At 70.5% G+C, this 56,384-nt stretch carries 53 protein-coding genes (1 of these 53 running past the window's edge); 28 read left to right on the top strand and 25 right to left on the bottom strand.

Features of this window, described 5'->3' with window-relative positions; genetic code table 11:
* The 10 genes from Psi02_RS03435 to Psi02_RS03390 form a co-directional block, all read left to right on the top strand.
* Positions 1–53, top strand: the final stretch of a protein-coding gene (locus Psi02_RS03435) for a TetR/AcrR family transcriptional regulator (RefSeq protein WP_239094578.1). 595 nt of this gene lie to the left of the window's left edge; 53 of the gene's 648 nt are visible here — the last part of the coding sequence; the start codon falls outside the window, past its left edge; its stop codon occupies positions 51–53.
* Positions 54–115: 62 nt separating this feature from the next.
* The gene (locus Psi02_RS03430; protein ID WP_239094577.1) at positions 116–1,075 is read left to right on the top strand and encodes an LLM class F420-dependent oxidoreductase; all 960 of its coding nucleotides are present in this window, start codon (positions 116–118) and stop codon (positions 1,073–1,075) included.
* A gap of 67 nt (positions 1,076–1,142) precedes the next feature.
* Positions 1,143–2,150 (top strand): PHB depolymerase family esterase, encoded by a 1,008-nt coding sequence (locus Psi02_RS03425; RefSeq protein WP_203971737.1) that lies wholly within the window; start codon positions 1,143–1,145, stop codon positions 2,148–2,150.
* Positions 2,151–2,269: 119 nt separating this feature from the next.
* On the top strand, positions 2,270–2,776 hold the full coding sequence (locus tag Psi02_RS03420) for a YkvA family protein (RefSeq protein ID WP_203971735.1): 507 nt from the start codon (positions 2,270–2,272) through the stop codon (positions 2,774–2,776).
* Positions 2,777–2,881: 105 nt separating this feature from the next.
* Positions 2,882–3,607: a DUF1684 domain-containing protein gene (locus tag Psi02_RS03415; RefSeq protein WP_203971733.1), complete on the top strand. Its 726-nt coding sequence runs from the start codon at positions 2,882–2,884 to the stop codon at positions 3,605–3,607.
* Positions 3,608–3,679: 72 nt separating this feature from the next.
* The gene (locus tag Psi02_RS03410) at positions 3,680–5,206 is read left to right on the top strand and encodes an ABC transporter substrate-binding protein (protein ID WP_203971731.1); all 1,527 of its coding nucleotides are present in this window, start codon (positions 3,680–3,682) and stop codon (positions 5,204–5,206) included.
* A gap of 76 nt (positions 5,207–5,282) precedes the next feature.
* A complete protein-coding gene (locus Psi02_RS03405) occupies positions 5,283–6,248 on the top strand; it encodes an ABC transporter permease (RefSeq protein ID WP_203971729.1) in 966 nt (321 codons plus the stop codon).
* Complete coding sequence (locus Psi02_RS03400; RefSeq protein WP_203971727.1) at positions 6,245–7,123, top strand: ABC transporter permease; 879 nt, start codon at positions 6,245–6,247, stop codon at positions 7,121–7,123. Before Psi02_RS03405 ends, Psi02_RS03400 begins: the two co-directional genes overlap by 4 nt.
* Complete coding sequence (locus Psi02_RS03395) at positions 7,120–7,950, top strand: ATP-binding cassette domain-containing protein (RefSeq protein ID WP_203971725.1); 831 nt, start codon at positions 7,120–7,122, stop codon at positions 7,948–7,950. The genes Psi02_RS03400 and Psi02_RS03395 overlap by 4 nt, the downstream gene beginning before the upstream one ends.
* Complete coding sequence (locus tag Psi02_RS03390; protein WP_203971723.1) at positions 7,947–8,747, top strand: ABC transporter ATP-binding protein; 801 nt, start codon at positions 7,947–7,949, stop codon at positions 8,745–8,747. The genes Psi02_RS03395 and Psi02_RS03390 overlap by 4 nt, the downstream gene beginning before the upstream one ends.
* Here the strand turns inward: Psi02_RS03390 and Psi02_RS03385 are convergent.
* The 4 genes from Psi02_RS03385 to Psi02_RS03370 form a co-directional block, all read right to left on the bottom strand.
* Positions 8,744–9,943, bottom strand: coding sequence for an amidohydrolase family protein (locus tag Psi02_RS03385; protein ID WP_203952827.1), 1,200 nt, complete (start codon positions 9,941–9,943; stop codon positions 8,744–8,746). The genes Psi02_RS03390 and Psi02_RS03385 overlap by 4 nt on opposite strands.
* 105 nt (positions 9,944–10,048) lie before the next feature.
* Positions 10,049–10,225, bottom strand: coding sequence for a hypothetical protein (locus Psi02_RS03380; RefSeq protein ID WP_203971721.1), 177 nt, complete (start codon positions 10,223–10,225; stop codon positions 10,049–10,051).
* A 41-nt stretch (positions 10,226–10,266) separates the two neighbouring features.
* On the bottom strand, positions 10,267–11,052 hold the full coding sequence (locus Psi02_RS03375) for an SURF1 family cytochrome oxidase biogenesis protein (protein WP_203971719.1): 786 nt from the start codon (positions 11,050–11,052) through the stop codon (positions 10,267–10,269).
* 70 nt (positions 11,053–11,122) lie between these two features.
* On the bottom strand, positions 11,123–11,587 hold the full coding sequence (locus Psi02_RS03370; RefSeq protein ID WP_203971718.1) for a winged helix-turn-helix transcriptional regulator: 465 nt from the start codon (positions 11,585–11,587) through the stop codon (positions 11,123–11,125).
* A 223-nt stretch (positions 11,588–11,810) separates the two neighbouring features.
* Between Psi02_RS03370 and Psi02_RS03365 the strand changes: the two genes are divergently transcribed.
* Genes Psi02_RS03365 through Psi02_RS03355 form a run of 3 tightly spaced genes read left to right on the top strand, consistent with a single transcriptional unit; the run spans position 11,811 to position 14,943 of the window.
* Positions 11,811–12,401 (top strand): TetR/AcrR family transcriptional regulator, encoded by a 591-nt coding sequence (locus tag Psi02_RS03365; protein ID WP_203971716.1) that lies wholly within the window; start codon positions 11,811–11,813, stop codon positions 12,399–12,401.
* Between the two features lie 52 nt (positions 12,402–12,453).
* Positions 12,454–13,440: an NAD(P)-dependent oxidoreductase gene (locus tag Psi02_RS03360; protein WP_203971714.1), complete on the top strand. Its 987-nt coding sequence runs from the start codon at positions 12,454–12,456 to the stop codon at positions 13,438–13,440.
* A gap of 24 nt (positions 13,441–13,464) precedes the next feature.
* Complete coding sequence (locus tag Psi02_RS03355; protein ID WP_203971712.1) at positions 13,465–14,943, top strand: DUF7059 domain-containing protein; 1,479 nt, start codon at positions 13,465–13,467, stop codon at positions 14,941–14,943.
* A 272-nt stretch (positions 14,944–15,215) separates the two neighbouring features.
* Here the strand turns inward: Psi02_RS03355 and Psi02_RS03350 are convergent, their stop codons facing one another.
* The 3 genes from Psi02_RS03350 to Psi02_RS03340 all read right to left on the bottom strand — a co-directional run bounded on the left by Psi02_RS03350 (position 15,216) and on the right by Psi02_RS03340 (position 20,625).
* Positions 15,216–18,209: an AfsR/SARP family transcriptional regulator gene (locus tag Psi02_RS03350; RefSeq protein ID WP_203971710.1), complete on the bottom strand. Its 2,994-nt coding sequence runs from the start codon at positions 18,207–18,209 to the stop codon at positions 15,216–15,218.
* 268 nt (positions 18,210–18,477) lie between these two features.
* Positions 18,478–19,143, bottom strand: a complete 666-nt coding sequence (locus tag Psi02_RS03345) for a GNAT family N-acetyltransferase (protein ID WP_203971708.1) — start codon at positions 19,141–19,143, stop codon at positions 18,478–18,480.
* A 207-nt stretch (positions 19,144–19,350) separates the two neighbouring features.
* Complete coding sequence (locus Psi02_RS03340; RefSeq protein WP_203971706.1) at positions 19,351–20,625, bottom strand: pyridoxal phosphate-dependent aminotransferase; 1,275 nt, start codon at positions 20,623–20,625, stop codon at positions 19,351–19,353.
* A gap of 94 nt (positions 20,626–20,719) precedes the next feature.
* Between Psi02_RS03340 and Psi02_RS03335 the strand changes: the two genes are divergently transcribed.
* The 6 genes from Psi02_RS03335 (at position 20,720) to Psi02_RS03310 (ending at position 27,165) form a co-directional block, all read left to right on the top strand.
* Positions 20,720–21,721, top strand: a complete 1,002-nt coding sequence (locus Psi02_RS03335; protein ID WP_203971704.1) for a LysR family transcriptional regulator — start codon at positions 20,720–20,722, stop codon at positions 21,719–21,721.
* A 113-nt stretch (positions 21,722–21,834) separates the two neighbouring features.
* A complete protein-coding gene (locus Psi02_RS03330) occupies positions 21,835–22,593 on the top strand; it encodes a glucose 1-dehydrogenase (protein ID WP_203971701.1) in 759 nt (252 codons plus the stop codon).
* 17 nt (positions 22,594–22,610) lie between these two features.
* Positions 22,611–23,600 (top strand): LLM class flavin-dependent oxidoreductase, encoded by a 990-nt coding sequence (locus Psi02_RS03325; protein ID WP_203971699.1) that lies wholly within the window; start codon positions 22,611–22,613, stop codon positions 23,598–23,600.
* Positions 23,601–23,742: 142 nt separating this feature from the next.
* The gene (locus Psi02_RS03320; protein ID WP_203971697.1) at positions 23,743–24,453 is read left to right on the top strand and encodes a hypothetical protein; all 711 of its coding nucleotides are present in this window, start codon (positions 23,743–23,745) and stop codon (positions 24,451–24,453) included.
* The gene (locus tag Psi02_RS03315; protein WP_203971695.1) at positions 24,450–26,510 is read left to right on the top strand and encodes a sensor histidine kinase; all 2,061 of its coding nucleotides are present in this window, start codon (positions 24,450–24,452) and stop codon (positions 26,508–26,510) included. The genes Psi02_RS03320 and Psi02_RS03315 overlap by 4 nt, the downstream gene beginning before the upstream one ends.
* A 1-nt stretch (position 26,511) precedes the next feature.
* Positions 26,512–27,165 (top strand): response regulator, encoded by a 654-nt coding sequence (locus Psi02_RS03310; RefSeq protein WP_203971693.1) that lies wholly within the window; start codon positions 26,512–26,514, stop codon positions 27,163–27,165.
* Between the two features lie 47 nt (positions 27,166–27,212).
* On the opposite strand, the gene Psi02_RS03305 is transcribed toward Psi02_RS03310, so the two are convergent.
* The 9 genes from Psi02_RS03305 to Psi02_RS03265 all read right to left on the bottom strand — a co-directional run bounded on the left by Psi02_RS03305 (position 27,213) and on the right by Psi02_RS03265 (position 35,871).
* The gene (locus tag Psi02_RS03305) at positions 27,213–27,599 is read right to left on the bottom strand and encodes an SCO5389 family protein (protein WP_203971691.1); all 387 of its coding nucleotides are present in this window, start codon (positions 27,597–27,599) and stop codon (positions 27,213–27,215) included.
* Between the two features lie 200 nt (positions 27,600–27,799).
* On the bottom strand, positions 27,800–28,732 hold the full coding sequence (locus tag Psi02_RS03300; RefSeq protein WP_203972309.1) for an ATP-binding protein: 933 nt from the start codon (positions 28,730–28,732) through the stop codon (positions 27,800–27,802).
* 95 nt (positions 28,733–28,827) lie between these two features.
* Positions 28,828–30,297, bottom strand: coding sequence for a serine/threonine-protein kinase (locus Psi02_RS03295; RefSeq protein WP_203971689.1), 1,470 nt, complete (start codon positions 30,295–30,297; stop codon positions 28,828–28,830).
* 54 nt (positions 30,298–30,351) lie between these two features.
* A complete protein-coding gene (locus Psi02_RS03290; RefSeq protein WP_203971687.1) occupies positions 30,352–30,744 on the bottom strand; it encodes an RrF2 family transcriptional regulator in 393 nt (130 codons plus the stop codon).
* A gap of 17 nt (positions 30,745–30,761) precedes the next feature.
* Positions 30,762–31,727 carry a sulfate/molybdate ABC transporter ATP-binding protein gene (locus Psi02_RS03285; RefSeq protein ID WP_203971685.1) on the bottom strand — a complete coding sequence of 322 codons (966 nt, stop codon included), beginning with the start codon at positions 31,725–31,727 and terminating at the stop codon, positions 30,762–30,764.
* A gap of 2 nt (positions 31,728–31,729) precedes the next feature.
* The gene (locus Psi02_RS03280; RefSeq protein ID WP_203971683.1) at positions 31,730–32,512 is read right to left on the bottom strand and encodes a sulfate ABC transporter permease; all 783 of its coding nucleotides are present in this window, start codon (positions 32,510–32,512) and stop codon (positions 31,730–31,732) included.
* The gene (gene cysT / locus Psi02_RS03275; RefSeq protein ID WP_203971681.1) at positions 32,505–33,260 is read right to left on the bottom strand and encodes a sulfate ABC transporter permease subunit CysT; all 756 of its coding nucleotides are present in this window, start codon (positions 33,258–33,260) and stop codon (positions 32,505–32,507) included. Before cysT ends, Psi02_RS03280 begins: the two co-directional genes overlap by 8 nt.
* Positions 33,261–33,372: 112 nt before the next feature.
* Complete coding sequence (locus tag Psi02_RS03270; RefSeq protein ID WP_203971679.1) at positions 33,373–34,380, bottom strand: sulfate ABC transporter substrate-binding protein; 1,008 nt, start codon at positions 34,378–34,380, stop codon at positions 33,373–33,375.
* A 132-nt stretch (positions 34,381–34,512) separates the two neighbouring features.
* Positions 34,513–35,871, bottom strand: coding sequence for an LCP family protein (locus Psi02_RS03265; protein ID WP_239094618.1), 1,359 nt, complete (start codon positions 35,869–35,871; stop codon positions 34,513–34,515).
* A gap of 222 nt (positions 35,872–36,093) precedes the next feature.
* On the opposite strand from Psi02_RS03265, the gene Psi02_RS03260 reads away from it, so the two are divergent.
* Entirely contained in the window at positions 36,094–37,053 is a 960-nt protein-coding gene (locus Psi02_RS03260; RefSeq protein WP_203971676.1) for a hypothetical protein, read from the top strand.
* A 161-nt stretch (positions 37,054–37,214) separates the two neighbouring features.
* Here the strand turns inward: Psi02_RS03260 and Psi02_RS03255 are convergent, their stop codons facing one another.
* A complete protein-coding gene (locus Psi02_RS03255; RefSeq protein WP_203971674.1) occupies positions 37,215–38,621 on the bottom strand; it encodes an LCP family protein in 1,407 nt (468 codons plus the stop codon).
* Positions 38,622–39,266: 645 nt separating this feature from the next.
* Between Psi02_RS03255 and manA the strand changes: the two genes are divergently transcribed.
* A complete protein-coding gene (manA, locus tag Psi02_RS03250; protein WP_203971671.1) occupies positions 39,267–40,376 on the top strand; it encodes a mannose-6-phosphate isomerase, class I in 1,110 nt (369 codons plus the stop codon).
* A gap of 45 nt (positions 40,377–40,421) precedes the next feature.
* Here manA and crcB (Psi02_RS03245) read toward each other — a convergent pair whose 3' ends face one another.
* The 3 genes from crcB (Psi02_RS03245) to crcB (Psi02_RS03235) are packed head-to-tail and all read right to left on the bottom strand — an operon-like array spanning position 40,422 to position 41,591.
* Entirely contained in the window at positions 40,422–40,781 is a 360-nt protein-coding gene (crcB, locus tag Psi02_RS03245; RefSeq protein ID WP_203971670.1) for a fluoride efflux transporter CrcB, read from the bottom strand.
* 13 nt (positions 40,782–40,794) lie between these two features.
* On the bottom strand, positions 40,795–41,130 hold the full coding sequence (locus tag Psi02_RS03240; RefSeq protein WP_203971668.1) for a DUF190 domain-containing protein: 336 nt from the start codon (positions 41,128–41,130) through the stop codon (positions 40,795–40,797).
* Complete coding sequence (gene crcB, locus Psi02_RS03235; RefSeq protein ID WP_203971665.1) at positions 41,127–41,591, bottom strand: fluoride efflux transporter CrcB; 465 nt, start codon at positions 41,589–41,591, stop codon at positions 41,127–41,129. The genes Psi02_RS03240 and crcB (Psi02_RS03235) overlap by 4 nt, the downstream gene beginning before the upstream one ends.
* A 185-nt stretch (positions 41,592–41,776) precedes the next feature.
* Between crcB (Psi02_RS03235) and Psi02_RS03230 the strand changes: the two genes are divergently transcribed.
* On the top strand, positions 41,777–42,832 hold the full coding sequence (locus Psi02_RS03230; protein ID WP_203971663.1) for a polysaccharide deacetylase family protein: 1,056 nt from the start codon (positions 41,777–41,779) through the stop codon (positions 42,830–42,832).
* 57 nt (positions 42,833–42,889) lie between these two features.
* On the opposite strand, the gene Psi02_RS03225 is transcribed toward Psi02_RS03230, so the two are convergent.
* A complete protein-coding gene (locus Psi02_RS03225) occupies positions 42,890–43,618 on the bottom strand; it encodes a hypothetical protein (protein WP_203971661.1) in 729 nt (242 codons plus the stop codon).
* A gap of 136 nt (positions 43,619–43,754) precedes the next feature.
* Here Psi02_RS03225 and Psi02_RS03220 point away from each other — a divergent pair, with 136 nt between their 5' ends.
* The 4 genes from Psi02_RS03220 (at position 43,755) to Psi02_RS03205 (ending at position 49,007) form a co-directional block, all read left to right on the top strand.
* Complete coding sequence (locus tag Psi02_RS03220; protein ID WP_239094576.1) at positions 43,755–44,564, top strand: CPBP family intramembrane glutamic endopeptidase; 810 nt, start codon at positions 43,755–43,757, stop codon at positions 44,562–44,564.
* 74 nt (positions 44,565–44,638) lie between these two features.
* Positions 44,639–45,250, top strand: coding sequence for an MFS transporter (locus Psi02_RS03215; RefSeq protein WP_239094575.1), 612 nt, complete (start codon positions 44,639–44,641; stop codon positions 45,248–45,250).
* A 129-nt stretch (positions 45,251–45,379) separates the two neighbouring features.
* The gene (locus Psi02_RS03210; RefSeq protein ID WP_203971656.1) at positions 45,380–46,114 is read left to right on the top strand and encodes a YcnI family copper-binding membrane protein; all 735 of its coding nucleotides are present in this window, start codon (positions 45,380–45,382) and stop codon (positions 46,112–46,114) included.
* A 304-nt stretch (positions 46,115–46,418) separates the two neighbouring features.
* Positions 46,419–49,007 carry a sensor histidine kinase gene (locus tag Psi02_RS03205; RefSeq protein ID WP_203971654.1) on the top strand — a complete coding sequence of 863 codons (2,589 nt, stop codon included), beginning with the start codon at positions 46,419–46,421 and terminating at the stop codon, positions 49,005–49,007.
* A 269-nt stretch (positions 49,008–49,276) separates the two neighbouring features.
* Here the strand turns inward: Psi02_RS03205 and Psi02_RS03200 are convergent, their stop codons facing one another.
* The 3 genes from Psi02_RS03200 to Psi02_RS03190 form a co-directional block, all read right to left on the bottom strand.
* Positions 49,277–49,669, bottom strand: coding sequence for a hypothetical protein (locus Psi02_RS03200; RefSeq protein ID WP_203971652.1), 393 nt, complete (start codon positions 49,667–49,669; stop codon positions 49,277–49,279).
* 404 nt (positions 49,670–50,073) lie between these two features.
* Positions 50,074–50,787 (bottom strand): maleylpyruvate isomerase family mycothiol-dependent enzyme, encoded by a 714-nt coding sequence (locus Psi02_RS03195; protein ID WP_203971650.1) that lies wholly within the window; start codon positions 50,785–50,787, stop codon positions 50,074–50,076.
* Between the two features lie 69 nt (positions 50,788–50,856).
* Positions 50,857–51,876 carry a pirin family protein gene (locus tag Psi02_RS03190; RefSeq protein WP_203971648.1) on the bottom strand — a complete coding sequence of 340 codons (1,020 nt, stop codon included), beginning with the start codon at positions 51,874–51,876 and terminating at the stop codon, positions 50,857–50,859.
* A gap of 198 nt (positions 51,877–52,074) precedes the next feature.
* Here Psi02_RS03190 and Psi02_RS03185 point away from each other — a divergent pair, with 198 nt between their 5' ends.
* The gene (locus tag Psi02_RS03185) at positions 52,075–53,499 is read left to right on the top strand and encodes a dihydrolipoyl dehydrogenase family protein (protein WP_203971645.1); all 1,425 of its coding nucleotides are present in this window, start codon (positions 52,075–52,077) and stop codon (positions 53,497–53,499) included.
* A gap of 63 nt (positions 53,500–53,562) precedes the next feature.
* Here Psi02_RS03185 and Psi02_RS03180 read toward each other — a convergent pair whose 3' ends face one another.
* On the bottom strand, positions 53,563–54,192 hold the full coding sequence (locus Psi02_RS03180) for a nucleoside/nucleotide kinase family protein (protein ID WP_203971643.1): 630 nt from the start codon (positions 54,190–54,192) through the stop codon (positions 53,563–53,565).
* A 110-nt stretch (positions 54,193–54,302) separates the two neighbouring features.
* Between Psi02_RS03180 and Psi02_RS03175 the strand changes: the two genes are divergently transcribed.
* Positions 54,303–55,973, top strand: coding sequence for a sensor histidine kinase (locus Psi02_RS03175; RefSeq protein WP_203971641.1), 1,671 nt, complete (start codon positions 54,303–54,305; stop codon positions 55,971–55,973).
* The last annotated feature ends 411 nt before the right edge of the window (positions 55,974–56,384 follow it).

The following is a 56,384-nucleotide window of genomic DNA, read 5'->3' as shown; positions in this document are numbered from 1 at the left end:
TCCGGGGGGTGACCAGGGACTTCATCGACGTTGTCCGAGAGCTGCGGGCATGATCCTCCAGGCATACCGGCCGGTTGGTAAGGTCGGGTGAAAACGACTCGGTAAAGAGGTGGCCGTGGACCGCTGGGGCATCACGATTCCTTTCTTCGACGAGACGCTGAACGAGTCCAGGTCCCTCATCGCGGAGTTGCCCGAGCTGGGTTACACCGACGCGTGGTCGGCCGAGGTGAACGGCGCCGACGGATTCGTCCCGCTCGCCCTGGCCGCGGAATGGGCGCCCGCCCTCCGCCTGGGCAGTGCCATCGTGCCGGTGTCGACGCGAGGACCCGGCCTGCTCGCCATGTCCGCGGCGACGATCGCCGATCTGGCACCCGGGCGGTTCGTCCTCGGAATCGGGGCGTCGTCGCCCGCGATCGTGGAGCGCTGGAACGCCGGCGTGTTCGCCAAGCCATACGCGCGGACCCGTGACACGCTGCGGTTCCTGCGTGCCGCGCTGGCGGGGGAGAAGGTCTCCGAGCGCTACGAGACCTTCGAGGTGAAGGGATTCCGGCTCGAGCGGGCGCCGGCGGTGCCACCGAAGATCGTGCTGGCCGCGCTGCGTCCCGGCATGTTGCGCCTGGCCGCCCGGGAGGCGGACGGCGCGATCACCAATTGGGTCTCGCCCCAGGACGTACGGAAGGTCCGGGCCGAGCTCGGAGAGCGGACCGAGCTGATCGCGCGCCTGTTCGTGATGGTCAGCGAGGATGCCGCCAGAGTGCGGGAGGTCGCACGGCGCATGCTCGCGGGCTACCTCACCGTCCCGGTGTACGCCGCCTTCCACGAATGGCTCGGCAGGGGCGAGGTGTTGCGGCCGATGCACGAAGCGTGGGCGGCCGGTGACCGGCAGGCCGCGGTGAAGGCGATCCCCGACGAGGTCGTCGACGACCTGATCGTGCACGGCGACGCGGCCACCTGCCGGGCCCGCATCAGGGAGTATGTGGCCAACGGCCTGGACACCCCCGTCCTCGCGCCGCTTTCCGGTGGAGACGTCCCGCTCGACCAGGCGGTACGGGAACTGGCCCCGACGCTGGAGTAGCGCACCACCGCTGGAGAGCCACACGTGAGCCCCGATCCGGGGACCCCGACGAGACAGGGAGGCAGGGATGCGGAGGATCTCGGCCCTCCTGGTGGCGGTGGGCGTCGCGATGACCGCGTGCTCGCCGCCCGCTCCCGAACGGCCGGAGGCCTCACCCGTGCAGGCGACGCGATCCGTCGCGGGCCGGCCGTCCACAGGCTGTGGAAAACCGCCGCCCACCGGCGGCAGAAACCAGGTGACCGTCCACGGGACGCGGCTCGACTACCTGCTGAGCATGCCTGCGGGCTTCACCAACACGGCGCCGGCGCCCGTCATCCTCGACTTCCACGGGCTGGGAAGCGACGCGGCGCAGGAGAACGCCTACACACGCCTGTCGATCGCCGGAGCGAACCTGGGCTATGTCGTCGTGACCCCCGAGACCGCGTCCGGCCTGGCGGGCTGGATCATCCCAGGCTTCGGCGGGGCCGCCGGGGCCCGGCCGGGTGACCAGGAGATCGAGGTGAAGGCGGCCGCGGCGCTGCTCGACCACATCGAGGCGAGCCTGTGCGTCGACCGTACGCGGGAGTTCGCCGCCGGGATGTCGAACGGCGCGGGGATGGCCGCCGCGCTCGTCTGCGGCCTCCATGGACGGCTCGCGGCGGTCGCGCCGGTCAGCGGCATCACGATCGCGAGGCCCTGTGCCCGCCCCACTCCCACCACGATCATCACCTTCCACGGGACGGCCGATCGGGTCGTGCCGTTCGACGGCGGGCAGGTGGGCCTGCCCACCCGGATCGGCGGCGTCGAGGTGCCCGCGTGGCTGCGGGAGGCGCGCCTGCCGTCGTTCGACACGACCGTCGACCGCTGGACCGCGTCGATGGGCTGCGGCCAGGCAACGCGGAGCGAGCCCGCCGGTGACGCCGTCCTGCGGACGTTCCGCTGCGCCGGCGGCGCGACCGTCGAGGCGTACGTCGTCGAGGGCGGCGGTCACACCTGGCCCGGGGGCATTCCGCTGGCGAGTCTCGGGAAGACCACGCGTCTCGACGCGACCGGGCTCATCCTGCAAACCTTCACCCGGCATCCCGCGAAGCGCTAGGCCTGCGGAAGCCGTGCGAACCCGGCATCCCGCGAAGCGCCGGGCCTGCGGAACCGCGCGAACACCCGCGACGTTAAAGGGATGGCAAAGGGGGCAGTTCATCTCCTGGAGGTGGCGGCATGGCGAAGGCGGGACGTGCGGCGGCGACGTGGCGCGCGTATCAGGAGGTGTCCCGGCCCGGTTCGCCCGGCCTGATGACGCGGGTCAGGGCGCTGCCCAGGATGATCCGCGGTTCGATGAGGGGCGACTACCCCGGGCTCTCCCGGAGCAAGCTGGGCATGCTCGGCCTGGCGGTGGCCTACATCATCTCCCCGGTCGACGCGATCCCCGACTTCTTCATCGGCATCGGCATCGTGGACGACTTCGGCGTCTTCCTCTGGCTGATGACCTCGCTGCTCGGCGCGAGCGGTCAGTACGTCCAGTGGGAGAGGAGCCGCATGTCCAGGGCCGGCGGCACGCCCCAGGGCGGCGTGCACGGCCAGAGCGTGCATGGCCAGAGCGTGCACGGTCAGGGACTGCCTGGCCAGAGTCTGCCTGGCCACGGCATGCCCGACCAGGGACTGCCCGGCCACGGTGTGCCCGCCCAGGAGACGACCAAGGGGAAGGGCCGCCGGGGGGTCCGCTAAAACCCACTTTCCGGGTCGGGTATTCTCGTAAACCTCGCTATTGGTGCATTTGCGGCATCGGTGGCGAGAGTTGCCCGCCCCCGATCGAAGTGAGCCGTTCCCGCCATGCCCGCACTCGCCTCGGCATCCACCATCGAATCCGCGCGTGCCGGCTGGGACGCCTGGCGAGCCTCCAGGCTCGCCTCGGTGACCGCGCCCACGGGCAACCTGGCTCTGGTCGAGACCCGCTGGCTGCCGCCCGGTACGGAGGTCTCCCTCGAGGAGGCGCTCGACGGGCGGCCGGACAGCGTGACGGCCACGCGACTGAAGCGCAGGCACATCGGGACCGGCGAGCCCGAGCAGGGCGTCCGCCTCTGGGACGCGGACTCCCCGGCGATCCGCCACTTCGACACCGTCGACGTCTTCCCGTTCGCGCCCGAATGGGTGATCGAGGCGACCTTCACGCCGGTGTCCGAGGCGCGCGCGGTGCCCTTCGAGCACATCCGCGACAACGGCGGCACCCGTGACCTGGTGGTCCCCGGCGACATCACCTTCACTCTGAACGGCGCCTTCCACAACCTGAGCGCCTTCGACGACGACGGGACGTTGCTGCTGGTCTTCGGCGATCCGACCAACGGGCGGGTCACCTACGGAGGCGGCCGGTTCCTCCAGGTGCCCAGAGAACCGGGAGCCGACACGGTCGTCCTCGACTTCAACCAGGCCTACGTGCCTCCGTGTGGCTTCTCGATCCATTACAACTGTCCCCTTCCCCCGGCACAGAACCGCTTCGACGTTCCCGTCGAGGCCGGCGAGAAGCTCCCCGTCTTCACCGGTGGCTTCCTTCCGCACTGAGGAAGACCGCCCCCGCATTTCCTCGCACCACCCGCACGGCAGGCGGCCGCACGGCCGCCACCAGGAGAAACAGTGAACAGGAAGACGACGTCGCTCATCGGCGCCGCCGCGGCGCTCGCCCTCGCCCTCACCGCCTGCGGCGGGACGGGCTCGACGAGTTCCAGTAGTGGCGGCGCGACCGCCGGCGCGTACGACAAGGACGCGACGATTCAGGTCGGGTCCCTCTACGAGCCGCAGAACCTCGACAACACCGAGGGCGGAGGACAGGGCGTCACCGAGGCGTTCAACGGGAACGTCTACGAGGGCCTGTTCCGGCTGACCGACGACGGCAAGGTCGACAACCTCCTCGCGCAGGACTACAAGGTCGGCTCGGACGGCCTCACCTACACCTTCACCCTGCGCGACGGCGTGAAGTTCCACTCCGGCAAGGCGCTGACGTCGGCCGACGTGAAGTACAGCATCGAGAAGGTCATCGCGCCCGACTCGCAGTCGGCCCGCAAGAGCAGCTTCGCCGGGATCAAGAAGATCGAGACCCCGGACGACCACACGGTCACCGTCACGCTGGCGAGCAAGTCGATCTCGTTCGTCTACAACCTCAGCTACGTCTGGATCATCAACGACCAGGCGAAGAGCCTCACGACCTCGGAGGACGGCACCGGGCCGTACAAGCTGGGGACGTGGAAGCGCGGCTCCACGCTGAGCCTGGACCGGTTCGCGGGCTACTGGGGCACGGCGCCGGCCAACAAGCAGGTCGTGTTCCACTACTTCACCGACGCGACCGCGCTCAACAACGCCCTGCTGACCGACGCCGTCGACGTCGTGACCAGCGAGCAGAGCCCCGACGCGCTGGCCCAGTTCAGCGGCAACCAGAACTACAAGGTCAACAACGGGCACTCGACGACCAAGCTCCTGCTCGCCTTCAACGACAGGAAGGCGCCGTTCGACAAGCCGCTCGTCCGCAAGGCGATCACCTCGGCGATCGACAACAAGAAGCTGCTCGACTCCATCTGGGGCGAGTACGGCACTCTGATCGGGTCGATGGTTCCGCCCACCGACCCGTGGTACGAGGACCTGACGAAGGTCAATCCGTACGACCTGACCCTCGCCAAGAAGGAACTGACCGACGCGGGCTACCCCAACGGGTTCGAGTTCACCCTCGACACCCCGAACTACGACCCGCACCCCACGGCGGCGACGTTCATCAAGTCGGAGCTGGCCAAGGTCGGGATCACGGTGAAGATCAACATCATCACCGCCGACCAGTGGTACACGAAGGTCTACAAGAACCGGGACTTCGCCGCCACGATGCAGGAGCACGTCAACGATCGCGACGTCGTCTGGTACGGCGATCCCGACTTCTACTGGGGATACGACAACCCCCAGGTGACCGATTGGGTGAAGCAGGCGGAGGAGTCGGACACCGCCGACCAGCAGACGGCCCTGCTCAAGAAGGTCAACGAGCAGATCGCCGCCGACGCGGCCAGCGACTGGCTCTACCTCTATCCGCAGATCGTCGTGGCGTCCTCGTCGCTGTCGGGCTACCCGCTCAACGGGCTCAACTCGCAGTTCTACGCCTACGGCATCAAGAAGAGCGCCTGACGATCCCGCCCCGGCCGCCGTCCCGTACGGCAGGCCGGGGCGGGCCCGTCACCGCCCGCACCACGATCGGACCTCCATGACCGCCTACCTGTTGCGCCGGACGGCGTTCCTCGTCGTCTCGTTGTTGCTGGCGGCGGCGGTGTTGTTCCTTTTGCTCCGGCTCCTGCCGGGCGATCCGGCGAACTCGCTGCTCTCCGTGGGCGCCACTCCGGACCAGATCGAGGCCGCCCGCCACCAGATCGGCACCGATCGCCCGCTGCCGGAGCAGTTCGTCTCCTGGTTGGGGCAACTGGCCACCTTCGACCTGGGCGAGTCGTTCGTGAGCACGCTCCCGGTGGGCCCGGAGATCGCCGCGCGACTCGTCGTCACGGTCCCCCTGACCCTGCTGTCCTTCGTGCTCGCCGTCGTCGTGGCCGTGCCGGTCGGGTTCGTCGCCGCGCACAAGGCGAACACCTGGTACGGCTCGATCCTCAGCGGGGTGTCGCAACTGGGGATCGCCGTACCGGTCTTCTGGGTCGGGATGTTGCTGATCACCGTGTTCTCGCTCTCCCTCCGGGTGTTGCCGGCCGGGGGGTTCCCCCAGGACGACTGGGCCGACCCGGTGAAGGCGCTCACCTCGCTGACGCTGCCGGTCGTCACGGTCGCGCTGGTCATGTCGGCCTCGCTGATCCGCTACGTGCGCTCGGCCACGCTGGACGTGCTCGGCAGCGACTATCTGCGGACCTCCCGGGCGCTCGGTTCCTCCTTCGCCCGGGCGATGTGGCGCCACGGCCTGCGCAACGCGGTCGTGCCCGTCATCTCGATCCTGGGCATCGAATTGGCGAGCACCTTCCTGGGAGCGGTGGTCGTGGAGAGCGTCTTCGCCCTGCCGGGGCTCGGCGGCATGCTGGTGAAGGGGCTGGCCCAGCATGACTATCCGGTCATCCAGGGCATCCTGTTCGTCAGCACGCTCGTGGTGCTGGTCATCGGGTTCGTCGCCGACCTCGTCCAGCGCCTCATCGACCCGAGGCTGCGCCACTCCCTCGCCAGGAACGCCCGATGAGCGTCGAGCAGGCCGTCATCGGCGCCCCCGAGGAAGACGGCGCGAAGACCACGCCTCGCCACGTGTCCAGATCCGTGACGCTCACGATCGGCTGCGTGCTCGTCGGCGTGATCGTGCTCGTCGCGGTCGTCTCGCTGTTCTGGGTGCCGTTCGCCCCTGAGGACACCTCGGGCCGACGGCTCATGCCTCCCGGCCTGCCGCACCTGCTCGGGACCGACAAGCTCGGGCGCGACCTGCTGACCCAGCTGATGATCGGCGCGCGGATCGCCCTCGCGGCGGGGGCGGGATCGGTCCTGCTCGGCGGCGTCATCGGGATCGCCGCGGGACTGGCGGCCGGGTTCGCCACCCGGTGGCTGGACGACGTCGTCTCGGCGCTCCTGGACATCCTCATCGCGTTCCCCACGCTGCTGCTGGCGATGCTCGTCGCCGCGACGCAGGCGGCGTCCCTCACTTCGGCGATCGTGGCGATCGGGCTGGCCATGTCGGCGATCGTCGCCCGGCTGACCCGCGTGCTCGTCAAGCGTGTGCTCGCCCAGGACTTCATCACGGCCTCGCGCACGTCGGGGACGTCCTGGCCGCGCGTGGTCATCGAGCACGTGCTGCCGAACATCTGGCCCACGCTGTCGGTCAATCTGGCGCTCCAGTTCGGCCTGGCCGTACTCGCCGAGGCGAGCCTGTCCTACCTGGGGCTCGGCGCTCCGCCGCCGAACGCGTCCTGGGGCCGCATGTTGCAGGAGGCGCAGGCGAGCGTCTTCATCGCCCCGGTCGGCGTGATCGCCCCCGGCGTCCTCATCGTCGTGCTCGTCATCGGGGTGAACCTGATCGCGGACGGCTTCCGCGACGTGGCCGACCCCACCAGGAGGAGGCGCCGATGAGCCTGCTGGAGGTCGCCGGGTTGCGCGTGCGCCCGGGGGACGGCCGTGACCTGATCTCGGACCTGTCCTTCACGGTGGACGCGGGCGGGCGGTTCGGCCTGATCGGGGAGTCGGGGTCGGGGAAGTCGCTGACGGCTCTGACGATCATGGGCCTCCTGCCGCCGGGGATGACCGCGTCGGGCAGCGTGACCCTCGACGTCCCCGGCATGGGCCGGACGGAGATCGTCGGAGCGGGCGAGCGGCGGCTGAACCGTCTGCGCGGACGGGCCGCGAGCGTGGTCTTCCAGGAGCCGCTCACGGCCCTGGATCCGCTGATGAGGATCGGCCACCAGGTGGCCGGGCCGCTCAGGCGCATCCAGGGGCTGCGCGGCCGGGCTCTGCGGGAGGCCGTCACGGCCGCGCTCGAGGAGGTGCGGCTGGCCGAGCCCGGCCGGATCGCGAAGGCGTACCCGCATGAGATCTCCGGCGGCCAGCGTCAGCGGGTGGCGATCGCCATGGCGATCGCCTGCCGCCCCGCGCTGCTGATCGCCGACGAGCCGACCACTGCCCTCGACGTGACGGTGCAGGCCGAGGTCCTCGCCCTGCTCGACGGGCTGGTCTCCGCCCACTCGATGGCGCTGCTGTTCATCAGCCACGACCTGGCGGTCGTCTCGGGGATCACCGACCACGTCCTCATCCTCAAGGACGGCGTCGCGGTGGAGTCGGGCGCCGTCCTCGACGTCGTGAACGGGCCACGTCACCCGTACGCCCGGGAGTTGGTGGACAGCGCGAGGGAACTCGACGCCGCGCTGGACGGGCTGAACGCGACGGACGGGGGGACACGATGACCCCGATCATCGAGGCCCGGGAGGTGGGCTTCGCCTATCGACGGTCGGCCGCCGTGCTCACGGACGTGTCGGTCGGCATCACGCCCGGGAGGGGCGTGGCCCTGGTCGGCGAGTCGGGGGCCGGCAAGACCACGTTGTTGCGCCTGCTGCTCGGGCTGACGCGCCCGACCGCCGGGCGGATCCTCTTCGACGGCACGGCGCTCGAACTCGGCGACAGGGCACGGATGCGGAGCTTCCGGCGCGGCGTCCAGACGGTCTTCCAGGACCCCTACTCCTCGCTCGACCCGCGTCAGAGCGTCGCGAGGATCGTCTCCGAGCCGCTCCGCTCGCTCGGCCTGCTGAAGGATCTGCCGCGCCCGGCCAGGAGGGCCGCGGCCGGTGAGCGCGTCGCCGCCGCGCTCCATGCGGTCGGGTTGCCCGGGGACGCCGCGGGCCGATATCCCCACGAGTTCTCCGGGGGGCAGCGGCAGCGGGTCGCCATCGCGCGCGCCATCGTGTGCGAGCCGCGTGTCCTGCTGGCGGACGAGCCGGTCAGCGCGCTCGACGTCTCGACGCGTGTGCGCATCGTCGACCTGCTGGCCGAGTTGCGGGAGACCCGTGGTCTGACGGTCGTGATGGTGTCGCACGACCTCGCCGTGGTGGCGGCGTTGTGCCCGCAGGTGGCCGTGCTGGAGCGGGGACGCGTCGTGGAGCAGGGCGACACCGCCGCCGTGCTCGGCTCTCCCCGCCACCCCTACACGCGGCGGCTGGTCCGGAGCGTGCCCCGGCTGCCCGCCAGGCCCTCCCAGAGCTCCTAGAGCTCCTCCATCCGGAGCCAGGCCCGGGACGGCAGGGGATGCCCGAACAGGCGTGCGGCGTTGCCGTACGCCACCCTGGCGACGTCGGCGGGGGGCAGGATGCCGAGGTTCTGGGCCACCGTCTTCTGAGTGTCGGGCCAGGTGGACTCGGCGCGGGGATAACCGCTCTCCAGCAGGACGTGCTCCATGCCGACCGCCATCCGAACGCCGCCGAGCGCGTTGTCGTCGAGCGTCCCGAAGAAGAAGTTGCGCCGGAGCACCTCGCTGGGCTTGAGGCCGCCCTCCCAGGTCGTCTCGGCCGCGACCGGATGGTCGAGCGCGTAGTCGGCCCGCTCGGACAACATCGGCAGCCAGCCGACGCCCCCCTCCGCGATCAGGATGCGCAGGCCGGGGAAGCGCAGGGGCACGCCGGACCAGAGCCAGTCGGCGCAGGCGAACATCGCGCTCGCCGGGATCAGTGTCGTGATCGCCTCGATCGGGGTGTCCGGCGAGGGCACCGGCGCCCAGGACGACCCGCCCGTGTGGAGGCAGACGACCGTGCCGGTCTCCTCGCAGGCCGCGAAGAACGGGTCCCAGTGGCCGCTGTGGATCGACGGGAGCCGCAACCGGGTGGGGAACTCGGGGAACACCACGGCCTTGAACCCGCGTGCGGCGTTGGCCTTGATCTCCTTGGCTGCGATCTCCGGGTCGGGCAGCCAGGGGAGCTGAAGCGCGATCATGCGCTCGGGGTAGGTCCCGGCCCAGACGTCCACGTGCCAGTCGTTCCAGGCCTTGACGAGGGCCAGGCCGAGGTCCTGGTCGCGGGTCCTGGCGAAGGGCATGCCCGCCTGGGTCGCCAGCATCCCGGGGAAGGACAGGGCCGCCCAGATCCCGGCGCGGTCCATGTCCGCGACGCGCGCCTCGATGTCGTAGCAGCCCGGGCGCATGTCCTCGAAGCGGACGGGGTCGAGCGTCCACTGCTCCTTGGGCAGGCCGGCGCCCACGTCGAGCCCTGCGCAGGGGTAGGTCGCCCCGCCGTACCGCCACACCTGGTGACCCGCGTCCGTCTCGACGACCTTGGGCGCGAGGTCCTTGTACTTGTCGGGTAGCCGGTCCTCGAAGAGATCGGCCGGCTCGATGAGATGATCATCGGCCGATATGATCACGTAGTTCCGCTTCCTCGGCTCCGGGTCGGTGTCGGTTTGCGGCGTAGTCACGGTAGTAAACCGTAAGGCCATGGGATAACACCGAACAAGCTGCAAGGTCTCCGGTTGGTATCCGTTCGTTCACCCGGCGATGTCCTCATGCCCCCACCTGGGCGGTCACCGTACGGCACGGGCCGGTCCGGGGTAGTCGATCACGAGGCCGCCGGCGTCGCAGTCAAGGGCTCCGTCAAGGTGGTCGGCGCATACCGCCGTGCCCGTCGCCGCCAATCCTTCGGCGAAGTCGACTTCCGCGTAATCGGCGCCTGCGTCTTTCATCCAGACGAGGGAGCGCATCGGGCCTCCGAAACTCGGGGAGAGTGCCTCTCCGTCCAACCCTACGGAGTCGGGGCGCCCTCGCGGGCGGGATCGTCGGCGGCGGCCTGCAGGTCGTGTGCCTCGCGGCGCATCAGCAGGGCCCACCCGCCCACGGCCACGCCGATGAACAACCACCACTGGACGGCGTAGGCGAGGTTGAGCCCGCCGCCCTCGCTCACGTCAGGCTGGGGGACCGGTTCGGGCGCCGTCGCCGTCTGCGGCGACTGCCCGGTCAGCTCGACGAAGCCCCCGAACAGCGGATCGGGCAGCGACTTGCCGATGTCGGCCGTGTTGATGAGCAGGACCTGACCGGCGGGCAGTCCGGCGCGGTTCCTGATGCCGCTGGAGTCCTCGGTCTCGGTGGGCCTCAGCCGTCCCGTGACCGTGACGTCGCCGGGCGGCGGAGGGGGCACCTCGGGAGGCGCGTCGGCGGTCGCCCCCGCCTTCACCCAGCCCCGGTTCACCAGGACGGTTCCCTGGGGGGTCACGAGAGGCGTGATCACGTAGAAGCCCAGGACGCTGTTCTGGGTTCGCCGCCTCACCACCAGTTCGTGGGCGGTGTCGTAGTGCCCGGCGGCGGTGACCGAGCGGTACTTCACCGTGTTCGGGACGGCTCCGCCCACCCGGTCCAGGGTCGCCAGGGGCACCGCCGCGCTGTTCAGGTTGGCGGTGATCAGGTCGCCGGCGGCTGATTTCTCCTCGAACCGTCCGTACTGCCATCGGCCGAGGAAGACGAAGGCGGGGATGAGCACCAGCACGAGCACGTGAAGCCCGAGCCAGCGCGGTGTGAGGAGGAACCGGTACACGTGACCAGCGTAGGCAGCCCGCCGCGCGGTCCCGCCCTCAGCCCGGGTCGGGCCCCTCGGCGGATCGCCTCTAGGCGGAGCGGAGCCGGAGGCCTGGGCCCGGCCGTGCGGTGGCCTCGCGCGCGCCGCCGACCTCGTGTCCCTTGGCGCACTGCAGTCTGACCTCGACGGGTTCGCCGCAGTCGCGGTGTGTGACGACGACCGCGGGGCCCTCCGGGTCGGCGACGTAGCGGTCGCCCCACTGGGTCAGCGCGATCATGATCGGGTAGAGGTCGAGGCCCTTCTGGGTGAGCCGGTACTCGTCGCGCTGCCGCTGCCCGGGCTCCTGGTAGGGCTCCTTCCGCAGCAGGCCCTCAGTGACGAGCCCGGCGAGCCGGGCGCTGAGCACCTGCCGGGGCGCGCCGGTTCGGGCCTGGAGGTCGGCGAATCTCCGGACCCCGTTGAAGGCCTCGCGCAGGACCAGCAGCGTCCACTTCTCGCCGATGACGGCGAGCGTCCGCTCGATCGAGCAGTTGTCCACTCGAATGTGCTGCATGTCACGCATCGTAATTCCACTGCCTTCCCGTCATCTAAGTCTACTTGGAAGACCCAGATGGCGACCCTCCGGTATCCGCGGCCCACGCGGCCGTTCGGGGCGGAGGGCGGGGTGTCGGGGAAGTCTGATGACTGCGACAATGGCAGGGGTCGCGCGGCGGGTCGAGACCCGAAATCCCGACCACATTTGCAGAATAAGGTTCTGTTAGGTCACCATTGACCCTGTGAAGAGCGCGAAGCACGGCCGGGACGGCCGCACCAGGATCATCGAGGGTGCGCTGCGCAGGTTCAGCCAGGACGGTGTGTCCGCCACGACGCTCGCCAGCCTCCGCGAGGAGAGCGGCGTCAGCGTGGGAAGTTTCTACCACCACTTCGCGAGCAAGGAACACGTCTTCGGGGTGCTGTACGCCGAGATCCTCCAGGCGTACCAGGAGGCTTTCATCGGCGAACTGACCCGTCACGACGACGCCCGGAGCGGGATCGAGGCCATCGTCGCGCTCCACATGGCCTGGTGCGGCGATCATCCGGAGCGGGCGCGGCTGCTGATCAGCGAGCGGCCGCCCAAGCGTGAGGAACCGGGCGGCCCGGAGGTCAACGACGCGCGGCGGGCGTTCTTCCGTCAGGTCGCCGACTGGTGGAGGCCCCACATGAAGGAGGGGCTCCTCCAGCCGGTCCACCCGACGATGTGTTACGTCCTGTGGCTCGGGCCGGCCCAGGAGATGTGCCGCCTGTGGTTCGCGGGAGCCCACCAGCCCACGGACGAAGAGATCCGCGGGCTCGGCGAGGCGGCCTGGAACAGCCTCCGGATGACCTGACGGCCGGACCACCCCGAAGTGATGCCGGTGGTGACCGGATATCGTCTCGATTGTGGTATTTGGACATGATCTCGGACGGCCACGGGCGCTCGTCCTGGCCGAACTTCCCGAGCGTGCCCTCGCCCACCTACGTGAGATCGCCGACATCGTGGAGGAATCCGGAGGCGCGGGCCGGCCGGGCCGCGGGTTCGCCGGCGAGGACCTGGCCGACCTGATCGTCGCGTCGGAGGCGTCGATCCTGGTCGTCGCGGGAGACGAGGTGACGGCCCCGGTGCTGGACCTGCCGCTGACCGTCGTCGCCTGCGTCGGGACGGCGGCCGGAGTGGACCTGCGCCTGGCCGAGCGGCGCGGCGTCCCCGTCCTGTGGGCCCCGGAGCGCGACGCGGACGCGGTGGCCGAGCTGACCATCGGCCTGTTGTTCGCCGTGAGCAGGCACATCGCCGCCGCCGACAGGGAGATCCGGAGCGGCGAGGTCTTCAGGGGCGGCGTGACCCCCCGTCACCGGCTCCGCGGCCGGCGGATGGCGGGCTGCACGTTCGGCATCGTCGGCCTGGGCCGGGTCGGCCGGGCCGTGCGGTGGCGGGCGGAAGGGCTGGGGATGCGGGTCATCGCCGCCGACCCCTTCATGCCGGAGGCCACCCACGACCTGCGGGACCTGCTGCGCGAGGCCGATGTCGTGTCCCTGCACGTCCCCGTCACGGGGGAGACGCGGACCTTCATCGGCCCCAGCGAGTTCGCCCTGATGAAGAAGGGCGCCATCTATCTGAACACCTCGACGGCGGCCGTCAACGACCTGGCCGCGCTGGTCGACGCGCTCCACTGGGGGCACCTGGGCGGTGCGGGCCTCGACCACTTCGAGCGGGAATGGCTGGAGCCGGGGCACCCGATCATGCGCCTGCCGAACGTCGTGCTGACGCCGCACCTCGGCGAGGCCACCGACGAGACCGAGCTCAGTCAGGCCGAGTTGCTGGTCGACGACATCGCCAGGCTGCTGCGCGGGGAGGCGCCGCTGCACGCCTGCTGGCCGGCGATGGGCTGATGCGGCCGCGATAGATTTCTTTCCGTGCTTCCCCCATCTGACCTGGTCCTGCGGCTCCGCGACGGGTTCGCCGAGGCCGGTTACACGATCGACGGTGTGCGCGAGCGGCTCGGCGACGTGGCCGCGGGCGCACTGGCACGTGAGGAGACCGTCCCCGCCCTGCGGGCCACGAGGGACGGCGATTCGCTCGCCACGCTCATCCGGCTGTGGTGGCTCGGCGCGCCGGTCGAGGCGTCAGCGGCGGAATCGGCGGGCTTGCCGCTGGACGGCCTGGCCGAGGCGGGCCTGATCGTACGGCTGGGCGACACCGTGCGCGCCGGAGTCCACCTGCAGCCGTGGGACACCGGCACCGGCGACCTCGCCTGGGTCGTCTCCGACCGGAAGGTCAGGCCGGGGGATCCGGCGCTGCGGCCCGACCACGTCGTCGGGGCGGGCGGCGCCTCGGCCAACCTCGCCCAGTTCGCGGCCGGCGGGCGTGCCGGCAGGGCGCTCGACCTCGGCACCGGATGCGGCGTGCAGGTGCTGCACCTCGCCGGACGGGCCGACGAGATCGTCGCGACCGACGTGAACGGCAGGGCCCTCGAGCTGGCCCGGCTGAGCTGGCTGCTGTCCGGCGTCTGCGGGGTCGACGCCCGTGAGGGCTCGATGTACGACCCGGTCGACGGGGAGCTGTTCGACCTCGTCGTCTCGAACCCGCCTTTCGTGATCTCGCCGGCGGGCCGGTTCTCCTATCGCGAGTCGGGTTTCCAGGGCGACGACTTCTGCCGTGATCTCGTCCGGCGCACGCCCCGCCACCTCGCCCAGGACGGCCATGGCCGGTTCCTGGCCAACTGGCTGCACGTCAAAGGGGAGGACTGGCGCGACAGGGTGGGCGGCTGGCTGACCGAGACCGGCTGCGACGGCTGGGCCGTACAGCGTGACGTGCAGGATCCGGCCGAATACGTGGAGCTGTGGCTGCGCGACTCGGCCGAGCAGGGCACCGCGGCCTATCGGGAGCGCTACGACGAGTGGCTGTCGTGGTTCGAGTCGCTGGACGTCACCGGCATCGGCTTCGGCTGGATCGCCCTGCACGACTCGGGCTCGATGGACCCCGTGGTGCGGGTGGAGGAGCTGACCCATCGGGTCGAGCTTCCCGTGGGGGAGTACGTGGACGACGTGCTCGGCGCGATCGGGACCGGTCATCGGATCTCGGATGAGGACCTGCTCGACGCCTACCTCACGGTGGCCGGGGAGCTCGTCGAGGAGCGCACCGGGGTGCCGGGGGCCGAGGACCCGTCACGGATCGTCCTGCGGCAGACCCGGGGGCTGTGCCGTACGGCGACGGTCGGGACGGTGGAGGCGGCCCTCGCCGGAGCCTGCGACGGCGACCTGCCCGTACGGCCGCTGCTCGCCGCCATCGCGGAGATCATCGACGCCGACCCCGCCGAACTGCTGGAACGCGCGCCCGGTGCGCTGCGCACGCTCGTCGCCGAGGGCTTCCTCAGGGTTGCAAACACGCGTTGATCAGACGTTGACCACCGCGGCCGACTCTGGTGGTGGGCACGGGTCTGGGGGGCAACGAGATCCGGGCCAAGCCCGGCCGGTCGTCATGCGAGGCGGCTGGCCGTCACCGGGCGCTCCGGACACAACCGGGCCCCTGTCGTCCGGTGACGGTCGGACGACCGGCCGGGCGATCCCCCCACCCCCAGCGCGGGCTCCGGAACGGGCCCGCGCGGACGCCGGAAGCGGAGACCACGGTGATCAACCACATCCGGATGACGCGCTTGGACGACGACTTACGTCTCGACCTGGTCGAACTCCCGCAGGAGGATCCGGATGTCCTCGGCCTCCGGGGATCGGAGCCGGCTGAAGATGTCGAGGGCCTTGGTTAGCGCGTCCCTGCCGCGCGGCAACTCGCCCGCGCCGCGCAGGGCCTTCCCCAGCGCGGTCAGCGACTGCGCCTCGCCGTACGGGTGAGTGATCTCCCGGCTGACGATCAGCGCCTGCTCCGCGTGGCGCGCAGCCTCGGCGAACCGGCCCGCGGAGATGAAGGTCGCCGCGAGGCGGTAGCACACCCGCTGCTCCCAGACGCGCTGGTTGCTGGCGCGGAAGAAGGACAGGCACTCGGCGTGATGGACGACGGCCTCGTTGAGCCGGCCGACGTAGGACAGGACGATGCCGAGGTGATAGCGGGCGCGGGCGATCCCGGCGCCGCTCCCGATCTCGGTGAACATGGCGAGGCCGCGCTCGGAGACCGCGATGGCGTCGTCCGGGCGTCCCAGGCCGAGGTGGTCACGCGCCGAGTAGCTCAGGGCGAGGGCCTCACCCGCCGGGTTGCCGACCTGCCGGTAGACCGTGGTCGCGCGGTCGAACCATTCGAGGGCCTCGACGTGGCGGCGCTGCCGTCCGGCCACGACGGCCAGGGCGTTGCAGGTCTCCCCGAGCACGATGTGGTCCCCGGTCTCCTCGCCGATCGTCCGCGCGCCGAGGAAGCGGTGCTCGGCGTCGTCGAGCCGGTTCGCCCCGAAGAGCACACGGCCGAGCACGTACGCGCAGCGCATCTCGCTGTGGCGGTCGCCGACCCGCTGTGCGGCGGCCAGCATGAGCGCTCCCCGCTGCTCGAACTCGCGCTGGTTGGTCCCCGACTCCAGCAGCGGCTCCAAGGCGAGCAGCAGGTCGGCGGCGGGCAGCAGGCCGTCCGCCGAGCCGGCGGACTCCGCGGCGTGGCCGATGGCGGCGAACAGGTCCTCGGCCTCCGCCGACAACCAGGCCACCGCCTCGTCAGCCGACGCGAACGTGTGGCCCCGGACGCCGACGTCGACCAGGCTGTCGGCGATCGCGCTGCCCTCGTAGGCCAGGCGGTGCGCCGACCTGGAGGACGCCAGGTAGAACCCGAGAAGCCGCCGCAGGGCCAGTGTCCGCTCGGCCGGAGTGTCGGTCTCCTCGGCCTTGCGGCGCGCGAAGAGCTTGAGCAGGTCGTGGAAGCGATAGCGGCCGGGGGCCGGCGCCTCGAGCAGGCTGGCGTCGACGAGCGACTCGAGCAGGTCCTCGGCCTCGAACGGGCTGAGGTCGAGGACGGCCGCCGCGGCGAACACGGAGATGTCCGATCCGTTCGGCAACGACAGCAGGCGGAACGCGCGGGCCTGGTGGGGGTCGAGCTGGCCGTATCCCAGGGCGAAGGTGGCGGAGACCGCAAGGTTGCCGATCTTCATCTCGTCGAGCCTGCGGCGCTCGTCGGCCAGCCGGGGGACCAGGGACGCCACCGTCCAGGACGGGCGCGCCGCGAGCCGGGACGCCACGATCCGCACCGCCAGCGGCAGGAAGCCGCACGCGGCGACCACGTCCATGGCGGGGGCACGCTCCGCGGCCACCCGGTCGGGCCCCGCGACCGCAGACAGCAGCGAGAGCGCCTCGTCGGGCTCCATCACGTCGAGGTCGATGAGCCGGGCCGCGGGCAGGTCGGCCAGCTTGCCGCGGCCTGTCACGATCGCCGCGCAGCCGGTCGAGCCGGGCAGCAGGTGCTCGACCTGCTCGGCGTCGCGGGCGTTGTCGAGCAGCACCAGCATGCGGCGGTCGGCCAGCAGCGAGCGGAACAGCGCCGACCGCTCGGCCAGACCGTCGGGTATGACGTCGACCGGGATGCCGAGGGCGCGCAGGAAGGCCACCAGCGCGGTCTCGGGCGGCGTGGGCTCGTTGCCGTATCCCCGCAGGTCGGCGTAGAGCTGGCCGTCGGGGAACAGATCCTCGGCCAGGTGGGCCACGTGGACGGCGAGCGTGGTCTTGCCGACGCCGCCTATGCCGGACACCGCGGCGACCGGCACGCCCTCTCCGCCGCCGAGAAGCGTCAGCAGCCGGTTGACCAGGCTCTTGCGGCCGGTGAAGTCTGTGACGGCGGCGGGAAGCTGGGCGGGCTTGGGCATCTCGACGACCGGCTCCGCCTCGGCCTGGTCCTCTTCCGACGGCTCGGCCGGGGCCTGCCGTACGGGCTCGGCCGGTTTCGCGGGCGCCAGCGACGGGTCGGCCGCCAGGATGCGGCGGTGCAGGTCCGTCAGCTCGGTCCCCGGCTCGATGCCGAGCTCATCGATCAGCGCGTTCCGGGTGTCGGTGAAGACGGACAGCGCCTCCGCCTGCCGCCCGCACCGGTAGTAGGCGAGCATGAGCTGGGCCCGTAACCGCTCACGGAGCGGATGTTGCGCGGTGAGGGCGATCAGTTCCGACACCACGTCGGCGTGCCTGCCGAGCTCCAGGTCGAGCTCCATCAACGCCTCGACGGTGCCGATGCGGCGCTCGATGAGCCGGTCGCGCTGCTGCTCGGCGTACGGTCCGACCGCCCCGGCGAGCGGCTCGCCCGACCACAGCCCGAGCGCGCCGCGCAGGAGCTCGGCTGCGTGGCCGGCCTTCCCCGAACGGCGGGCGGCCTCGGCCGCTGAGGTCTCCCGCTGGAAGACGCCGAGGTCGAGCCACGCGGGCTCGACGCGCAGGGCGTAGCCGCGCCCGACGGAGGTGAGCAGCTCAGGGCGGGTGCGACGGGACCGGTCGGGCTCGAGGACCGTGCGAAGGCGCGAGACGTAGGTGCGCAGGGCGCCGAGCGCCCGCGGGGGAGCGTCCTCTCCCCAGACCGCGTCGATCAGCTCGCCCGGTGTGGCCGCCCTGCCCTCCCGGAGAAGCAGCATCGCGAGGATGGAGCGTTGCAAGGGCGTTCCCAGGTCGAGCTCGACGCCGTCACGCCAGGCGAGGACGGGTCCGAGCACGGCGAAGCGAAGGCCGTTCTCGGTGGCGTCACCTGGCATGTGCCCTTGTCTCCCAATAACAATTTTCCGTCCAAATGATAGATCCTGGAGGGCTTGTCCAATAGTGAGGGGGGCTCTCGTTAACCGAAGCGTTGATTCACCGTCAATCGGGCGTTGAGCCCTGATTGGGATGTTGTGACCGTGAGGCGGTGGCCCCTGCGGGGGCGGCCACCGCCTCACGCAGCTGATATGGAAGGGCGGATGTCGCCCGGGTGCGGCGCGGCCCGCCCCTTTCCAGCGGAGCCGCGCCGATTCGCAGGGCCGGAGATCAGGCCGCTTCCACTTCCTCTTCCACCTCTTGCACGAGGCCGAGCCTCGTGAGGAGCCGTTCTCGAACGGCGGGCCATTCGAGGTCGAGAATGGAGTAGTACGCCGTATCTCGGACCGTGTCGTCGGCGCCTCGGCTGTCCGCCCGTCGCACACCGTCAAGTTGTGCGCCGAGGGCTTCGATGGCGGCCCGGGATCGGGTGTTGCGTACGTCGGCCTTGAGGGTGATCCGGTGAACCTGCCAGGTCTCGAAGGCGTGCGAGAGCATCAGGAACTTGCTCTCCCGGTTGACGCCGGTTCCCTGGGCCGCGGCCGCGAGCCAGGTGTAACCGATGTCCGCCACGGACGGGACCTCGCCGATATTCCCCTTGGCGCCCGGAGGCCAGGGCATGGGGCCCTGCCAGTACTCGAGGTTCATCAGACGGGTGGCACCGACGATGCGGTCGGTGTGCAGCCACCGAATGGCGAAGGGCATCGTGCGGCCCTCCGCGTGCTCAGCCAGAGCGGCCTCCACGTAGGAGACCATCTCGTCCCGGCCTGCGGGAACGCGAGTGAAGGCGTACGTGGAGCGGTCTTCATTCGCAGCGGCGACGAGCTCGTCGATCACCGCCAGGCTGAGCGGTTCCAGGCGCACGGAGCGCCCGGACAGGGTGACAAAAGCGGGCATGAGCACATGATGAGGGCTTGGGAAGATGCCTGGTGCTAAATGACACGAGACATCTTGTGGTGGCTCAGGTTAAGCCCCGGGATGGATGGTAAAACCGCAGGTCAGGCGGGCGAATTCGGGCCGTCCAGACGGGGGTCCCAGGTAAAGATTTGGGCAAAGATCGCGTACTTCACCGAGGCGCCTCGAGGAAGGGGCCTGCGTGGCCCGTCAGAGGCGTGTCACGGCAGCCGTCCCGGTGCGCGCGGCGCCTGTCGAACGCTCGCCGCCACACCTGCCGAGCCCTTCGAGCGCCTCCTCCAGATGCCTGAGGGAGGCGTCGATCCAGGGCAGTCGCAGCGGGTCGTCCGCGTGCAGGGCCGCGAGCCGCTGCTCGGCCGTCTCGCCGTACAGCAGACTGGTGGCGACCCTGATCCTGTTCGTGTGCGGATGGTCGCCGAAGGCCGTGCCGGGCAGGACGGCGACGCCGTGTCTCTCGATCAGTTCGGCGGCGAGTTCTGTCGACGACGCGAACGACGATATTTCGGGGTAAATGTAGAAGCCGCCTTGGGGTGGCTCCACGCGGGCGCCTGATCGGGCAAAGCGGTCGGCGACGGCGCGGACCACGATTCCGTGCAGCCGCCGGCTGTCGGCCACCCGGCGCACCAGTTCGGCCGGCTCGCCGAACGCGTACGCGGCGGCCTGCTGCACCGGGGCGGGCGAGGTCGACCAGATCTCGCTGGCCAGCGCGAGCAGCCGGTCGCGGAGGCCGGCCCCGGGCAGCCGGGCCGTCCCGGTCCGCCAGCCGCCGAGCGCGAGGCTCTTGCTGAGCCCGGTCGTGATGACCGTGCGCTCGGGGGCGAAATCGGCCGGGCTGGCGAACACGGCAGCGGGATCGTGCACGAGGTCCCGGTAGATCTCGTCCGAGATGATGATCAGGTCCAGCTCCCGTGCCAGGACGGCCAGCCTCCGGACGGTCTCCGGTCTCGCGAGCCGGCCTGTGGGGTTGTCGGGCAGGGTGACCAGCACCGATCTGACGGCACGGCCTCGCGACCTGGCCTCGGACACGGCCGGGCCGAGCAGGTCCGGGTCCGGAACGCCTCCCTCGCCCGGGGGCGGGGGCAGCAGGATGGGCCGCACGCCGACGATCTCGGCCTGGGCGGCGTAGCTCACCCAGCTCGGCATCGGGAGGACGACGTCGCCGCCGAGAGCGAGGAGCAGGCCGAACAGCAGGGCCTTGCTGCCGGGGCCGCACACCACCAGGTCGGGGTCCGTGGGCAGGCCGCGCCGCCCCCAGTAGCCGGCGGCCGACTCCCTCAGTGCGGCAGACCCCGCGACCTGGCCGTAGCCGTTGTTCCCGCTGGCCTCGGAGAGCCTGTTCCGCAGTGCCGGGTGCACGGGCAGGCCCGCTTCCCCGAAGGCGAGGTTGAGGACGCGGTGCCCAGCGCGGCGCCTTCGGACGATGTCCTCGTTCGCCGCCAATGTCGCTGAAAGGATGACATTCACTATGCCTCCAGATATTGGCGGAACGTTCCCAGGGTCTCGGGGTATAGGCATCAGCACAAGCGAGGCTTTCAGGTGCCGGGAGTAAGGAAGACCGATGCTCGATCTGCGCCGGTTGATCCTGATCTGCGAATTCGCCCGGCGCGGGAGCATCGCGGCGACGGCCTCATCGCTCGGATACAGCGCCTCGGCGGTCTCCCAGCAACTCGCCGCGCTCGAAAGGGAGGCCGGCGCGGCCCTGCTCGACCGGACGTCCAGGAGCGCGGAACTCACCGACGCGGGATGGCGTCTCGTCGACCACGCTCAGCGGATCCTCGCGATGGTGGAGACGGCCGAGTCGGACCTGTCGGCGCACACGGCCACGCCGTCAGGGCGCGTGGTGGTCACCGCGTTCCCCACCGCGGCCGTGGCCTTCGCGCCCGCGCTCGCCCGCTCGCTGCGGCGCCACCGGGAGTTGTCGCTGCGGCTGCGGCAGAGCCGGTCCGGGCGCGGCATGCGCGAAGTGGAGTCGGGCGAGGTCGACATCGCCCTGATCGACGACTGGTGGGGGCGGGTGCGCCGCGACACCTCGGTGCGGACGTTCCCGCTGCTGGTGGATCCCCTGGTCCTCGTGGTGCCCCGGCGGCACCCGATGGCCGATCCCGAGGTGCCCATCGACCTGGCCGCCCTCAGGGAGGAGCCGTGGATGGCCACGCCGGAGGGCGAGCCGTCCCGCACCGCCGTCGACCGTCTGCTGGCCGCCGCGGGCGGAGCGGCTCCCGTCGCGTGGGAGTTCGAGGGGCTCGGGACCATTCTGAGCCTCGTGGCCAGGGGGATCGGGATCGCCGCCGTGCCCGCCCTGGCGCTCGCCGCGGGCGTCAGGGGGGTCGCCGTCAGGGACCTTCCCGGTGAACCCATCGAGCGGCACGTCTACGCGGTGGCGAGGGAGTCGAGCGTGCACCGGCCGTCCGTCGCCGCGACGCTCCGGGCGATCCACGTCGCCGCGCGCTTCCTGGTGACCGACCTCGGACACCTGCGTGGACACCGGGACGGCGACGACCCGGACCGCGGCCCCTCGCGCCGCAGCCCTCCGGACGGCGCCGGAGGAGCACCCCTGTGACGGATCGCCGGGCGGAGTACGTTGCTGTGACGGATTCCTCCGGCCCCCTGTCCCCGCCGAACCAGTCATCCGGCACTACCCGCACCGACGTATCCCTGACGTAGAGGACGATGATGTCGAGATTTATCGGTAAGTACGCGATCGTGACAGGCGCCGCCCAGGGCATCGGCGCCGCCGTCGCGCGACGGCTCGCATCGGAGGGCGCGGTCGTGGCCTGTGTCGACTACACGGCCGACCGCTGCGCCTCGACGGTCGATGAGATCACTCTCGCGGGCGGCACGGCCGTCGCGTTCGGCTGCGACGTTTTGAGCGGCCCGGCGGTCGAGGCCCTCGTTCCGCAGGTGGTCGGCGAGTTCGGCCGCGTCGACGTGCTCGTGAACAACGCCGGGATGACCAGGGACAACCTGTTGTTCCGCATGTCGGAGGACGACTGGGACCAGGTGCTCGACGTCAACCTCAAAAGTGTCTTCCTGCTCACGCGGGCCGTGCAGAAGCACATGGTCGACCAGAGGTCGGGTGCCGTGGTGAACCTGTCGAGCCGCTCGGCCCTGGGCAACCGCGGTCAGGCCAACTACGCGGCGGCCAAGGCGGGGATCCAGGGGCTGACCGCGACCCTGGCGCTCGAACTCGGGCCGTTCGGCATCCGGGTCAACGCCGTGGCGCCCGGCTACGTCGCGACCGCGATGACCGAGGCCACCGCCTTCCGCGTGGGATCCACGCCTGACGAGCACCAGGCCGCCGCCTCCTCGGTCATCCCGCTGCGGCGGGTGGCCCAGCCGGACGAGATCGCCTCCGTCGTGGCCTTCTTCGCCTCCGACGACGCGTCGTACGTCAGCGGCCAGACCCTCTACGTGAACGGCGGGGGCCGCTGACCGGGCAGGGGCGCGGGGTGCGCGTCGGTGTCTTCCTCGTCGCCGCGGGCTTCCCCGGCATGGCGCCGGGCGAGGTCCTCCGGAACACGGTCGAGGCCGTCGTGGCCGCCGAGCGTGCCGGGTTCGCCGACGCGTGGATCGCCGAGCACCACTTCATGTCGTACGGCGTATGCCCCTCGGCCACCACGCTCGCGGCCGTCGCGCTCGGCCGTACGACACGGATCACCGTGGGGACGGCGGTGAGCGTCCTGTCGACATGGCACCCCGTCGCGCTCGCGGAGCAGGCGGCGATCCTCGGGCACGTGTCGGGCGGGAGGTTCCGCCTCGGCGTCGGCCGGGGCGGGCCCTGGGTCGACCTCGAGGTCTTCGGCACGGGCCTGGACCGGTTCGAGTCCGGCTTCGGCGAGTCGCTCGACCTGCTGTGCGCGGCGCTCGGGGGCGACTCGGTCGCGGCGGACGGGACCTTCTTCCGCTTCCGTGAGGTCCCCTTCGTCCCGGCCGTGCGGATGTCGCCCGTCGTGGCGTGCACATCGGCCGCCGGTGTCAGGCTCGCGGCCGACCGGGGGCTGCCGATGCTCCTCGGCATGCACGTCGACGACGAGGAGAAGGCCGCCATGCTCGACGACTACCGGGCCTCGTCACCCGACTCCAACGTCCAGGGGCACGTCGCGGCGGCCGTCGGTCACGTGGCGGATTCGACGGCTCTGGCCGTACGGGAGATGAAGGAGTCCCTGCCCCGGTGGCTCGGTCCGGGGCTCGCCGGCTACCGGCCTGTGGACGACCGGCCACGACCGCGCCGAGATATCCACAAGTATGTGGATAAGTTGTGCCGGATTCATCCGGTCGGATCGCCCGAGCACTGCGTGGAGACGATCCGGGCCACGGTGGAGCGGACCGGGCTGCGTCATCTCATCCTCCTGGTCGAGGGCGGCGGCGACCATGCCCGGACGCTGGAGAACATCGCCCGTCTGGGCTCCGAAGTGCTCCCCGCACTGGCGGCCGTCTGACGCGTCCCGCCCGGGTTTCGGCGCCCCGGGCGGGTGCGGCTCCCCGATGACCCGCCCGGTCGTGGCCGGGACACCGGGCGGATGCGGCCGGGACATGTCCCGGTGGACCGTTCTGTGGACACCCCCACGAACGGAGAGTCCGATGACGACACCAGCCACCCGTACCGCATCGCCCGCCACGTCATGGAGCCGAGGGGCCCGCGCGGCCGGCGCGCTCACGCTCGCCCTCGCCGGTCTGCTCTGGCTCCTGGCCGACCTCGTGGAGCCGTCGCTGGAAGGCGTGGCCTCACAGACCTGGATCGCCGAGAATCCGGGTCCCGCGGGAGTCGCGCTCACGGCCGACATGCTCGCCACTCCCTTCCTCGCCGGTGCCACGGCGCTGTGGTTGCTCCTGGCCCGGGCGCGCTCACCGCGGCTCGCCTGGACGGGGGCGGTCCTGCTGGTCTTCGGCCTGACCGGTCAGGCCGTCATCACCGGTGTCGGGCTGACGGCGTACATGGTCGCGCAGAGCGGGAAGGTCGACGCCGCCGCGTTCAGCGCGGCCATCGGGGACGGGCCGGACGCCTCGTTGCCAGGAACCGTCTTCACGATGATGTTCTTCGCCGGCGCCTTCATCGGTATCGTCGTGATGATGGTGGCCGTGTGGCGCTCACGCGCCCTCCCCCGCGCAGCCGTCCTTCTGCTGGTCGCCTTCCAGGCGGCCGACATCGTCAGCCTGCCGTTCCCGACCACGGTGATCGCGGCCGCCGGCCTGCTGTGGATGGCCGTCTCGCTGCTGCGGGCCCGAGGCGTTCGGGCCGGGCGGCCCGCCGAGGACATGGGCGGCGGGGTCCACGCGGTGGAGCGATCGTGACATCGTCGGAGCCCGCGTCTTCCGGTCCGGCGGAGGTGGCCGCGCAGGCGGTCACCTCTCGCCGTGCCCGTCTTCGTGCCCGCATCAGTGCCGCCCGGCCCGCGATCGCCGTCGCGCTCGGCGTCGCCGCCGTCGTGGAAGTCACGCTGTGGGCCGTCCTCGCAGGGGTGAACGGGCAGAGCCTCGACGGGCTGATCGAGGAGAACGAGGTGACGGGGGCGGTCGTCGCCCTGTCATTCGCCCTGGTGGGAATGGTCGTGATACGCGCGACCCCGGGCCACGCGCTCGGCTGGGTCTTCGTCGCGGAGGGCCAGATCGAGGGGCTGTCCAACCTCGGCGCGCAGTACGCGCAGCGGACGCCGCCGTTGCCCCTCGCCGGCGGCGGCGCGTTCCTCGGAGCCTACGCCTGGCTTCCTGGAGTGATGCTCGGGATCGGCGTCATCACTCTGCTGTTCCCCGACGGCGGGCCCGTCCTGCCTCGGTGGCGTCCGCTGGTGCGAGTGGCCTGCGCTTTCGCCGCGATCGGGACGCTCGCCGTGTTCCTGTGGGCCGAACCGATGCGCGATACGTCCCCGCGGTGGCGCAACCCTCTCGCCCTGCCCGCCGAGGCGGAGCCCGCACTGGCCGCGGTCGCCCTGGTCGCGGTGGCGGGCGCCGCGGCGTGCGGCCTCGTCGGCGTGCTGGGGCTGGTGATCCGGATGCGCCGTGCCGAGGGGCCCGAGCGCCGCCGCATCGGCTGGTTCTTCGTCTCCTTCCTCCCCGGGGTGCTCGCCCAAGTCCCGGAGGTCTCGCCGGCCGTCACCGCCGCCGCGTGGGGGTTGTTCCCAGTGGGGATGGGCGTCGCCATGGTCCGCCACGGCCTGTTCGGGGCGGACCGCCTGCTGAGTCGCACGCTCGTCTACGTGGCCCTGACGGGACTGGTCGCCGGAGTCTTCGGGTTGTTCGTCGGGCTGGCGTCGAACGTCCTCGGCGGCCAGGGCACGGGCGCGGTGGCCGCGGCGGTGGTGATCGCCCTCGGGTTGTCACCGGCGAGGACATTCGTGCAGCGCGGCGTCGACCGTCTCATCTACGGACGCAGCCGTGACCCGTACGTCGTCCTCACCGATCTGGGACGGCAGTTGTCGGCCGCCATCGCCCTCGAAGACGTGTTGCCGATCATCGCGCGGACGGTCGCCGCCAGCCTGCGCCTGCCGTACGCCGCGGTCACCCTGCGCGGTGAGGACGCTCCGGCGGCGGAGTACGGCGAGCGGCCGGAGCGGCACATCGACCTGCCGCTCCGGCACGGCGGACATGAGGTGGGCCGCCTGACGATCGGCCTGCGCGAGGGGCAGGGCCGGCTCGACCCCGCCGACGAACGACTCCTGCACGACTTCGCCCGGCATGCCGGCGCCGCGGCGGAGGGGGTGCGGCTCACCTTCGATCTGCGCAGGTCCCGGGACCGGGTGCTGGTCGCCAGAGACGAGGAACGGCATCGCATCCGCCGTGACCTGCACGACGGGCTCGGCCCCACGCTGGCGGGGGTCGCGCTCGGGCTGGGTGCCGCGCGGCGTTCCGTCGGGGACCCCGGCCCTGCGGACCTGCTCGGCCGGCTGGAGTCGGAGGTGCTGGGCGGCCTGGAGGACGTCCGCAGGATCGTGGCGGACCTTCATCCGGCGGGTCTGGAGGACGCCGGTCTGGTCACCGCGCTCCGCAGGCACGCCGACAGCCTCGCGCGCCGCACCGGCGGCACTTTGAAGATCGACGTGATGACGGCCGGCGACCTGCCGCCACTGGCGCGGGTGGTCGAGGTCGCCGCCTACCGGATCGTTCTCGAGGCGCTGACGAACGTGGCACGACACGCACGGGCCCGCACCTGCGTGGTCGACCTGGGGGCTGACGCCGACCACCTCCGCCTTGCCGTACGCGACGACGGCGTGGGCGTCGAGCCGTACGTGCCCGCGGGCATCGGCCTTCGTTCGATGGCCGAGCGGGCCGCCGAACTGGGCGGGACGTGCCAGGTGCGCCGCCGGCCGGGCGGTGGCACGCTGGTCGAGGCCACATTGAGGCTGGAGGGCTGACATGCCGATCAAGGTGCTCCTCGCCGACGACCATCCGATGTTCCGGTACGGTCTGCGTGCCGCACTCGCCGACGTGGACGACCTGGTGGTGGCGGGTGAGGCGGCGGACGGCCGGACCGCGACGGCACAGGCACAGGAGCTCGGCGTCGACGTGGTCCTCATGGATTTGGACATGCCGGAGATGAACGGCATCGACGCGATCCGCGAGCTGCGCCGCCGTGCGCCCTCCGTGGCCGTGCTGGTCCTGACCATGTTCGACAACGATGAGTCCCTGTTCACGGCGATGCGGGCGGGAGCCAGGGGATACCTCGTGAAGGGCGCGGAACAGGAGCAGATCGTGCGCGCCGTCCGCGCAGTCGTCGCGGGCGAGGTGGTGTTCGGAACCGGCATCGCCGAGCGTGCCCTCGCCTACTTCACGGCGGCGCCGGCGAGCGGCCGCGCCGCCCGCCCGCTCCCCGAGCTGACGGACCGCGAGATGGAGGTGTTACGGCTGGTCGCCGACGGCCTGAACAACGCCGAGATCGCCCGCCGCCTGTTCCTCAGCGAGAAGACCGTGCGCAACCACGTGTCGAGCATCTTCGCCAAGCTCCGGGTCGACGACCGGTCCCAGGCCATCGTCCGGGCCCGGCGCGTCGGCCTGGGGTCGGGGGAGTGAAGGGCTCGGAGCGGCCGGAACCGGTCGGCCGCTCCGAGCTCTCGGGGTCAGCAGTCGACGAGTTCGGGCTTCTGGTTGAGGATCTGGGCGCGGGGGGTCACGAAGTCCTCGTACGCCTCCGTCGCCGCCGGGTGGAAGACGGCCACCCGGTGGCAGTTCTGGAATGCGAGCCGGATGCCGAAGTGCCGTTCGAGGGCGCCGCGCATGGCGTCGCTCGCGAGACACCGGAGAAGCTGGCCGCGCGCGGCCTCGTCGGGCGGGGGAACCTGGTTGTCGGCGAACTCGGCGCCTGACCGGTCACGCTGCTCGGCCAGTTCGCTGATCGTCGTCCAGGCGTAGGGCAATGAGTCACGGACGCACGCGATGAACGCCGCGTCGTCGACCTCCCCCATGCGGGCCTGGTCGAGCAGATCGTTCGGAACGGTCAGCGACATGAGACTTTCTCCTCTCGGAAGGAACCTCTCGGAAGGAACACGGTCTCGGCGACCGGTCCGGGTCCGCGATGCTCACGGCCCCGGACGACCACGCCGATCGTACGGATCGCACGGATCGCGCGGATCATGCGAAACCGCACGACAAACTGAGACGCTAGATCGGACGGAGGGCGCCTCCATCTGGCCTCAAGGCGACAAGTTCATGGGGCCGCGACGGCCGGGCCGTACACGAAGCCGTGGTCGATCTGGGCGGAGAGGTCCTCGCCGGTCGCCCGGTTCGCCCACGCCGAGGCGTTACGCAGGTGGAACTCAGCGGCCTGCCTCCCGAACTTCTCCCAGTCCTTGGGCTGCGCGTCGAGCCGGTCGGCCAGGGTGGCGAGGGCCTGGCGGTTGGCGGGTTCGAGGTCCCCGAGGGTGAACGGCCTGCCCTGCTCCATGCCGCGGACGGCCCGGGAGTGCTCGAACCACGTCAGCAGGTCCTCGCCCACGTGGTCACGCAGGAAGCGCACGTCGTCCGGAGACTGGATCTTGTTGCCCACGACCGCGATGGGGACGTCGAAGTCCGCGGCGTACTCCTGGTACTGCCGGTAGACGCTCACGCCCTGCCTGGTGGGTTCGGCGACCAGGAACGTGAGGTCGAACCGGGTGAACAGCCCCGACGCGAAGGAATCGGCGCCGGCGGTCATGTCGACCACGACGTATTCGCCCTGGCCGTCGACCAGATGGTTGAGGTAGAGCTCGACCGCTCCAACCTTGGAGTGGTAGCAGGCGACACCGAGATCGTCTTCGGCGAAGGGCCCGGTCACCATGAGTGACAGACCCTCAGCCTGCGTGGAGGGGAAGAAGGGGTCGTCCAGGCGCACCAGCCGGGATCCGCGGCCGGGCGGCGTCGTCTTGACCATCGACGCGGCATCCTTGATCAGGGGATTGTCGCCGCGGAGGTAGTCCTTGATCTCGGTGACCATGCTCCCGAGAGGCCTCGGCGTCGCCGTCGCGCCCAGGGCCAGGCCGAGATGCTGGTTGATGTCGGCGTCCACCGCGACGACCGGACCTCGTTGTGCCGCATATCTGGCGAACAGCGACGACAACGTCGTCTTGCCGCTCCCGCCCTTGCCGACGAACGCCACCCGCACGGATCTCACCCAATCTGGCTATGAAAACCATTACCGTTCCTTCGATGGCAATGATGACACAGAGTGACGGCGGCCGCCAGTCGTCAGGAGGGGAGTCAGCCGATCGCGGGGGGCGTGAAGAGGGAGAGCGACTTGACGAGCGTGGGCCGGAGCCCGTCCCACTGGTCGGCCGTCGTGGTCCAGGTCAGCACGCTCGTGGTGGACTCGGTGGCGATGATCCTGCGGTACTGGTGGTAGGTCACGCCCTTGGCGAGATAGGCCTGCGACTTTCGCTGCGTCCAGGTGAACTCCCAGTCGGCGGCCGTGCCGTACGTGCTGGGGGTCTCTTTGAGCCTGATCTTCCGGTACGCCGTCATGGTCGGGCGGAGGTTCACCTGGCCGTCACTGAGCTCTTTCAGCGGATCTGTGCCCGCCTGCGCGATCACCTCGACGATGAGCTGTGCCCCGCTCCGGGGGTCGTACCAACGGATCCCGGAGTCGGTGGGCCTGCGGGTCCACGCCCTGGGCGCCGCCGCACGCCAGCCCGCCGGCGACTTGTACGACTTGAGCGCGAGCGGTTTGACCGGCTTCTTCGACGCGGAGGGAGACGGCGACGCCGACGGGGAGGCGGTGGCCGCGAGCGGGGTCCGCGGCACCGCGGCCCCGGAACCGGGACGCAGGATCGCCCATCCGCCGACCGCTCCCGCGACGAGCACCGCCGCGGCGATCCCCGCGATCAGTCTCGTACGGCTTCTGCCGGCAGGGCTCGCAGGAACGGGAGCCGCGACCTGGAGTTCCGCGAGTGCGTGCTCGGCCGCTTCGGGGGAGAGCCGTTTGCGCGGCTCCTTCGCCAGCAGTCCGCGCATGACCGTCCCGAGCGGGCCGGGAACGTCCTGCGGAGCGCTGCCGGGCGGCCTCGCCGTGAGTGCCAGATGGATGGTCGCACCCAGGGACCAGAGGTCGGAGGCGGCCGTGGGAGCGCCGCCGCCGGCCCGCTCGGGAGCCAGGAAGGCGGACGGGCCGCGGGTGGCGCTGACGGGGTTCCCGTGCGCCGGTGACCGCTCGGGACCCGACCGGCCGAACGCCGGGTCGGCTGCCAGGGCGCCGGTGCCGAAGTCGGCGAGCAGGACCCGGCCGTCATGGCCGATCAGGATGTTCGAGGGCCGGACGTCGCCGTGCCGTACGCCCGACGCGTGCGCGTAGGTCAGTGCGGACAGGACGTTGCGCGCGATCGCCGCGGCCCGCTCGGGGGCGAGCGGCCCCTCGCTCGCGACGATGCCGTCGAGCGACCGGGAGCGGACCAGTTCCATGACGATGTACGGGGTGCCGTCCTCCTCCGCGACGTCGTGGACGGCGGCGATGTGCGGATGGCGCAGCCGCTCGGCCTGGCGCGCCTCGCGAGCCAGTCGTTGGGTCAGCTCGGCCCTGCGGCCCTCACGCAACTCCGGGGGGAGTAGCACCTGCCTGACGGCGACGGCCCGGTCGAGGAGGGTGTCGTGCCCCTCCCAGACGATGCCCATGCTGCCTTGGCCGAGGGCGCGTACCAGCCGATAACGCTTGACGATCAGCTGCCCCGCAGCACCCATCTCGCCTGCCTCTACACACGGGCAAATATCACTGCAAGCGGGAGTCTTCCATAACTAAAGGGGCGGAAGTGAACCACTCGCGATATGCGCAAGAGTGATCTCGGACAGGGTCGCCTGCTCGTAGTCGCGCAGGGCGCCCCACACGTCCGCGAGCGGCTCCGCCACCCCGGGAAAACGCTCGCTGTCCTGGGAGACCCCCTCCACCACGACGATGATGTCGGCCAGGCTGATGTCCGCCGCGGGCCGGGCCAGCCAGTAGCCGCCGTCAGGCCCGCGCTGGCTGTTGATCAGCCCGGCGCGGCGCAGCTGGAGAAGGATGTTGTCCAGGAACCTTCGGGGGATGTCCTGGGCCGCCGCGATCTTCTCGGCGGGTACAGGCCCCGGGGGTGCCGCCGCCAGTTCGGCGGCGGCACGCAGGGCGTACTGCGTTCTGGCCGAAAGCCGCATTTGTTATACGCGTCTTGTCACACGGTGGCCAGGACCAGCGATCGGGCGCCTGGGGCGGGCCGGACGCTGACGACGTCGCCTGACGTGAGCGCCAGCTGATCGGCGAACCCCCGCGTCACCTGGACCCACGCGTCCCTGCCTTCGACCTGCAACTCGACCCGCACCTCGAAGCCGAGCCGCACGACCCGGGAGACCGTGGCGGAGGTGCCGCCCTCCACCGGTTCGGTGCTGATCTCGATGTCGTGCGGGCGGACCAGGCTGCCGCCGATCTCGGTGACCGGCCCGAGGAAGCGCATCACGAACGGGTTGGCGGGGTTGTCGTACACCTCGGCCGGGCTGCCGACCTGCTCCACCTCGCCGTCCGCGAGCACGACGATGGTGTCGGCGACCTCGATAGCCTCCTCCTGGTCATGGGTCACGAACACCGTGGTCACGTGCACCTCGTCGTGCAGACGCCGGAGCCAGGTGCGCAGTTCCTTGCGCACCTGCGCGTCCAGCGCGCCGAACGGCTCGTCGAGGAGGAGGACCTCGGGCTCGACGGCCAGCGCCCGGGCCAGGGCCATGCGCTGGCGCTGGCCGCCGGAAAGCTGGGACGGATAGCGGTCGGCCATCTGCTCCAGGTGCACGAGTTCGAGCAACTCCATCACGCGCTTGCGGATCTCGTCCTTGGGCCGCTTGCGGATCTCCAGGCCGAAGGCCACGTTGCGGAACACCGTCAGGTGCTTGAAGGCCGCGTAGTGCTGGAAGACGAACCCCACGTTGCGGCGCTGCGGGGCCAGGCGGGTGGCGTCCACGCCGGAGATCCGCACCGTGCCGGTGTCGGGCTGCTCGAGCCCGGCGATGACGCGCAGCAGCGTCGACTTGCCGCCGCCGCTCGGCCCGAGCAGCGCGGTGAGCGACCCGGACTCGACGTCGATCGAGACGTCGCGAAGGACGGGCGTCGTCCCGAACGACTTGTTCACGTCGCGTACTTCGATGGCCATGGTCAACCCTTCGGGCGCAGGAGCTTGGTCAGGAGCAGGGTGATCACCGCGATCAGGGCGAGAGCCGTGGCGGCGGCGAAGGCCGCCGGCTGGTCGAAGTTCTGGAAACGCTCCTCGACGAACAAGGTGAGCGTCTGGGTCTGGTCGACCAGCCGTCCGGAGACCACCGCGACGGCGCCGTACTCGCCGAGCGAGCGCGCGAGGCACAATACGACGCCGTAGGCGAGAGCCCATCGGATGCCGGGGAGGGTGATCCGGATGAACGCCTGCAGGCGGCTCGCCCCGAGCGTGTGCGCCGCCTGCTCCTGGTCGTCGCCGAGTTCCTCCAGCACCGGCACCACGGCGCGGACCACGAGTGGCAGCGCCACGAACACCGTCGCCAGCACCATGCCGGGAGTGGAGAAGATGACCTGGACGCCCCAGCTCTCGAGCAGTCCGCCGACGGGTGCGAACCTGCCGTACACCAGGATGAGCGCCAGCCCGACGACGACCGGCGACACGGCCATCGGCAGGTCGATGAGCGCGTTGAGCAGCCGCTTGCCCGGGAACCTGTGCCGGACGAGCAGGACGGCGGTGCCGACGCCGAAGACCGTGTTGGCCGCCACCGCCCACAGCGCGACGGTGAGCGTGACCTGGAAGGCGTGCACCGCCGACGCGGAGGTCAGCGCCTCGACGAACGGGCCCAGCCCGTCGCCGAACGTCCGCCAGATGATCAGCCCGACCGGCAGGACCAGCAGGAAGAACAGGTAGAGGACGGCGATCGTGCGGAGACCGTACTTAGCCACGACGGCTCCCCCATCGTTGTAAGAGGTCCAGTGAGACCAGCGCGACCAGCGCGACGACGAGCAGGACGGTCGAGATCGCCGCCGCCCCCGTGGTGTTGTCGCCTTCGATCTGGCTGAAGATGTTGACGGCCGCGACCTGGGTCTTGAACGGGAGGTTGCCGGAGATCAGCACGGTCGAGCCGAACTCGGCGATCGACCGGGTGAACGCCAGCGCGGTGCCGGACAACATCGCCGGCACGAGGTTGGGCAGGATGATCCGCCGGAAGGTCTGGAACGGGCTCGCCCCGAGTGAGGCCGCGGCCTGCTCCATCTCCTTGTCGAGCTCCAGCAGCACCGGCTGCACCGTGCGGACGACGAACGGAAGCGTGACGAACAACAACGCGAGCACGACGCCGGCCCGGCTGTAGGCCAGGTTGAGCCCGAGGGGGCTCTCCGGGCCGTAGAGCGAGAGGAGCACGAGGCCGGCGACGATCGTCGGAAGGGCGAACGGCAGGTCGATGAGCGTGTCGACCACCGCCTTGCCCGGGAACCGGTCCCGGACCAGCACCCACGCGATGATCGTGCCCATGACGAGGTTGATCAGCGCCACGAGGATCGAGGCGCCCACCGTGAGCGTGAGGGCGGACCACGCGTCGGGGGTGGTGACCGCCCGCCAGAAGTACCCGGGACCTTGGTCGACCGACCGCCAGGCGACCACGGCCAGCGGGATCAGCACGATCAGGCTCAGGTAGAGGACCGCGGAGCCCACGCCGAGCGCGGTGCCTCCGGGTACTGAGAAGCGCGAACGCGGCCGCGCCCCCCCGCCCGGAGGTCCGGGCGGGAGGGCGGGGGGGACAGCGACGTCGGTGGTCACTCGCCGATCACTTCTCCGTCGCCACTCCGAGCTTGCGCTCGATGTCGGCGACGAGACCGGTCTTGGAGTCGAAGAACTCCTTGGTGACCTTCGGCCAGCCGCCGAGGTCGTCGATGGTGAACAGCTGCGGCGGAGTCGGGAAGGTGAACCCGGTCACCCCGTCGATCACCGGCCGGTAGCCGTTCTTCGCGAAGATCGTCTGGGCCTCGTTGGAGTAGAGGTACTTCAGGAAGGCGGCCGCCTCCTTGGGGTGGGCCGAGTCCTTGGTCACGGCCACCGGGTTCTCGATCAGGATGGTCGAGTCGGGGACCGTGTAGTCGATCGGCTGGTTGTTCTGCTGCGCGAAGATCGCCTCGTTCTCGTAGGTGATGATCGCGTCGCCCTTGCCGCCGGTGAAGGTCTGCAGGGACTTTCGGCCGCTGTCGTCCTGGACGGGCACGTTCTTGAGGAGCGAGTCGATGTAGGTGAGCCCGGCCGCCTGATCGGCCCCCTTGTTCGACTTGGCGCCGTAGCCGGCGAGCAGGTTCCACCGGGCGCCGCCCGAGGTGAAGGGGTTCGGCGTGATGACCTCGGTGCCGGGCTTGACGAGGTCGTCCCACGTCTTGATGCCCTTCGGGTTGCCCTTGCGGGTCCCGATGACGGCGATCGACTTGGTCAGGAACCCCTTGGTGGCGTTCTTGTTCCAGTCGGCGGCGACGAGGCCCGCGTCGACGAGCCGGGTGACGTCGGTCTCGAGCGAGAACTCGACGATGTCGGCCTTGAGACCGGACGCGACCGCGCGGCTCTGGTCGCCGGAGGCGCCGTACGACTGGGTGAAGGTGATGTTCTTGCCCTCGGGCGTCTTCTGGTACGCCTTGATGATGTCCTCGAACGCCGCTTGCGGTGTGGAGTAGGCGACCAGCGCCAACTGGACCTTGCCGTCCCCCCCGCCAGAGCTGCCTCCCCCGCAGGCGGTGACCAGGGTTGTGGTCGCCACGGCGGCCGCCGCGATACCCCCGAGCCTGCGCACTCTCATGCCCGTCTCCCTCTATTCCTACTTAATAAGTCGGCTTCGTCGTAATTAAAGAGCGACAGGTAGATTCCCGTCAAGTTGAGTGGGTTTTTGTTATCGCGCTGTTTCCCGGCCCGTGGGCGGGGAGAGAGGGGTCTAGCAGATCGCGTCGAGGGGCTGCGGGGTCGTCGCGGGAATCGCCGCAGGTGACGGGCTTGGTGCGGGCGCGGCGGTTCGGGAGGGGCGTGGCCGCCCGGAGAGCGCCTGGGCGACCCGCTTCTTGATGAGCCACCAGTCGGGATCGGCCGTGTTGATCAGCGGGGGCACGAACGACAGGCTGCGGATCTCGGTGGCGCGCACCTTCGCCGACAACTCGACCAGAGCCGGCAACAACCGCTGCGGGAGATCCGTCCTGACGTACCGCTTCGCCGCGTCCGCGATCCGCTCGAAGCCCCGGAGCACGGTCATCGCGTCGGCCTGCTTGGCGACATCGTTGAGCAGGCATTTCTGGCGTGCCATGCGCACGTAGTCGTCGCTGCCGGTCCGCGAGCGTCCGAACCACAGGGCCTGCTCGCCGTCGAGCAGGCGCGTCCCCGCGAGGAGCACTCCGCCCTCCAGCCCGTACGGAATGTCCTGCCTGATGGTGACCCGCACGCCTCCCATGGCGTCGATGACCTGGCGGAAGCCCCGCATGTCCACCATGGCGTAATAGTGGACGGGGATCCCGAGTATCTCGCTGACCGTGCCCTTGAGCAGCGCGATCCCTCTGTCGTGCGGTTCCAGTCCTGGGCCTGTCTCCGGGTGGTCGGCGCCCCACTCGTAGACCTCGTTGAGGAGTCCGGGCGTGGTGGCGCCCCCGCCGGGGAACCCCCAGGGGAACATGTCGTGCGCGGGTCCCGGCGGCAGCGGCACGTGCTCCAGATTGCGGGGCAGCCCCAACAGCACGGTCTGCCCGGTGTGGGTGTCGACGCTCGCCACGGTCAGGCTGTCGGTCCGCGCGCCGGGGCGGTTCCTGGCCGCATCGGCGCCGACGAGCAGGATGTTGAGCCTGGTCCTCCCGTCCCACAGGCCGTCTTGGTCGGGGCCGGACGCGAAGAGGGCGGTCAGCACGTCGCGCGACACGTAGGCGATCCTGCTCGCGACGGCGAGTGGAGCGATCAGCGCGACGCATGTCAGTGCGACGACGCCCCTGGTGAGCCGGCGGGCGCCCGTGCTCAGCCCGGCCGGCCGTACGAGGAGGTAGGACCGCACCACGACGGCCGACCAGAGCACGGCCACCGAGAGCGCGGCGATGATCAGCCGCCCCAGCCACTCGGGCTGCACGAGCAGACGGAACAGGGCCGGGCGCAGCGCGGTGACCGCGGTCATGATCGTCCCGAGCACCATCACGTACAACGTCGCAAGGGCGAGGCCGGCCCGGGTCCGCCCGGCGATCAGGTGGGCGAGTCCCCACAGGACCGCCGAGCCCAGGGTGAGCGCCAGCACCCGGCAGACGGCCGACCGCTCGCCTTGCATTCGCACCCCATGACCTGATCGCCGACCGACAGGCCGGATGTTCCCGCACTCCGGCCTTTACAGAGGCGAGTAACGAGATCTTGGGCTCTACCTTGGGAAAACAGCGTCGTGGAAGCCGGTGATCCGCTGTGTTTACAGTGATAGTTGTGAAATTTCCGTACAACTGGTGTCGGATGATGCTAAGAAGTTGCGCGAGCAAGACTGGCTAAAGGAAGGACCGTCATGGTCGACCATGGCTCTGACGACTCCATGGAGCAGAACGGCTCTTTCGTCCGGCCGTACGTCTCACGAAGCGGACAGCACGGACCAGAGGGTGAACAGTTCTGGTCGGAGGATTTCGACGACGCGGCGGACCGCCGCTCCGACACTCTGGAGGACCGTGGCGGTGATCTCCTCTCCAACGAATGGAGACGGAAGGCCGATCGCGAACGTATCGGCGGTGAGGACGGAACCGCGCACGACGCGCACGACGCCCACGACGCTGCGCTCGACTCCGGCGAGAACCACGGCGAGTGGGGCGATCGTGAGGGCTCCCGCGACGACTGGGACGCCAGGCGCGACGCCACCGACGAGTGGGAGGCCACCGACTGGGACCGTGAGGACGCGCCCGGCTACGACCCCCAGAGAGGCGGGCGCCCCACATACGAGGACGGTGGCACCGAACCGAGCGGTTTCCTCGGGTCGGGCTGGCGGGACGGGGAACGCCCGGGCGAGGTCCCCGAAGGCCTGCGCAAGAGCGTGTTGGTCCGCGCCGGCGCTGTCGCGGCCGTCGTGGTCGGGGCGATCTGGGCGCTGACCGTCTGGGTCGGGCAACCGTCGGCCACCCCCTGCCCGTCCGGCGGGTGTACGGCGAAGGCGCCCGCAGCCTCCTCGAAGGTCGCGGTGGTCCCGGTCGACGATCCCGCCACGACGGAGGAAGCGGACCCGGGTGACGTCCTGACGCCGGTGACGACGGCGACGCCCACGTCCACCCCTCGCACGACGGCCTCCCCGAGCGCCACCGTCACCAAGGCCCCGGTCTCGCACAAGCCCACGACCACGGCCACGGCCACGGTTCCCCCTGCCTCCACGCCGACGGCGCCCAAGCCGACGCCCACCCCGAAGCCGACGCGGACGGCCACGCCGACCCCCACCCCGTCCGGCGATGACGGCGGCGGCGGTCTGTTCGGCTGGCTGTTCTGAGGTCGCACGCGTTCCCCGGGTAAGGGCCGCGCGCCCGTCAGCGGGCCGAGGTGCCGTGCCTGTGGACGAGAGGGCTCCGTACGAGAGGGCCCCGAACGAGAATCGCCCGGTCGAGCGTCGCGCTCGGCCGGGCGTTCTTCGTCTCGGGTGTCCGGTGATCCTCAGGCGGCCGTGCAGGTGTCCTGGGTGGCGTCGAAGCCGTCCACATCGTCCAGCGACTTGGGGGACTTGAGGCCATTCCAGTCCGCTCCGACGACGAGGACGAGCGCCTTCGTGTCGGTGTCGTGAACGGCCTGGGTCTTCGACTTCCTCAGCTCGGCGACGAGACGCGGCGCCCTGCTCTCGCCGTTGGGCCCGTACTTGACCAACGTCTTCGCGGCCGGCTTCTTCGCCGAGGCGACCTTCGCGATGTGGTAGCCGCGCTGCTCGAGTTGAGCCGCGACCTGCGTGCCGAGGCCCTGCCTGCCCGAGCCGTTCTGGATGATGATCTGGACCTGCGACTTGGGGATCTTCTGCTCGCCGCTCTTGACGTCGTCGGCGATCTGGTCGGCCGCGACCATCTTGAACAGCGTTTCCGCCTGGGGCTGGACCCACTCCACCCGGCCCGGGTTCGTGACCGAGTATCGCCAGGGCGTGGTCACGAAGCGGATCTGCCCCGCGGTCAGGCCCTGGGCGCTCATGGCGAGGTCCTTCAGGACGCCGACGGTGAGGTCGGGGTCCGTGGTGATCGACTTCGTCATCGCGTCGAGGAAGCCGAACAGCGCCTGCGGGTTGGTCAGCGTCTGACCGCTCATCGCCTTCTTCGCCATGGAGGCGAGGAACATCTGCTGGCGTTGGATGCGGCCGATGTCGGAGCCGTCGCCGATGCTGTAACGGGCCCTGACGTAGCCGAGGGCCTGCTCGCCTTGGAGGGTGTGCTTGCCCGCGGTCAGGTGGAGCAGGGCCTTGGTGTCGTTGATCGGCTGCGGGAGGCACACGGGCACGCCGCCCAGCGAGTCCACCATGGACTTGAACCCGGTGAAGTCCACCTTGACGAAATGGTCGATGTGGATGCCGGTCAGGTTCTCGATCGTCTTCCAGGTGCAGGCGATGCCGCCGGAGTTGAACGACTCGTTGATCATCCCGACGTGGGCGCTCTGCCCGGTGACGCCCTTCTTCGCCGGGCAGGACGGCAGGTGCACCAGGGAGTCGCGCGGGAAACTGATCAGGACGGCGCCGTCCCTGTCCGGGGAGATGTGCGCCAGGATGATGGTGTCGGTCCGCTCCCCGACGAACTTGCCGTACTTCGCGTTCGCGCCGTTGCGCTGGTCGGAGCCGACGATCAGGACGTTGAGGGCCTTGCTTATCTTCGCCGGCCGCGTGCCGAGTTCCTGCTGGGTCACCTGCTCGTGCCGGACGTTGCCGCTGAGCTTGAAGTATCCCGAGATCAGAAAGGTCGACGCGCCGACGACGACCCCGAGCACCGCGGCCAGCACCGTCCACAGCCATGTCCGCCACTTCGGCACGATGCGAGGCGCCGCCGGGGGGTCCTCCACTGGTGGCGCGGGCCGGACGTCGACAAGACCCACTCTTCTTGACTCCTGAGGTTCGGACCTGGGCTTACGCCCAAATCGAGAGCCAGCGCGGCAAACCGGGGCAAGTGTAGCGATGGATTCTGAACATTCGCTTCCAGGCACCGGCGAGCATGCTGCGAGCGGTGATCAAGCCCCCGCCTTCATCTTTGTAGACGCGAGTGAGAGGCGAAAAGTTGTGAAAAATGTCGGGGAGTCCGAAGATTCGCGGACCGAAGTCGCCTTCGGGCGACCGTCCCCGGCGACGCGTGCATGGAGCAGAGCCCCGCGTGCGCTCGACCATCGACTCGCCACTCCTGCCTGCCGCCTGCCGGACCGTCGCGGTGGGGGAGGGCCGGCCCGACGCGGGCCTGCCGGTTCCGGAGGGTGTGGGGAGCCGTCCCTGACTCGTATGCGACACGGATGAGTCGCGATGACGTTAGCCGTCCGCGATCTCGTGATCGGCGACTTTTCGCTGCTTTGGTGAGCGGAGTGTCGTTCTCTTAATTACGGGCTCTTAATCACGGGCCGGGGCGGGTGGGCGGCGCGGACGTTCCCAGAGTTCACCCGCCGCCGGGCGCCCATGGCCGCGGGCGTTGTTAGGCTCGGACCTCACCGTGCCCGCCAGGGGACATATCGGCCAGCCATGAGGGACAGACGCACGTGGATCCGCTCTCCAATCCGATCAAGGACTATGCCTGGGGCTCTCGGACGGCCATCGCCGCCCTGACCGGCCGGGCGGCCACCGGCCCCGAGGCCGAGATGTGGCTGGGCGCGCACCCGTCGGGCCCGTCGCGCCTGGTGCGGGACGGCTCCGAGGTGACCCTCGACCAGGTGATCGCGGCGGATCCGGAGGCCGCGCTCGGGCAGCCGGTCATCGACCGGTTCGGGCGGCGCCTGCCGTACCTGATGAAGCTGATCGCGGTCGACCAGCCGCTGTCGCTCCAGGTGCACCCCACCTCCGAGCAGGCGGCGGAGGCCTTCGGGCGGGGAGACTCCAACTACTCCGACTCATGGCACAAGCCTGAGATGATCTGTGCCCTGACGCCGTTCTCCGGTCTGGCCGGATTCCGCCCCTCCACCCAGTCGGCGATGCTGGTCGAGCGGCTGCAGGTGGAGGCGCTGCAGCCGGTCGTGTCGCGGCTGTCGGCCGACGACGTGCTCGGCGCCCTGCGCGTGCTGCTGGAGTGGCCCGGTTCCAAGCGTGAGCTGGTGGAGTCGATCGTGTGGGCGGCGGCGTCGGTCCACCAGGCCGACTACGAGCTGGTCTGCCGGCTGGCCCGGCAGTACCCGGAGGACCCCGCGGTGCTGGCGCCGCTGCTGATGCACCGGCACGAGCTGGCCCCGGGCCAGGCGCTCTATCTGGGAGCCGGAGTGCTCCACTGCTATCTCGACGGCTTCGGCGTGGAGATCATGGCCGGGTCGGACAACGTGCTCAGGGCCGGGCTCACCAGCAAGCGGATCGACGTCGAGGAACTGCTGCGGATCACCGAGGCCGGCGCCCAGCCGCTGCCGGTCGTCCAGGAGGGCGACGCCTACGTGCCGCCCGCGCCCGAGTTCCTGCTTCGCCGGATCGTCCCGGGCGACGGCCACGTCCTCGAGCGGGCGGTGCCCCGGATCGTGGTGTGCACCGAGGGGACCGTCGCCGTCTCCGGGCCGGACGCCACACAGGTGAAGCTGCACCCGGGGGAGTCGGTGTTCGTGCCCGCGTCGGACGGGCCGGTCGAGCTGTCCGGTGACGGAACCGTGTTCAGCGCCGAACCTCAGGTGTGAGCACGAGCTTCACGCTCACACCAGGAGCGCGCACACCACGGGCGCTCACACCAGGTGTACGGCGAAGCCGTACCCGCCGAGGGCGAACAGGATGCCGAGCGCGAGGCTGCCCAGCGCGTTGAGCGCCGCAGCCCGCACGGAGCCCTCCTCCAGCAGGCGGACGGTCTCGAAGCCGAAGGTGCTGAACGTCGTCAGTCCTCCGCAGAACCCGGTGCCGACCAGTGCCGAGATCACCCCGGGCGGTTGGATGCCGGTGACGAACCCGAGGACGAACGAGCCGATGATGTTGACCGACAGCGTCCCCCACGGGAAGACGCTGTCGTGCCGTCGCTGGATGAACCGGTCGAGCAGGTAGCGGGCGGGCGCGCCCACGGCGCCGCCCAGGAAGACGAGCAGGAACGTCACCGGGTCGCCTCGCTCACGGACGGCCCTCGTAGCGGTAGACCTCGACCGGCTCGACGGTGACCAGCCCCTCGATGGCCAAGTCGTCCAGGTCTGCGAGGAAGTCGGTGATGCGCTGCTCGTCGTCCACGATCACGATCGCCAGCGGCAGATCCTCGCTCAGGGACAGGAGCCTCGTCGTGTGGATCCGCGAGGAGGCGCCGAACCCTTCCACGCCGCGGAACACGCTGGCCCCGGCCAGGCCCTTCTCGTGGGCGCGGTGCACGATCTCGGAGTACAGGGGCCGGTGCCGGTACTGGTCCGTCTCGTCGATGAAGATCGTCAGCCTGTGGGCCGTCCCGTGCAGTCTCATCCCGCCTCCCTTCCCGCACGCCCTCGCCGCAGCGGGACGCGGGCGGCGAAGCGGGCCGCGGTCATCCCGCACCAGACCGCCACGAGGCATGCCGCGAGCGTCCCGAGGGCGTAGGCGACGGCCGTGCCCGGAGCGAGCCTGATGGTCTCCACGGTGACCGAGGAGAACGTCGTATAGCCCCCGAGGACGCCGATCCCGAGGAACGGGCGGATGTATCGCCGGGGCGGCCACACGTCGAGCACGAACACCATCAGCAGGCCGAGCGCGAAGCATCCGCTCACATTGGTGGCGAACGTGGCCCAGGGGAAGTGCGGCGGCGCGCTCGGGAGGGAGATCGCCAGCAGATAGCGGGCCATGCTGCCCAGGCCGCCGCCCACCGCGATGACGGCGACCACCAGAAGCGTCCGGGCGTCGCCGGTCACGCGCCGTGAACGGCTCGCGCGCTCTCCGATCATCCGCATGCGTCCATTGTGTCGCAGGTGGGGAACGGGTCCTCCGGCTGCTCGGCCTGGCCTTCAAGCGTTACAGCCGGTAACGTTCACGGAGATTCACGCTAGGTGATGTTTGTCCTACTCTCCGTGAGTCTGGCCACGACCTCGGGTAGGAAGTCACTCATCGTCATCCGGTGCCCGTTGGAAGGGGAGCCATGGGACGCTTCAGGGCCGTCGGCGTCGGGGTAGCGTCGCTGAGCGTCGCCGCGCTGTCCGCCGCGTGCATGTCCGGGGGAGACAAGGACGCCAAGGTCGACGCGGCTCGCGCCAAGGCGAGCAACATGGCCGCCGCGGCTTCGGAGAAGAAGGCCGAGACGCAGGTCGCGGCCAAGGCGAAGGCGAACGAACTGGGCCAGATCCCCGTGATCATGTATCACCGGATCATCAAGAACCCGCCGCCAGGTGACGACCGCACTCCCGAGCAGTTCCGCGCCGAGCTGGAGCGGCTGGCGAAGGAGGACTACGTCCCCATCACCGCGGCCGAGTACGTCACCGGCAAGATCGGTATCCCCGCCGGCAAGCATCCCGTCGTGCTGACCTTCGACGACTCCTCGCCGTCGCAGCTCACCCTGGACGGCATGGGCAATCCGAAGCCCGACACCGCAGTCGGCATCCTGATGGACGTGGCGAAGAAGCACCCGGGCTTCCGGCCCGTCGCCACCTTCTACGTGATCCGCGACCTGTTCGGCATGTCCAAGCCGGAGGAGCAGACCCAGGTCCTCGAGTGGCTCAAGGACCACGGTTTCGACATCGGCAACCACACCCACGACCACCTCAACCTGCTCGGCAAGCCCGAGAAGGAGGTGGAGGAGCAGATCGCCTCGGGGCAGAAGATGGTCACCTCGCTGATCAAGTTCTCGCCCGTCACGCTCGCGCTGCCGTACGGCAACCAGCCGCACGACAAGAAGTGGGCCATGAAGGGGTCGTCGGCGGGCACGAGCTACGACTTCCGCGGCGTGTTCCTGGCCGGCTACACCCCGGCGCCGTCTCCGTACACCAAGGACTTCGACCCGGTGGGCATCCCGCGCATCCGGTCCAAGGAGAAGGTCGGCGACTGCGTGAAGTTCTGCTCCACCGCGTGGCTGGACTGGCTGAACGCCAACGCCACCGACCGCTTCACCTCCGACGGCAACGCCAACACCGTGGCCTTCCCGAAGTTCAAGGCGCCCTTCGTGGCCGCGCCGTTCGCCGCCCAGGCTCTGCCGTACTGAGCGGGACCTGACCCGGCCGGCCTGGCCCGCCCGTACGGCCTTCACGGCCTGGGCGGGTCAGCCCGCGTCGCCCGCCCGGCGGCGGCCCTCCTCGAGGAACGCCGCCAGATCGCCGGCCTCACCGAGGTCGGCCATCCGGCGGGCGGCGCCGAACGGCATGTTCCAGAAGTCGCCCTCGCGAGGGCGCCAGGGCACCACGTAGGCGTAGGGCTCGCCGATCGCCGAGTCGCCGAGGGAGACGCCGTAGTTGACCTCGTCGATGACGATGCCGAGATCGAAGTGCTCCGGCCAGAGCACGGGGGCCATCTCCTGGCCGGAGGCGGAGGCCAGGCGGCGAAGCTCGGTGTCGCCCCTGGCGAGGCAGTGCGCCAGATGGGCCGCCGCGTCCGCGTCGACATCGACGCTCTCACTCGGGTCGGCGCCGGAGCCGTCAGCGTAGAGCCCCTCGGGTGCGCCGGCCGTGACGCCCGCCGCCTCCGCCAGCGCGGCATAGGTGACGCCGTGGAGGGGAAGCACGTCTCCGATCTCGGTCACCAGTGAATCGCCGTCGACGCGCAGGTCAGGCGTCGACACGGTGGCGAATCCCCCGGCGACGACCCGCAGCCGGATGGTGTCGCTCGTCCGGTACTGGGGGCCGGCCATGATCAGCTCGGCCACGCCGTGCAACGCCCGCCTCGTCCGCGCGAGGCCGGCCGGAACGCCTGCGGAAAGGTTCGCGGATCGGTCGTCGTCTCGCACTGTCTTGTCCTCCAGGCTCGTGCCGGACGGCGTCGTCGTGTGGTCCACGGGTCTCCTGATGCCTCGGGGGCGACCGAGCACCGGAGCCCTTCTACGGCTAGCCTGCGGGCATGGACGACGACGCCTCCATCCGCCACAGGGTAGCCGCCGCGACGGAGGGCCCGGTCGTGGACGGCTCGGGCCGGTGACGGCGACTCCCCAGTCCGGGCACGAGCCCGGCTCCCAGGTGACGGCCGATCTGCGCGGGCTGACGCCCCGGCTCATCGGCCCGGAGATCATTGCAGTCTTCTCCGTGTCGCTCGGCGCCAGCGCCCTGTTCGCGCTCATCCGCCTGATCGGCGCGCTGACCGCCCCCAGGTCCCTCAGCGGGCAGCAGGCCGTTCTCGTCGGGTCGCTCGCGCCGGGCAGGCCCTGGCTGGACCTCACTCTCCAGGTGGCCGGGATCGCCGTGAACGTGGCCCCCGTCGGGCTGGTCGCCTACCTGCTGGCCCGGTCGGGTGAGTCCTTCCGGACGATCGGCGTCGACCTGCGCGAACCGGGACGGGACCTGCTCAGGGGCGTCGGGCTGGCGGCCGCCATCGGCGGCACCGGCCTGGCCTTCTACCTGGTGGCGTTCCAGTCCGGGATCAACCTGAACGTCGTTCCCGAGTCGCTGCCCCCGGAATGGTGGCGGGTGCCGATCCTGCTCCTCGAGGCCGCCCAGAACGGCGTGCTCGAAGAGGTGCTGGTCAGCGGATATCTCCTGCACCGGCTCGCTCAGCGTGGCTGGAACCCCTGGCGCTCGGTGATCGTCGCGTCGCTGCTTCGAGGCTCGTATCACCTCTATCAGGGCTTCGGTGGATTCATCGGAAATGTGGCGATGGGTCTGGTCTTCGGCCGGCTGTACCAGCGCTGGGGCCGGGCCATGCCGCTGGTCGTCGCCCACACACTGATCGACTCGGTGGCCTTCGTCGGGTACGGCGTGCTCCGCGGCAAGGTGTCCTGGCTCCCTTGACGGGGACCTGACCATCCGGAAACTCGCGAAGTCGGCTTGCGCCAATAGGCCGACGTGAGACCATGTGGGGCGTTATGCGCGCCCGGTTACCCCTTCGTCTCGCCCGATCGGCGTTCTTCGCCATCGTGTGCGTGATGCTGGCCGTGGTCGCACACCGGCTGGGCGGAGGATCCACCCCCTCGCTGAAGACGGCGCTCGCGGCCGGAGCCGTGGTGCTGGCCATCGCGGCGGGCATGGCCGGACGAGAGCGGAGCGCCCCCACGATCAGCGTCATGCTGGTCCTCGCGCAGGCGTCCCTCCACGAACTCTTCGAACGCACGACGCCGGCCGTGGTCCCGACGCTTCCCGCCGTCCACGCGCACGGCGGCCTCGGCGTCGACCTGGGAATGATCATCGCGCACCTCACCGCCACGCTGATCACCGGTTGGTGGCTGGCACGTGGCGAGATCGCGCTGTGGTCGCTGCTGCGCCGGGCCGGCGCGCGCGCCACGGGCTCGTTGCGCGCCCTTCTCGCGGTGTTGTACCGGGACCCGGCGCCGATCCTGCCCCGGTCCTTCCGCTTCCCGGCCACCGTCTCGCGCGTCCGTCCGCACCGGGTGCTGCTCCACGCCGTCACCCGCCGCGGACCGCCTCGTCCCGCCGCACCGCGCATCCTCGCGCGCGCCGCCGGGACACCCACCGCCTGATCCTCGAGTGATCTTCACGTGATCTCCGTCTAGGGCTGCTCAGGGACGCCCCCGGTACGGCTCGCGCGCCGTCGCCGTTCCCGCGAACGGGTCATCGTCCTTCCCGTATCCCAGAAAGTGGAGATCTCCATGGCGTTCAACGCCGCGCTTCGCCGTGCCGGTGCCGTCACCGCAGGCGCCCTCGCCCTCACCATCGGCCTGGCCGTCCCGGCCCTCGCCCACGTCACGATCAACCCCGGCACCGCCGTGAAGGGCAGCTGGACCAAGGTCGCGTTCCGGGTGCCGAACGAACGCGACAACGCGTCCACCACCAAGGTGGAGGTCGGCTTCCCGACCGACCACCCGCTGCCCTTCGTCTCGGTCCGGCCGATCCCCGGGTGGGACGTCAAGGTGACCCAGGGCAAGCTCCCCAAGCCGGTCGTCGACGACGACGGGAACACGGTCACCGAGTCGGTCCTGAAGATCACCTGGAGCGGCGGGAAGATCGACGCCGGTCAGTTCCAGGAGTTCGAGGTGTCGGTCGGCCCACTGCCCAAGACCGTCGACGAGCTGGACTTCCCGGCCACGCAGACGTACTCCAACGGCGAGGTCGTGAAGTGGGCCGACGAGCCCAAGGCCGACGGCTCCGAGGCAGAGCACCCGGTTCCCGCGCTCAAGCTGGTCGACGGGACCGATGACGACGCCCACGGAGCGGCTCCGTCCGCGGCGCCCACGGCCACGGTGCTCGGCGACGCCGGGCACGCCTCCGCGACGTCGGCCACGGACTCGGACTCCACCGCCCGGGCGATCGGAGCCGTCGGCATCGCCGTCGGCCTCATCGGCACCGCGGTGGGAGTCCTCGGCCTGCGCCGCTCGCGTAGCTGACGTCGCCGCATGGCCGGTCCCGGGCCTGTACGGCCGGGGCCGGCCATGCGTGTGTTCCACGGGCCAGGCGAAGGCCACGAGCGGGATGATGTGTAAGAAACCCGTAAAAATCGGGCCCAGTGGCGTATGTGGAGCGTCAATATCGCCGAGCCGGGACGCGTTCCGCGATTTGCTGGCGCGAGGCGGCTTGTCGGAGCTCGCCCGGCCGGCCGTACCTTGGGATTTGGCCGGGGGGATTCATGGGCGGGCCCACGGTCGGAATTTCGAGCCCGATCTCGCCCTCTACAGGCTCGGGAGGGTCTGGATGCCACGCGGGCGACTGCGGATCTATCTGGGGGCGGCTCCAGGCGTCGGCAAGACGTTCGCCATGCTGGGCGAAGGCCGCAGGGCGATGCTGCGCGGCCGCGACGTGGTCGTCGGCTTCGTCGAGACCCATGACCGCCCGCACACGGCCGAACTCCTCCAGGGGATGGAGATCGTCCCGCGCCGGACCGTCCTGTATCGGGGGACGTCCTTCACCGAGCTCGACGTGGACGCGGTCATCGAGCGACGTCCCAAGGTGGCGCTGCTCGACGAACTGGCGCACACCAACGTCCCCGGCTCCCGCAACGCCAAGCGGTGGGAGGACATCGAGGAGATCCTCGAGGCGGGCATCGACGTCGTCTCGACGGTGAACATCCAGCACCTGGAGTCGGTCAACGACGTCGCCAGACAGATCACCGGGGTTCCGCAGCGGGAGACCGTGCCGGACGAGGTGGTGCGGCGCGCCGACCAGGTCGAGCTGGTGGACATGTCTCCGGAGGCGTTACGCCGACGAATGGCGCACGGCAACGTCTACCTCCCCGAGAAGGTCGACGCGGCGCTGTCGAACTACTTCCGGGTGGGCAACCTGACGGCGCTGCGCGAGCTGGCGCTGCTGTGGGTCGCGGGGAAGGTCGACGACCAGCTCGACCGCTACCGGGCCGAGCACGGGATCGCGGGCACATGGGAGACACGCGAGCGGGTCGTGGTCGCCCTGACCGGAGGCCCCGAGGGCGACACCCTGATCAGGCGGGCGGCGCGGATCGCGGCCAGGACCAAGGGCGCCGATCTGCTCGCGGTGCACGTGACCCAGGCCGACGGACTGAGCGGCACCGACCCCGTCGGCCTCACCACGCAACGCACGCTCGTGGAGAGCATGGGCGGGACCTATCACCAGGTCGTCGGGAGCGACGTTCCGCGCGCGCTGCTCGATTTCGCCCGGGGCGTCAACGCCACCCAGCTCGTGCTGGGGGTCTCCCGGCGCGGCCGCCTGGCCCAGCTGGTCTCACGGGGTGTCGGCTTCACCGTGACCACGCTGTCCGGCGCCATCGACGTGCACATGATCACACATGACGAGGTCAGCAAGGGACGGCGTCCCGCACCTTCCCGGGCCTCGTTGACCAGGAACCGGAGGCTGGCCGGCTGGGCGCTCGCTCTGCTGGGCGTGCCCGCCCTGACGGCGGCGCTGCTCCCGCTGCGCGGCGAGCTGACCCTGCCGAGCCAGATCCTGCTCTTCCTGGTGGCGGTCGTCGGGGTGGCCCTCGTGGGCGGCATGTGGCCGGCCGTGACGGCGGCCGTCGGCGGATTCCTCCTGCTCAACTGGTATTTCACGCCGCCCGTTCACACCTGGACGATCGCCAATCCGGAGAACCTGCTGGCCCTGATCGTGTTCGTGCTCGTGGCGGGTTCGGTGAGCTGGATCGTCGACCTCGCGGCCCGCCGTACCCGCGAGGCCGCCCGGGCGGGGGCCGATGCCGAGGTCCTCTCGGCGCTCGCCGGGCACGTCCTGCGCGGCGAGGCCGCGCTGCCGTCGCTGCTCGCACGGCTGCGGGAGATCTTCGGCCTCACCTCGGTCACCCTGCTCGAACGGCGGCCCGACGTTGAGCCCAGCGTCGGCGACAAGTCCGAGCCGAAGGCGTGGCGGATCGTCGCCACCACCGGTGGGGTGCCCTGCACGTGCCCCGGGATCGCCGACACCGAGATGCCGATCGCCGACGATCTCGTGCTGGCTCTGCGCGGGCGGCTGCTCGACGCCTCCGACCGCAGGGTGGTGGAGGCCTTCGCCGCCGAGGCCGCCGTGGTCCTGCGACAGGAACGGCTGGAGCGGGAGGCCGAGCAGGTCAGGCCCCTCGCGGAGGCGGACAGGATGCGCACGGCGCTGCTCGCCGCCGTCAGTCACGACCTCCGGACGCCGCTGGCCTCGGCCAAGGCCGCTGTGGAGAGCCTGCGCAGCACGGACATCGAGTGGTCGCCGGAGGACCGCGCCGAGCTGCTCGCCACGGCCGACGAGTCCCTGGTCAAGCTCAACCGGCTCGTGGTGAACCTGCTCGACATGAGCCGCCTCCAGGCCGGAGTGCTCGGAGTCTCCGCGGAGTTGGTGGCGCTCGAGGAGGTCGTCCCCCGGGCCGTCGACGATCTCGGTCATCTGAGTGACCGGGTCCGGGCCGAGATCTCGCCGGACTTCCCGGAGGTGATCGCCGATCCGGCCCTGCTCGAGCGGATCCTCGTCAACGTCATGTCCAACGCGGTCCGCTACAGCCCCGATGGCGATCGGACGCTGGTCACCGCGAGCTGGTACGCCGACCAGGTTCAGATCCGGGTCATCGACCGGGGGCCCGGCATCCCGCCGGAGGACCACGACCGGGTGTTCATGCCGTTCCAGCGGCTCGGCGACCGCGACAACCACACCGGCGTCGGGCTCGGGCTGGCGTTGTCGCGTGGTCTGGCGGAGGCCATGGGCGGGACCCTCGTGCCCGAGGAGACGCCCGGGGGCGGCACCACGATGACCCTCACCCTGCCGATCTGGTCGGGGGCGAAAGCCGTACAGAGGGCGAAGGCCGTCGAGGGCGCGCCCGTGATCGACGAGAGCTGAGGACGACGGCGAGAGAACCTCACCGAGTTATCACGAAATATGGGATTTGCCGCTTAGGTTTCGGGATAAATCATCTGCAGGGTGCTAAATGAATGGGTCTGGCGCGCCTGATTGCGATTGTGGCCGATCTCGGTGCATGGTTGACGTGACGCCGCCAATCGCCTGCACGATTGGATGAGCGACACGTCCGGATCCCCCCGGCAAACCGCCTCCACGGGCTGACTTGCGTGGGGATTCCACATGAGGCATTTATCAGTGCGCGTGACATGTCAACAGGAGTTCATACTCAGAGTCATGGACTCTGTCTTATCGGGTGTGAATGCCGCACCCGCCATTTCCGCTCCGGCGCTGCGCCGGGTCCCCGGTCCGTCGAGGAGATCGTGGCCGGACGACCGTCGCAGGCGGCCCGCCGCACATCGGCGAGCCCGGCGTCCATTCGTACGGCCCGGCGCTCCCCGGCAGGTCGCATTGGGGACCCGTCCGGTGCCAGGGACCCCGTCGATCCGCATCCGCGGTGCCCGGCCCGGCGGTGAGCGGGAGATCATCCCCGCGACGCCTCCGGTCCTGGCGATCTCGTCGATGCCGTCGGTGCCGGCCGAGTCCACCGTGACCTCGGCGGCCTCGGTGGCGTCGGTGGCGTCGGTGGCGTCAATGCAGCCCACGCAGTCCGTGCTCGCCGTGGCGGCGGTCCTGCTTTTGCCGCTGGCCTGGCTGCTGATGCTGCAACGGTCCTCGCGACGGCCTCCGCCGCGACACCTGTCCCTGCGCCGGCCACCGCACTGGCCTCCGCATCGACCGGTGCGCGCGTGGCCGCGGCGGGAGCCGCGCCGATCTCAGCGGGCGGCCCTAGGGGTCGCGGCGCGGCGATCGGCCCGACCGGCGGGCGCCGACGGCGGCGTGAAGACCGTCAAGTGCTGTCTGGCGGCCTTATTACCTGGGTCTCCGCGTCCGGAGGCCGGAATTCCGGCCTCGGTGCACCGCATCCCCGGCTCTTCCGCAGCCGGCGCGGGCGCGGAGACCTCCTCCACCCTGCTCTCCCCGGCACGCGTTCTGAACCTCGGGCAGATCACGCGAGGCAGCGGAGCGCGCTCCGTACCCGCGGATCGAGTGGATGGTCGTCCGGCAGCCTGCCCACGGTCGCCTCGACGAACTCCTCGGGCTCCAGCCGGGTGCTCATGTTGTCGATCCGCACCGACACCCGGCCCGGCCCGGCTTCGACGTGAGCGCCGGACCCGACCTCGTCGAGCACGAACTCGCCGACCCGTGTCCGCCAGTCCAGCCGGGCCCCGGCCTCCTCGCCGGTCACGGGTGCGCCGACGTCGTCGGCATGCGTCGCGTACTCCGAGGCGTAGTGGAAGGCCTGTAGACCGGCGGGGTAGGGGCCGACGGAGGTCGCGATCATGGCGTCGCGGCCGAGGGCCCGCATCCGGCGGCGGGTCTCCCCGTTCTTGGTGCGCCATTCCTGCACCACCTCCGCCACCGGCACCCCCTGGCGCCGCCGTACACACCACTCGTTGAAGACATCGAAGCCCCGGCCCACCCGCTCCCTGCCGAGCATCTCGAAGAATCCGGCGATGTCCCCGTCGAGACAGGCGTGGTTGTAGAGCTCCTCGCCCGCGAGGTGGCCGAGGACGTCACGGATGGTCCATCCCGCACATCGCGACGGCCGGTCCCAGTCCTGCTCGTCGAGTGACGAGAAGAAGCGGTCCAGCCGTCGCGCCTCGTCATCGAAGATCGTGAACGGGTCGAGATCTGCCAGCTGATCCGATTCTGTGGTCATGTCCTCAGCGTTACCCGCGTACGACGCGGTCTCACCGGGGCGGGAGGCCGTCCTTGCCGTAAGGCCCGGTCACCTGCGCCGGCCGCGCGGTTTCATCGGCGTCACGGGCAGGGCGGGGGCGGGCAGCGGGGCCCCGTCGAAGCCGTCGACGGTGCCGAAATCCGTTCCCGTGGTCCACTCCTCGCGGTATGCGGCGATCTCCTCAGAGGTGCGGCCGACGAAGTTCCACCACATGATGATCTCTTCGTCGAACGGCTCGCCTCCAAGGAGCAGCAGCCGCCCCGGCCGGCTGGCTCGCAGTGAGAGATGGTCCCGGTCGGAGCCGAGATAGAGCAGGGGGCCAGGCTCGAGGAAGGTCGCCGCGCCCTCCTGCGCATCGCCGATGCCGGTGCCGGTGCCGGTGCCGGTTCCTGTTCCTGTTCCTGTTCCGGAGACGACGTCGAAGGCGCCGGTCAGCGCCAGCACCGCGTGCTCGAAGTCCGGGCGCAGTGGAATCCGGATCTCGGCGCCGCCGTCCAGGCTGATCTCGGCTCCGACCAGGGGGGTGTAGGTCTGCGCGGGTGACGTCGCGCCGTCCAGTTCGCCCATGAGGACCGTCACGTTCGCGTCCGCGCCGCCCAGCACGGGAAGGGCCTGATGGTGCTCGAAGTGCGGGGCGACATTCCGCTGGGAGTCGGGAAGCGCGACCCACAGCTGCACCCCGTGCAGGACGGTCTCGCGCAGCGACTCCTCCGAGTGGGAGATCGCCCGGCCCGCCGTCATGAGGTTGAGTTGACCGGGCTTGATGAGCTGCTCGCTGCCCACGCTGTCCCGATGCAGGATCTCGCCCTGGACCAGCCAGCTGACGGTCTGCAGCCCGGTGTGCGGATGCGGGGGGACGCTCATGAGATGCGTCGCCGGCCCGTAGTAGTCGATGAAGCACCAGGCCCCGACCATCCGGCGGTCCCGGTTCGGCAGGGTCCTGGTCACCTTCATCCCCCGGGTGCCGCCGAGCACGACGTCGCGTCCGGTGAGGAGCTCCGCGACGGGCCCCTCCGCCTCCGTCCCGGCGCAAATCGTCTCCTGCGGGTCCCGTTCCAGGTTGCTCATGCCCAAAATGTACGGCCTTGACTTGGCCATTGCCCGATGAGGTGGGGCCCGGGTCCTGGTCGCTCATGGACACGCCACGATAGATCGGCGGATGTGGGACGGCTCGGACACCGGGTGGCGCCAGACTGGCAACGTACGGCACGGCCTGTGACATGACCGGTGACATGACCTGTGAATGCCTAGGAGTGGAGGGCGACCATGCCTGATGTCTTCGATGTGATCGTGATCGGTGCGGGCCCGGCGGGAGAGGTCGCGGCGGGACGGATCGCGGCCGCCGGCCTGAGCGCCGCGGTGATCGAGAAGGAGTTGGCGGGCGGGGAGTGCTCGTATTGGGCGTGCATTCCCAGCAAGGCCCTGCTGCGCCCGTTGGACCTCGCGGGAGAGGTCGCGAGGGTTCCCGGGCTCACGTTGGGCGGTCTCGCCGTCGACGACGTGCTGGCCAGGCGTGACGAGATGGTCTCCAACTTCGACGACAGCGGTCAGGTTCAGTGGATCGAGTCGGCGGGGGTGGCGTTCTTCCGTGGAAAGGGCCGGCTGAAGGGGCCTCGCGAGGTGGAGGTCCTCTCGGGTGAGGGATCCTCCTCGTCGTCCTCCCTGACGCTGACCGCCCGCCACGCGGTGGTGGTGGCCACCGGCAGCAGCCCGGTGATCCCGCCGATCCCCGGGCTGGCCGAGGCGCGGCCGTGGACCAACCGGGAGGCCACCGGGGTGCGTGCCGTACCGCAGCGACTGCTGGTCATCGGTGGCGGCGTGGTGGGCTGCGAGATGGCCCAGGCGCTGCACGGACTGGGAGCGAAGGAGACCACCCTTGTGGTCCGTGGCGGCGGTCTCCTGGAGCGGGTGGAGCCCTACGCCGGGGAGGCGGTGGCCCGCTCCCTGACCGAGCAGGGGGTCCGGGTCCTCATGCGGGAGACCGTGGAGCGGGTGGAGCGGCCGGTTCCGGGCGGGGAGATCACCGTGCACCTGGGAGGCGGCGAGACCCTGCGGGTGGACGAGATCCTCGTGGCCACCGGGCGCCGCGCCGTCACGGCGGACATCGGGCTGTCCACGGTAGGCCTGGACGATCACCGGCCGGTGCGTGTGGACGACAGCATGCGGGCCACGGGCGTCGAGGACGGCTGGCTGTACGCGGTCGGCGATGTGAACGGCATCAGCCTGCTCACTCACATGGGGAAATATCAGGCAAGGGTGTGTTCCGACGTGATCGTTGCCCGGGCCAAGGGGACCGCCGACGATCTCCCCGGCATGCGCGACCTGGCCGACCCGATCGGCTCGCCTCAGGTGATCTTCACCGACCCGCAGGTGTGCGCGGTGGGCCGGACCGAGGCCCAGGCGCGGTCCGAGGGGTTCGACGTCCGGGTGGTCGAATACGAGATGGGCGACGTGGCGGGCGGCTCTCTGATGGGCGAGGGCTACCGCGGGCGGGCCAAGGCCGTGGTGGACGAGCGCCGCCGTGTGTTGCTCGGGGTGACGTTCGTGGCTCCCGCGGCGTCCGATCTGCTGCACGGGGCGACGATCGCCGTCACCGCCGGAGTTTCCCTGGACGACCTCTGGCACGCGGTCCCCGCGTTCCCCACGGTGAGCGAGGTGTGGCTGCGCCTGCTGGAGGCGTACGGCATGTGACCGCCTCGCGGCCCGCGCGCGGTTCCCGTCTCACCCTTGAGTGATCACGGCGTCCGGGTCCGTTCACCCTTGGGTGATCACGGCGGGATGGCGCGGATCCTCCATGCGGATCACCACATCGGCCGCACGGGCGGGCTCGACCTCCCGCTCGTACCGGTCGTAGGCGGGTAACGTCCAATGCTCCTCCGCCGCGGTGCGGCGGAGCAGGGCGGCCGGCGACAGCGACAGGTGCACGGTCAGGTCGAACGGCAGTCCGTGGGCGAGCAGGAGCGGGCCGTCCACGAGCGCGACGCCGCCGGGAGGCAACGTCACGTAGGCGGCGCGGGTGGCCCGGTCCCTGCTGCTGTCCCACAGCGCTGGAAGGACCTTGCCCGTACGGCCGGGCTCGAGCGGACCGAGGACCTCCCGTGTCAGCCCGGCCGTGTCCAGCCATTCGGCGTAGAACACGTCGGGATCCGTACGGCCGAACTCGAACCGGAGGGAGGCGGGGCGCAGGAAGTCGGCGGCCGACACCCGCAGGACCTCGCGCCCGCGGACGCGCAGCGGTGTGACGAGTTCGTCGGCCAGCCCCTCCGGATGGGTGGGGGGCGCGCCGTCGACGGCGACCCGCACCCACGAGTCGCGGGGCGCGGACGCGATGCGGTCGGCGAGTTCCTCCACGAGGAGCGACGGGGAGACCGGGCGGGCGCGCACAGGTCCATCATCCCGGTCCCCGCAGGGAGCGTGGCCGTGGGCGAGCGCGCGGTGCCGCCATGACCCCCTTGGGATGGGCGCTGATCTGCGCAGGTGGGACAATTCACGATATGGGCGAGAGAGAGCGTCGCCCGGTGCGGCTGGGCGAGTCGATGTCGGAGCCGCAGGCGCGGCGCGACATCGTGCCGGCCTCCCGTGATCGCGTGAACGCGCTGCTGGAGGCTCTCCTCGCCGTCGGCGGCGATCTCGATCCCGAGACGGTGACGTGCCGGATCGTGCGGACGGCCACCTCCCTGGTCGACGCCCGCTTCGGAGCTCTGAGCATGGTCGACGGCGCACCGTCGCGGTGGATCCCGGCGGAAGGCGCCGATGTCCCCGATGCCGCAGATGCCCCCGGTATCGCCGATGTCGCGGATGCCGCCGATGTCGCCGGCCTCGAACCGCCGCGTGTCCTCCCTGCGGACCACCGGCCGGTACGGCTCTCGCGCAGCGGTTCCGCCAGGGCGTTCCTGGGTGTGCCCGTCCGCGTCCGAGGCGAGGTCGTCGGCCATCTCTGTCTCGTCGACAAGCAGGACGGCGGCGACTTCGACGCTCAGGACGAGGCCATGGTCATGACGTTGGCCGGAGCGGCCGGTGTGGCTATTGAGAACGCGCGGCTGTACGAGGAGAGCAGGCGCAGAGAGCTCTGGCTGGAGGCGTCCTCGCAGGTCACGACGGATCTGCTGTGCGGAGTCTCCTCGCATGACGTGCTGGCCCTCATGGCGCGCAGGGCCAGGGAGATGACAGGCGGCGACGTCTCGGCCGTCCTGCTGCCGGGGGAGGACCGCACGATGTTGCGGGTGGTCATCGCCGACGGCGCGGCGGCCGTACACATCTCGCAGGTGGAGGTCCCGGTCGAGGGGTCGCTCGGCGGACGGGCGTTCACCCTCGGCAGGCCCGTCATGGTCGCCGACTACGCCGAGGCGGGCATGCCGGCCGTGGTCACGGGGCGGATGCCCTCTGGGCCGGTCGTCGCGGTTCCGATCGGTACCGCCGAGGCCGTTCGTGGCGTTCTCTCCGTGTGCAAGCGGGCCGGCGGCGCCTCGTTCACCAGGGCGGAGTCGTGGATGTTGCACGCCTTCGCCGGGCAGGCGGCGATCGCGCTTGAGCTGGCGGAGTCCCGGCGGGACGCGGAGCGGCTGAGGCTGCTCGAGGACCGCGACCGGATCGCCAAGGACCTTCATGACGTGGTCATCCAGCGCCTGTTCGCCGTCGCCATGATGCTGACGAGCACCGTGCGGATGATGGAGCGGCCCGAGGGAGCCGGCCGTCTCCGCCACGCCATCGACGAGCTGGACGAGACCATCCGGCACATCCGCTCGACCGTATTCGCCCTGCAGTCGCCGCGTGAATACGGGGAGATCGGTCTCCGATCGCAGATCGTCGCTCTCGTGGACGACGCCGGGACGCGCCTCGGCTTCATGCCGGGCCTCCGGATGGACGGTCAACTGGACAACCAGGTGCCCGAGGAGCTGGCCGAGCAGGCGGCGGCGGTGCTGCGAGAAGCTCTGTCCAACATCGTCCGCCATGCCAAGGCGTGCCGCGCCGACGTCCGCGTCGAGGTGGCGGACGGCCGGCTCACCCTCGTCGTAAAGGACAACGGGGTCGGGCTGCCCGAAGTCGGCAGGCGCAGCGGTCTGCGCAACCTCGAGGAACGTGCGGTACGGCTCGGCGGTCGCTTCGAGGCCGTTTCCCCGGAGCAGGGCGGCACGCGCCTGACCTGGAGCGTCCCCCTCGGCTAAGCGTCTCTCTCGGCTAGCCGTGCGGGAGCGCCCTCACCCAGCTGTGCGGGGTGAGATGCCCATTGGCATCGGTGGGTCTCTTTGGGGCGGCCGTCTCTTGGCTGGGCGGTCTCTGTTGGGACGGCCGTCTCTTGGCTGGGTGGTCTCTTTGGCACGGCGGTCTCTTGGCACGGCGTCTATCGATCCGGCGGGGAGCCCTCTCATGACGCGGCCGGGGTCCCTATTGAATTACCTGCCGATAATTGGCTGGATTTGTCCGCCCTATTGGCCACCTCTAGCGGAATCCGACAACGACGTGCCGTTGATGTCCGGATATCTCATGGCGGTTTTGCCTGGGAAATTGTCGCGAATAGCAATGGCCAGGTCGACCGATCCTGTGAAATTATTCAAACAGATTTTCGATTAGAAGGG

The organism is Planotetraspora silvatica, from assembly GCF_016863315.1.
GTDB classification, from domain to species: Bacteria; Actinomycetota; Actinomycetes; order Streptosporangiales; family Streptosporangiaceae; genus Planotetraspora; species Planotetraspora silvatica.
Note: the sequence above shows the minus strand (reverse complement) of the source record. Positions and strands in the feature narration are given on the sequence as shown.

What these genes read in the sequence shown, in the direction of transcription:
- Psi02_RS03425 (WP_203971737.1), top strand. Translation starts at nt 1,143, where the DNA reads ATGCGGAGGATCTCGGCCCTCCTGGTGGCGGTGGGCGTCGCGATGACC.
- Psi02_RS03420 (WP_203971735.1), top strand. Translation starts at nt 2,270, where the DNA reads ATGGCGAAGGCGGGACGTGCGGCGGCGACGTGGCGCGCGTATCAGGAG.
- Psi02_RS03415 (WP_203971733.1), top strand. Translation starts at nt 2,882, where the DNA reads ATGCCCGCACTCGCCTCGGCATCCACCATCGAATCCGCGCGTGCCGGC.
- Psi02_RS03405 (WP_203971729.1), top strand. Translation starts at nt 5,283, where the DNA reads ATGACCGCCTACCTGTTGCGCCGGACGGCGTTCCTCGTCGTCTCGTTG.
- Psi02_RS03400 (WP_203971727.1), top strand. Translation starts at nt 6,245, where the DNA reads ATGAGCGTCGAGCAGGCCGTCATCGGCGCCCCCGAGGAAGACGGCGCG.
- Psi02_RS03395 (WP_203971725.1), top strand. Translation starts at nt 7,120, where the DNA reads ATGAGCCTGCTGGAGGTCGCCGGGTTGCGCGTGCGCCCGGGGGACGGC.
- Psi02_RS03390 (WP_203971723.1), top strand. Translation starts at nt 7,947, where the DNA reads ATGACCCCGATCATCGAGGCCCGGGAGGTGGGCTTCGCCTATCGACGG.
- Psi02_RS03380 (WP_203971721.1), bottom strand. Translation starts at nt 10,225, where the DNA reads ATGCGCTCCCTCGTCTGGATGAAAGACGCAGGCGCCGATTACGCGGAA.
- Psi02_RS03370 (WP_203971718.1), bottom strand. Translation starts at nt 11,587, where the DNA reads ATGCAGCACATTCGAGTGGACAACTGCTCGATCGAGCGGACGCTCGCC.
- Psi02_RS03350 (WP_203971710.1), bottom strand. Translation starts at nt 18,209, where the DNA reads ATGCCAGGTGACGCCACCGAGAACGGCCTTCGCTTCGCCGTGCTCGGA.
- Psi02_RS03345 (WP_203971708.1), bottom strand. Translation starts at nt 19,143, where the DNA reads ATGCCCGCTTTTGTCACCCTGTCCGGGCGCTCCGTGCGCCTGGAACCG.
- Psi02_RS03335 (WP_203971704.1), top strand. Translation starts at nt 20,720, where the DNA reads ATGCTCGATCTGCGCCGGTTGATCCTGATCTGCGAATTCGCCCGGCGC.
- Psi02_RS03330 (WP_203971701.1), top strand. Translation starts at nt 21,835, where the DNA reads ATGTCGAGATTTATCGGTAAGTACGCGATCGTGACAGGCGCCGCCCAG.
- Psi02_RS03320 (WP_203971697.1), top strand. Translation starts at nt 23,743, where the DNA reads ATGACGACACCAGCCACCCGTACCGCATCGCCCGCCACGTCATGGAGC.
- Psi02_RS03310 (WP_203971693.1), top strand. Translation starts at nt 26,512, where the DNA reads ATGCCGATCAAGGTGCTCCTCGCCGACGACCATCCGATGTTCCGGTAC.
- Psi02_RS03305 (WP_203971691.1), bottom strand. Translation starts at nt 27,599, where the DNA reads ATGTCGCTGACCGTTCCGAACGATCTGCTCGACCAGGCCCGCATGGGG.
- Psi02_RS03295 (WP_203971689.1), bottom strand. Translation starts at nt 30,297, where the DNA reads ATGGGTGCTGCGGGGCAGCTGATCGTCAAGCGTTATCGGCTGGTACGC.
- Psi02_RS03290 (WP_203971687.1), bottom strand. Translation starts at nt 30,744, where the DNA reads ATGCGGCTTTCGGCCAGAACGCAGTACGCCCTGCGTGCCGCCGCCGAA.
- Psi02_RS03285 (WP_203971685.1), bottom strand. Translation starts at nt 31,727, where the DNA reads ATGGCCATCGAAGTACGCGACGTGAACAAGTCGTTCGGGACGACGCCC.
- Psi02_RS03270 (WP_203971679.1), bottom strand. Translation starts at nt 34,380, where the DNA reads ATGAGAGTGCGCAGGCTCGGGGGTATCGCGGCGGCCGCCGTGGCGACC.
- Psi02_RS03265 (WP_239094618.1), bottom strand. Translation starts at nt 35,871, where the DNA reads ATGCAAGGCGAGCGGTCGGCCGTCTGCCGGGTGCTGGCGCTCACCCTG.
- Psi02_RS03260 (WP_203971676.1), top strand. Translation starts at nt 36,094, where the DNA reads ATGGTCGACCATGGCTCTGACGACTCCATGGAGCAGAACGGCTCTTTC.
- Psi02_RS03240 (WP_203971668.1), bottom strand. Translation starts at nt 41,130, where the DNA reads ATGAGACTGCACGGGACGGCCCACAGGCTGACGATCTTCATCGACGAG.
- crcB (WP_203971665.1), bottom strand. Translation starts at nt 41,591, where the DNA reads ATGCGGATGATCGGAGAGCGCGCGAGCCGTTCACGGCGCGTGACCGGC.
- Psi02_RS03230 (WP_203971663.1), top strand. Translation starts at nt 41,777, where the DNA reads ATGGGACGCTTCAGGGCCGTCGGCGTCGGGGTAGCGTCGCTGAGCGTC.
- Psi02_RS03215 (WP_239094575.1), top strand. Translation starts at nt 44,639, where the DNA reads ATGCGCGCCCGGTTACCCCTTCGTCTCGCCCGATCGGCGTTCTTCGCC.
- Psi02_RS03210 (WP_203971656.1), top strand. Translation starts at nt 45,380, where the DNA reads ATGGCGTTCAACGCCGCGCTTCGCCGTGCCGGTGCCGTCACCGCAGGC.
- Psi02_RS03205 (WP_203971654.1), top strand. Translation starts at nt 46,419, where the DNA reads ATGCCACGCGGGCGACTGCGGATCTATCTGGGGGCGGCTCCAGGCGTC.
- Psi02_RS03195 (WP_203971650.1), bottom strand. Translation starts at nt 50,787, where the DNA reads ATGACCACAGAATCGGATCAGCTGGCAGATCTCGACCCGTTCACGATC.
- Psi02_RS03190 (WP_203971648.1), bottom strand. Translation starts at nt 51,876, where the DNA reads ATGAGCAACCTGGAACGGGACCCGCAGGAGACGATTTGCGCCGGGACG.
- Psi02_RS03185 (WP_203971645.1), top strand. Translation starts at nt 52,075, where the DNA reads ATGCCTGATGTCTTCGATGTGATCGTGATCGGTGCGGGCCCGGCGGGA.
- Psi02_RS03175 (WP_203971641.1), top strand. Translation starts at nt 54,303, where the DNA reads ATGGGCGAGAGAGAGCGTCGCCCGGTGCGGCTGGGCGAGTCGATGTCG.